Here is a 52,904-nt window from a genome sequence, read left to right on the forward strand (position 1 = left end):
TTCGATATTTGGTGTGGTTGCGTTATTGTCGTAGTTTGAAGCTTGCTGTAATGGTACAACTTCTGAAGTTTGAGGTGATGCTGTAGGCTCAAAAACAGGTGTCGTTGTTTCGATATTTGGTGTTGTCGGGTTAAATGTCTGGTTTGAAGCTTGCTGTAATGGTGAAACTTCTGAAGTTTGAGGTGATGCTGGTTGACCCAAAACATTTGCCGTTGCTTCGATATTTGGTATGGTCGCGTTATTGTCGTAGTTTGAAGCTTGCTGTAATGGTGAAACTTCTGAAGTTTGAAGTGGTATTGTTTGCTCAGAAACTGGTAGCGTTGTTTCTAAATTCGGTACAGTCGGATTAGTCTTCTGGTTTGAAGCTTGCTGTAATGGTGAAACTTCTGAAGTTTGAGGTGATGCGGGTTGACCCAAAACAGGCACAGTTGTTTCGATATTTGGTGTGGTCGGGTTAAATGTCTGGTTTGAAGCTTGTTGTAATGGTGAAACTTCAGAAGTTTCTGGTGATGCTGTAGGCTCAAAAACAGGTGTCGTTGTTTCGATATTTGGTGTTGTCGGGTTAAATGTTTGAGTTGAAGCTTGCTGTAATGGTGAAACTTCATGTTTACCCTTCTTATTAGTCTTGGAGGATTTGGTTGTTTTTTTAGGTTGAGGTTTAGAATCTGATGTCGGTTTGGATTTTGTTTTTCTCTGAGATTTCGGTTTATTATTTGCTTTTTTACGCTGAGGTGTATCTAAATCACCTAAATTATTTGAACTTAATGTCTCAGCTAGTTCATTGTTATTAACACTGCTGTGATTGCGAACTGATAATGCATCGGTACTATTAACACTGATGTCCTCATTTTGAGGATAACTTTCTAGTTCGGGAAATAAATCAATATTCCCATCACTATCATTCCAATAATTCAAATTTGCTAAAGAATCGGTGTTTAAAAATTTATTGTTTTGATGACTTGGCAATAAAAATTTTGATGTAGTTAGCGGTGTATACTTAGCAATAGGATAAGCGGAATTACTGAGACGATGATTAGATTCTTGTCTCAAAGTTAATCTATTGGGTTGGCATAAAGATTCACCTAAGCCGAGTCTATTGACTTTGCTTGCCAATGGTTGAATATCCATATAGTTTTATTTTGGTATTACTTAGACTCAAAGAATCCTGATTTCATCCGTGTTGACTTATTACCTCCACCTTTTTCTTTCCCGAATTGTAAACCTTCATAAGCTAAAGTTAATTCCTCAATTGCTGCTGCATTTCCATCTGCTTGCAATGCAGGCGCCTTCCATCCAATAGGAACAGCACCAATAAGTGTCCAACTCATCATCGTTTCACCTGCTTGATTAAAAACCAAAATATTTACATTGCGTCGAAATGTTTTTCCCTGTTCATCAAAAACTTCACTTATCCAATTCCAAAAACCTGGATGGTCAGTAACACCCCGCTTCAATGTCACGTCATTAAACTGGACTTGTCCCAAATACACCCTCTGTTGGTCGTTAACACCTCCTTCGTGGATAACCTTTTTCTGAATTTGGGCGCCTAGTCCTGAACATTCAGTGAAAGACGCAGCTATAGCGCTTTCGATCTCGATATAAAACCGATTGGTTGTAACATAATTTAGTTCATGAGTAATGTTGCTATTATTACTACCTGCCATCAGAACCACCTTTTTTGACCGTAGTTACTTACTCTCTCTCGCTGATTACGAATATCTTCAAGTAACAGTTCATACACTCTGCGAGTGAGTGTATTTAACAAAAGCGAGTCTTTAAGACATCGTTCTGCATATGAAGATACTCTGCTTGGATTAGATACTGCTGAAATACCAACATATCCTCCGGTTCCACCAACGTCCCCAAGAGGTGTGTAAAAGACTTCTCTTTTCTCTAAGTCCATAATTGTTATGTTTATTTTTAACGCGGTGTTCAGATTGTTCAGATTCCCGACTTCTTTAAGAAGTCGGGAATCTAATGTACCGCATCTGCTATTAAATCTAGGCTAAAGGTACAGCTTCAGAATCAAAATTAGCCAAAGGTCTAACTTGTATACTCGGATTTTAATTCTCAATTATCAACAAAACCAGATATTTCGGTTGCGATCGCGTAGCGTGTATTGTAGAAACCTAATTAATTAAGTCTCTACATGTGGGGTATAATTACATCACTGCGATCATAAAAGTAACTAGACCATCTTGACCAAGCTGTAAAGAATCACCGTTGAGTATGCGGTAAGATACACCAGAATTAAGAAGATTACCGTTTAAATAAACACCATTTGTACTGGTATCAACAATCATATAAGCATTTTGCGACCAGTCCCAAAATATACGGGCATGGCGTCGAGAAACAATTCCTTCGTGAGGAATGCCAGTTAGGTCAATTTCTGGTGGAGTTGGCATATTTTGACTTCTACGCCCGATCGAACCACCTTCACTCCTCAATTGAAACTCTCTACCGGTAGAGTGGACAAGTTTCAAAACTGGCAGTCTTGGAGGAGTTGCGTTGTAAACAGGGGGTGTTGGGGGTGAGTATTCGCGCTGCTGGTATTGTGTTGCGTAAGGAGGAGGTTGATAGCTTGGTTGTTCCTGTATTGGTGCTTGTGGTTGAACTGGTTGTGAGTTGGTTGGGTTACTTGGTGTAGAAGGAATTACATTACCTAAAGGAGTTGAACACCAAGGACATACCTTGGCATTGTTTGGCAAGGCACGATTAAAATATTCGCAGTTAGGGTTAGGGCACCGATTTGCAGGCATCATTTTTTATATGGTTAGGCATAGGTTGTAAGGGAACAAGACCTACCTGATTAAGTAAACACTGACCTTGACGGGTTTTTAGCAGTTCAGCAAAAGTAAAACCTCCTAACTGACGAGTATTGTCTTTAGGATACACTACATACAAAGGATATCCCAAAGGATAATTTGCTGTTCCATTTGCCTGAAAGCTTCTAGTATCAAAATCTGCTCGATCGCAGAAGTTATATGAAGGTTCAATTGGTCGTTTATTAATGGGATTTAACAGCGGTTGAATCGTTTTGTTGTTATCATTGACTATTGCTAAGGGATAACCCGAACACTGGTTCCAAGTTTTACTAAAAATACCGAAACTTATAATACCAGTCTGTCCTTTCTTGTTTGCAGTACGAATCTGTCTTTGGGTAAAATCTGTGGCTCTGATTCGAGTTTTGGTAATTTCCTCAAATAAAGCTATGTCCTGTGAATTGTTTTTAAGAACTAGCTTTTTGAATTGCTGTATCGCTTCTGGTTCAGTTGGGACATAACGTTCAATTGGAAGACGAGGAGCATTTTTGTTAATTTGATGCCAATCTATAATTTTGCCTGTATATATGCCACGCAGGTCTTCAAGAGAGATTTTACCATCCAATTTTTTATGGAGACTAAAGTCGTTTTGACTAAATGCAATAAACACCAGTAAACCATCATAAGCAACTTGTTGTGAATTCATATCAGGTGTGATATTGTCGAATAAAGTCGTTATGGCAAAGTCTTTTCCACCTTTTTGCACTTCTTCTATAGGTTTACTAACTTTTGTGATATCGCTAGACCGAACTTGTTGATAGGTAAATGTTACTTTTGCATCTGGTTTTGGATTGGTGAAGATATCGTTTAATTTCGTTTCGGCATTTTCAGCGTTCTGTCTCAAAATATAACTCCAAGTATCATCCTTTTCTCCTGTATAAGTAAATGTTCCAGAAGGTACGTTATCTACTTTAGAGAAATTTTGTGCAAGTCCTTGCCATTTTAAGTATTGATCTTCGTCGAGTTTGAAACGCTGCCAAAAGTAATACCAGATGGCGCCTCCCAGCAATAAAAAAGCCAGCACTCCCAGCCATAACCAATATTTTTTAAAAAAGCGCTTTTTTTGTTCTTGAGAGTCAGAAGATGGACGTAAATTATCACTTTCGTCGGGTTGAGGAAGTTTTAGCAGTTCTTGACGCGCAATTTCTGCACTTCCGTAAGGAGTATTGAGAGAAAGCAGACGATAGATAAACTGTTTTAAATAATTATCATTATCGGGCCATACTTGATGGTCTTTGGGGTCAAGCTGGGTTTGCCCAACCCATAACTGGAACGCTACTAACCCTAGAGATTCTAAATCCTGCACGTGAGTTTTCGCTTTGGGTTGAGGAATGCTAGGGGGAATAAATAGGTTTTCCCAGATAGCGAGATCACATAGATAAACTACAAATCTTTGTTTATTTTCGACTTTAATTAATACGCTATCTAAATTAATATTGCCATGCTCTAAACCCCGCTGTATTTGATTCGAAGAAAAACGCAGCTTTTGGGAGTGAAGAAACTCTAGAGTTTGTAGCACCTCACTCAACAACTCACGGACTTGTTCCGGCGTCATTGCACCATTTTGCTTTAAGTACTGTCTCAGCGTTTGGGATGGTTGTACATCTTTAGTAATTAAATAACAGCTTTCTCCTTTTTCGGGGCTAATAGCTTCCCAGGTTTGAATCAAGCGAAAGTTTTGAACTCGATTATCTGCTAAATCTATCCCTCCTACACGTCTAAAAGCTTCCTTACGTTTGTTTATTTCATCTTGGTTAAAAGTACGACTAGGTAACAAGTACTCTTTAATAATTACTGGCTGTTTGTCTTTTAGCTGTATACCCGAATATAAACGTCCAAAACCCCGTACGCCGAGAAACTTTGTTACCCGATAGCTACCCCTATACCCTTTAATCTCAGCTTCCTCCGGTAAAATTGTCGGAAAACCACACTCAAAACAAAACTTGGCGCCCTTGACTTCCTGCAAAGTTTCTATTACTTTTTCGCAATCCAAGTGAGCATTGTGAGAACAGGGGTACTCTTTGTAAAATAATTCGGTAGAAGACATAATATAAATTCACTCAATTAATACTAAGCTTGAACCAGTCCTAATTTGATAGCAGCAACAATTGCTTGAGTCCTACTACTGACTTTCAATTTCTCAAAAATATTCGTCAGATGAGCTTTGACCGTGGCGACAGTCACATATAGATTTTTTGCTATTTCTTCGTTTGAGGCGCCTTGAGTCAATAATTGTAAAACTTCTTGTTCTCTTTCGGTTAGATGTAACTGCGAAGACGCTTTATAAACGGAACTAGCATTTTCTTGAAAACAGCGGAAAAAACCACTTGCCGCTTCCGGTGGCAAATAAATTTCTGACTTAAGTACCGTATTAATTGCATCACAAAGCTGATTTGCCACACGACTTTTAAAAACATAGCCAGCGGCGCCTTTTTGCATAGCTTGAAAAATCCACTTATCTTCTTGGTGGGCAGATAAAACCAAAACCCGACCAGAGTAAGAAATATCTTTCAAGCGTTCCATAGCTGTTATTCCATCACTATTCACCAATTCTAAATCGAGCAAAATTAGATCGGGACTCTTTTGAATCGCTAATTTCACAACTTGCTCAACACAATCTGCTTCACCTACAACATTCACAGGTAATGAAGCACTAGTGCTATAAAAACCCAAAAGACTTCGCAAGCCTTGACGAAAACGCTCTTCATCATCTACTAGTAAAATCGAAATTTGTTTATTGTTCATAATCTTTTCCATATTGTGAGATGCCCGTCGAAGCCCGTCTTAGTAATATTTCTTTTTAGTAGGTAATATCAAACAAAACTGTGCCCCTCCTGCGGATAAATTATCTGCCCAAAGATTTCCACAATGGTCTAATACGATTTTTTTGGCTATAGTTAGACCCAATCCTGTACCACCAGGACGCTGCGAATAAAACGGAGTGAAAATTTTTTGCATGTCCAAGAGTGAAATTCCTAGCCCTTGGTCTGAAATTTTAATTAATACTTCGTCGTAAAAAACCTGCCAACTAAAGGTGATGACGCCAGAATTAGGGCTAAAGTGAATCGCATTACTAAGTAAATTATCAAACACTTGCTTCATCTGTAACTTATCTAAAGGTAAAGTAGCAGATGTATCAGGGATGTTAACTTTTAATTGTTTTTGATTAATTAACGGCTGTAAATATTTTATACTTTCGTCTACTATACTTCTGAGGTCTTGAGGAATTATTTTTAAATTAGACTCTTGACCACAGGAAATTATATCGGTGAGATTGGTATCTAAATCATTCACGCTCTCGCAAATGATTGTTGCTTGCTCGCGCCAAGAATTATCTTTTAAGCCCAAAAATAAATTGTGTGCGTAAAGTTTGACTAGAGCAATGTTATTCCGCAATTGATGACCAACTTTATGAAGCACCTGTTCTAGTATCTCAGTCTTAGACTTTTGCTGCAAATTATCTAAGCATATATCTATATATTGATTTAGCATTTGGGCTGCATTTGTGACGTAACGCCGCGATTTCTCCCCAAGAGGTGTGTGAGTGATTATTTGAACATATTCTGGTTTTTGATTTGTATAACGGATAGGACAAATGTAAGAAAAATATTTTGGAAACTGGGCAAGTTGAAATTCATGTACATTCCAAACATGAGGAAAATCTGTTAACCAAGCTTCCGAGCGTAAATATGCTATTTCTTGTTGAGAAAAGCTAGGTTGATTATCTGCGTATTCGATTCTTTCTTTAAATGCTTTTAACGAAGGATTGTAGTAAAGTATACGGACAAAGCAAATTGACTCATGAAAGGTAAGTTGTTCTGCTTGTAACCCAATAAAAGTTTCTGTATCAAATGCGTGTAAATCATGGCAGTTACTTTTTTGTTTTTCAAGAGAGAAGCTGATATTCATAGCTTTACTCACTTTGATAGTAGATTCTGGTTTCCCTTTACTTCTACTTAGTAGATGTTTAGCTTTCCTTATGCAGCAAAAAGCAGCCTTCTTAGTATATCTTCATATTTTTTAATATTACGTAATTATTACTTATAAGAAATAAATGATTTTTGAGTTTGGACGAAATCTCGACAAAAGTCTAATTACCAGAAGAGTTTGCATTCATATAACCTAGACATATCTGAGAAGCGTTAGTAGCAAGTATGGACATCATGCTTACATGATTATTTATATTCTTCAAACCCTAGCAGGAATTATCGCTGGAGGAACATCGCTTTCTAGTACGGAGCAAATTGAGTTTAGTCATCCGAGTAATCGTAAAGAAGAAGGTGGAGGACCGATTCTCAATTTGTACGTTTATGACATTCGTGAGAGTAAGCAAATCCAGCATTCGGGAAGGCAAGTTGAACGCAAGCTGACAGAAGCTAAGCAAGTTGAAAGCCAGCGCAAACAAGTTACGCAATCTGCTTCTTTGAATTGGTCTCCGACCTGGTTTGATGTTTCTATGCTACTAACGGCTTGGGATCGGACGGCTTTAGGTGAGCATTACCTGCTTTCGCAAGCTTTAGGTGTACTACTACGCCACCGTGCCCTCAAGGAAGAGTTTCTGGTTCCCGAATTGCGCGGTTATGGAAATTTGAATCTGACGGTTGCTGTAGAACCGCAAATTGAAGCTGGATCTTTGTGGAGTGCGCTAACTATTGCTTTACGTCCAGCTTTGTATCTGATGGTGACAGTTCCTGTAGTGCCGCAAGTATCGCCAGTATATTTAGTTTGGCAACGGACTATCGGAGTAGACAATAATTTTCAACCTGAACTTGAACTGGAAAATGCAAGTGTTCATAGAAATGGAAGTATTGAAAGTTTCACCAAGCGGGTAGTAGTCGCAGGAATAATCAAAAACGCTGTTACCAATTTACCGATGAAGGAAGCAAAAGTTGAGGTGATCGGAACTAAAGAATCAACTACTACCAATAAAGAGGGGTTGTTCTACTTTGAAGAACTTCGTAATGGTAACTATGTATTACAAATCAACAGTCCGGGATATTTGCCCCTTCAAGTCAATGCTTTGGTAGATGGTTCAAGCTGTACCTTCAAAGAAATCTCATTAAATCCGGCGTAGAGACGCGAAATTATGCATCAATTCGCGATATATCGCGTTTATGCAGATGGTTGATTAAATTTTTACATTGGAGATATTTTTATGGCAAGACTGGATTATTTTGCTCCGGGTGTCTATATCGAAGAAATAGACCGAGGTAGTCGTCCAATCGAAGGTGTTAGTACGGCAATTGCTGGATTTGTAGGCTTTACTGAAGATGTGCGCGGTGGGGCTGAATTGTTCAAGCCGATGCTTGTTACTAACTGGACACAGTATTTAAACTATTTTTCCCGTCCCAATTCGGATGGTTTTACTGATTTCAATGCTTATTTGCCTTTTGCAGTTTATGGCTACTTTATGAATGGTGGTGGTCGCTGCTGGATTACCAGTATTGGTACGCAGTTACCCAATGCCCCCAAACCACCAGACCCACAACCAGCTTCAGTTCGGATTACTGGTCGAGGCAATCGTCCTTCGCTACAGTTTACCATGCGTCCGGAACAAATTGCCGCAGGCACGATGACAATCGTGATTAGCGATAGTGGACCTCGCCCGTTACCAGAAGGAACAGAAGGATCTGTCCCACCGAATACAGGTGAATACTTCAAGGTGCAAATTCGTCGAGGAGATGAAACTCTCGAAGAATATGACAACTTGACAATGAACCGCGAAGGCAATGGCCAATTTGCAACTTATGCAGTTACGGCATTGCGAAATTCGATGTTCATAACCATCGAAGACATTTCTCAAACTGGACAACCTTTAGGGCGTCGTCCCGGAAATGGTCAATACGAACTTACAGCACCAATACCTGCCACGCCACCCGATAGATTTTCCAGCGATATCGAGGGTGTACGCGACGATCGCACAGGGGTACGCGGTCTATTTGAAATCGATGAAATCACAATGGTTGCTTGTCCTGACTTGATGCGTGCGTATCAATCAGAATTGATGAACTTAGACCAAGTTCACGCCATCATGGAATTGATGCTAAGCATGTGCGAAGGCGCCAACACTGGGGATATTCCTAACCCGCCCAACCGCATGGTAGTTCTTGATTCTCCTCCTGACTGTCCCAAACCGCAGCAGGTTGTAGAATGGTTGAACCGATTTAATCGCCGTTCCATGTTCGGTGCCCTTTATTATCCTTGGATTAAAGTCGCTAACCCACGCGATCGCGGCAACCCAATCAGCGTTCCTCCTTGCGGTCATGTGATGGGTGTTTGGGGTCGTACCGATGAAACTCGCGGAGTTTACAAGGCACCCGCCAACGAAGTACCCAGAGGTGTTATCGGTTTAGACTACGATACCAATTTCCGCGAGCAAGAACTTTTAAACCCATTGGGTATAAATTGTATCCGGAGATTTCCCAATCGAGGGATTCGTATTTGGGGCGCCCGTACACTAGTTGAACCTGATAAAACCGAATGGCGTTATATCAGCGTTCGTAGATTGATTAGCTACATCGAAAAATCTTTAGAACTCGGTACTCAATGGGTAGTATTCGAGCCAAACGACGAAGATTTGTGGGCACGCGTGCGCCGAACTGTCAGTAATTTCCTAGAAAGAATCTGGCGTGAAGGAGCATTATTTGGAGCCTCACCCGAACAAGCATTTTACGTTAAATGCGACGAAGAATTAAACCCACCAGATACCAGAATTCTAGGTCGTTTGTACATCGAAGTCGGTGTATGTCCCGTTAGACCAGCAGAATTCGTCATCCTCCGTATCAGTCAGTGGAATGGAATTGAAGACGAAGAGTAACAAAATTCTCGTTTTGTCTCTCTTTCTTTGTGTCCTTTGTACCCTTTGTGGTTCGTTTCTTAATCTACATCTTCACAAATTAAACAGGAGTATAAAACATCATGCCAGGAGAATTTCTTACTGCTTGTAAATTTTACTTTGAAGCAAGTGTAATCACTGATAAATTTATCAAAGAAATCAGTGGCTTGGGTGTAGAAAATACCCCTGCACAGGAAGTTCACGGCTCATCAAAAAAAGGAGTAATCTCGCGCCAAGCAACACCAACTGTCGTTAAATTTACTAACATAACAATAAAAGTTATAGCGACTGATGATAAAGATCTATATGCTTGGTATAAAAAATGTAACGAAGACATGGGGGATCCACGTCAGTGGATGTCTAATCGTTATGATGGTTCGGTAGTAGCTTACGACCAACAAGGTACTGAAAAAGCACGTTGGAACATAAAAAGATGTTATCCCTGTAAATATACAGGACCCACCTTAACAGCATCGGGTGGCGATATGGCAAATGAAACTATTGAATTAGTACACGAAGGAATTGAACGTATTCTGTAAGAAGGGGAAAGGGGGAAGAGAAAACAGTGGTACAAGCTGGGCAAAATCCTGAGATTCTTACGGCACATCGTTTCTATTTAGGGCTAGCGCTAGACGGGCAAAAAGATTCTGATGCTTACTTTTTAGAGTGTCAAGGTTTTACAAGAACACAGGATGTCATTGAAATTTGTGAGGTAACATCCCAAAGTTGGGGAACTGGACAATCTAAAGGTTTACCAGTCAGAACCAAAATTCCCGGCAATGTTAAGAGTGGCAATATTACTCTCCGTAGAGGGATGACCAACTCAATAGATTTCTGGAACTGGTTTGATAAAGTTCAAACAGGTGGGTGGGCAAAGCAGCGAAAAATGGTTTCTTTGTCGATTTACAATCAAGCAAGTGTTGAAGTTGCCAGGTTTGAAATGGAAGGTGCTTGGCCCACTCGTTACAAAATTGCCGATGTCAACGCCCGCAGCACAGAAATAGAAATTGAGGAAGTCGAAGTGGCTTTTGAGGAATTCAAACGAGTGAAATAATTGGAGGTTGAATACAGACTATGTTTGCAACAGAGTTTGAGATTACATTGCCAAAAGGGTATATAGACTCCGACGGCAACCTCCATCGTAAAGGTATCATGCGTTTAGCAACAGCGATAGACGAAATTTCTCCTTTACGTGACCCGCGTGTTAAAGCTAATCCAGCTTATGCCACGATTATTATTTTGGCGCGTGTAATTACTAGTTTAGGTGCCTTATCTGAAGTTACTCCTGCAATAGTAGAAAACTTCTTTAGCCAGGATTTAAATTACCTCCAAGATTTTTACCGTAAAATCAACGGCTTGGAACCTGCAACTCCCCCAATTTCAGATTCTCAACCCCCGGTTTCAGATTCCCAACTTCTTGAAGAAGTCGGGAATTCAAAAATCCCATAAAATTAAGAATTTAGATGCGATATATCGCGTCTCTACATTATTTATGCGTCGTAAGGAACTTTGTACTGAATTCAATTTTACGCTTCCTAGAGGATTAATCGATTCCCAAGACCGGGTACATCGTCATGGTGTTATGCGTTTAGCTACTGCCAAAGATGAACTTTGGGTGCAGCAAGAACGTAAAGTTCAGGAAAATCCAGCTTACGGCGCTTTAGTGATGCTTTCGCGGGTCATCTCGCGCTTAGGCAGTTTGAACTCTGTAACTCCCGAACAACTCGAAGAGTTAGTATTGCGTGATATTTATTACCTCAGAGAATTTTACAACCGAATTAATCAGCAATCGAATGCATATATCCCAGCCCATTGCCCACACTGTGATACGCAATTTAACGTGAGGTTAGAGTTAGCGGGGGAGTCATAAGCTACCCCTCAGATACTTTATATGAGGAGGTAGCTTTTATTGCTTACCATTTTCACTGGTCGCAAGACGATATTTTAAACCTAGAACATATTACTCGTCAGCGATGGGTAACGGAAATAAATAAGATTAACCAGAAAATTAACTAGAACATCAATATGAAAGTCAAAATTTCCATATCTCCAACACAAAGCGAATTCGAGGAAGTTGATCTGACTCTAACAACCAGACGAGGCGCTGAATGTTTAATTGGTCGATCTCCTGATTCTGATTTGGTTCTCGATAGTACTGATGTTAGTCGATCGCATGGTAAATTTTTTTCTCAAGGAGGAAATTATTATTTCTGCGACCTCGGTAGTCGGAATGGATCGATAGTCAACGGCAAATTGGCTGAGAAAAACCACTCATACATACTCAAAGATGGCGATATTATTCGCATCGGTGATTTTGTGTTGGTGATAGAAGATGAAATGCCAGATAGCCAGCAAGCGGAAACAGTAGTTAGAATTATTAATCCTTCGGAATTTTCTAACTGGCGCCAAAATCAAAATCAAAGTGCTACACCACAGGAATTACAACCTGTTAATAACGAATCAGTTAGTTCTGTTCCTGCTGCCGAAATTAGTCAAAAACATGAAGAAGCAGAAATTGTTAATACATCTGAAGAAGTAGAACAATCTAAAGAAATTTTTATTCAGCCTGACGATATTGTCACACCTGATAACGCTATCCCCTCTGCGCATGGAACAAGCGCGTCAGATGTTGCCTTACAAGCCACAGCAGAATCTGACGCCAGCGAATCCGATCGCATTGTTCAAGCCCACGATCTCGCCAGTCCAGCACCGGAAACCGAGAATGTTTCAATCATAGAACACGATATTAAGGTGTCTGAGTATAGCATTGTTCAAGCCCACGATCTCGCCAGTCCAGAACCGGAAACCGAGAATGTTTCAATCATAGAACACGATATTGAGGTGTCTGAGTATAGCATTGTTCAAGCCCATGATATCGCCAGTCCAGAACCGGAAACCGAGAATATTCCTAATGTAGAACATGAGGAAGAAATTGCTCCACATACACAAGAGCAAGAAAGAGAAATTATCAAAGCAATAAACAGCGAGCGCGAAAATTTTGATTTAGATACACCATCTCAACAAACAGAGAAAGAATTGGTGCTTGAGGACACTTCTATTTTAACACCACATGAAAGCGAATTAGTAGCGACAAGTCAACAGACTGAAGAAATTCCATCAGAAAATCAAGAATCAGAAGAACTAGAAGAACAAGAAAAATCATCTATACAGCTTGCTAAAATTCTCGAAGAAAAACAGATCCTGCTTGTCGCTCACCAGAGCAAAAAATCTGAACTTACAGAATTAGTATCTGAATACAAAGAATTTTTATCGTACTGCTTAACGAGAACATGGCAAACTTTCAGCGATGATTTGTACAAACAAACAGGTCTAAGCGTCACCCAAGAAATTCCTCCAGCGAATTCGGGAGGGTATCAAGCAATTAACTCACTAGTTAACTCTGGAGAAATTCTCGCAGTAATTTATCTCAGAGACTTAATGATGGCGCCTCAACAAGGTCAAGCAAGTGAAGAAGCACTATTGAGGATATGTAATATCAACAATGTTTTACTTGCCACGAATTTACCAACAGCAAAAGCAATTCTTTATTATCTCAAAAATTTGAAAGATTAGCAGTTCGTAGTAAACACTTCAGCGCTTATATTTTGAAGAACTGAAGTCCTTACTACGAGCTACGAACGCTACGAATTGTAATAATATGAATAGTAATAGTGATAATCTTATCAGCGCTAGTCTTTCAACGCAAAGCTTAACTTATCGACCAAATCAAGGCGAGGTTTCTTTTGAAGTCACTGTTAATAATGACAGCGATCGCTTTGCCAATTTTCAATTAGAAATTATCGCTGCTGGTGAAATTCGCAATCCTAATTACCGTTGGTATCGTCTTGAACCAGAAGTTGCTGCAGCTCAACCTCACGGTAGTAGCACTAAATTCCAAGTATTTATTTTTAATACGCCAATTCCTGGATTCGTTGGTACAGTTAACCTGTCTGTAAAAATATTTTCTCCTCAGCTAGCACGAGAACGCAGACTCATACTGCGTTTGGAAATTGAGCGAGATAAGAAACCAATTCTAATTAGTGTTGAACTACCAATACGCACGTTTCAAGTATATCCAGGCAACGCTATAGATATACCTGTACGAGTTATAAATCAGGGACAAGTAGCTAGTAATGTACTGTTGCATTTAACAGGTATCGATGCTTCTTGGGTGACTAACAGTGCTGAACGGAGGTTTACCTTAAATGCTAATAGTCAAACGGAAGTGAGTTTTAGATGTGAGCCACCTTCTGTAGTTCAAGCACCTAGTTTAAATTACTTGTTTATTGCTGAAGCTACAAGCAATAATAGTTACCCAGCTAATGCAGAAGGTAATTTGGAAGTATTGCCTGTAGGTTATATTAATTTTAGCACGCCACAAAATAAACAAAGAATTCCTTCTCGGCGTTTGTGGTTGCCGGACTGGAAGTCTAATAGTGCTTCCTATGAATTGCTATTTAAAAATGTCAGCAATCTACATCAAGAAATTAATGTGCAAATTCAGGGTAGAGATTGGCGAAAATGTACATTTAAGAAGTTACCTGAAATTGCGAATTTAAATTTAGGAGAGACAGTAAAAGTAATTTTAGATGTTAAAACAAAACGTCCTTGGATCGGAATCGGAAAAACTTTATTTTTAGAAGCAAAAGCAGAACTATCTGACCAAAGGTTAGGCAGTACAGACCCTGCTACTCAAAGTTTAGAATTAGAGGTTTTACCAATTATACCTTTGTGGTTACAATTAGCGATTCTGGCACTGCTCGCAGCACTACTTGTTTGGTGGAAGCAGTTTAACCAAGAAGCAATTGCACATACAGGTTTTGTAAATTCAGTTCGCATTATCGGTGGCGGTACTGGCTCATCTATTGTTAGTGCTTCTAATGATTGTACATTGAGATATTGGAGTATTAGAGAATATTCTATAGAACCAAATAAAGATGCAACACTAGAATCAAAACCTTATGAACAAAATTTCAGATGTGCTAAACCTCAAAAACCAAAAGGAGTATTAGCATTTGCCAACAATCCAATTACAGTTGTAAGGTTTGTACCAGTTGAAAATAACCGTGTTGCTATCGGTCTAGAGAATGGAAGAATTGAGTTGAGAGAAGTACCTACAGGTAAAAGAATTCCAATTCCAGACCCTGAAGAACAAGGCGACAAAGTATTTGATTTAGCATTTACCAAAGACTCGCTTAATTTATTCAGTGGTTCAGGTAAAGGTAAAGTAAGAGTATGGTCGAGAGAATCGACTACTACAAATTTCCAGGAAAAACCAGTAGTCATTGAGCTAGAAAAACAGCAAGAACAAAAACTAACACGTTTTGGAATCCGTGCATTAGCTTTGAGTCCCGACGATGAAATGCTTGTGGTTTCGGGCGAGTATAACCGTTTTTTAATATTACATAGGAATAAAAATCAACCTAACAACCCATTCAAAAAAATATTAGTCGAAAGACTGGAAAAAATAGATGGAAGAGGAAAACAAAAAGACTCTGTTTTATCGTTAGCTTTTATTCCTGACTCGCAAGAAAAAATTTTGGCAACATCCGACTCGTTTGGATTTATTGCAATTTGGGACTTAAAACAATGTAAACCTACAACCAATAATAATCAACAGCAAATCAATGACGCTAATTGTAAACTGTTAGACCGTTGGCAAGACGAGTCAAAAAATCCTATACGAACTTTAGCATTTAGTGAAGATGGTAAATTTCTAGTTAGTGGTGGAGATGACGGACGAATAGTTGTATGGTATTTAACTTCGGGTTATCAACTCGACAAAACAAATTTGCCAGAAGGTAAAACTATTTTCCCAGGTTCTACAAAAATTAGAAGCATTGACGTAAAAAGCAGTCAAGGAATCGTGGTTAGTGGCAGTGAAGATTTTAAAGTCAGACTCCACCATATTAACTAAAATAATCTAAACAATTATGCAAGCAAGAACTAATCCACTATCCATTATTATTAATCCGCCTGGAATTCAATATGGAATGCCAGGAGATATTGTATCACTTTATGCTGTCGTGATTAATGAGGGCGACCAAAGCGCTGTTATTGATTTGTTTTTTACTTTTGACGAGACATTTCAAAAAATTAGTGGTTGGTCTGCTTCTCCAAGAGCTAGTTTAGCAGTGGCGCCGAAGGAAAGTAGCGACGAAGTTACGTTTGATTTTGAAATTCCAGTTGATGCTTTGGCGGGTACCTATGATTATACTTTTGTCGTTGATTCTCCAGAACATTATCCGCAAGATACTCCGATAAACTTTCCCGGTCAACTCAAAGTTTTACTCAAAGAACAAACTGTTATCCGCGCTTTTGACCCAACTTTTTCAATTATACCTGCCACAAATCCAAATAAACTTATAACTTACAGAATCGACCAACCTTTACAAGTGGTGGTAAAAGTCGAAAATCGCTCGAACCGTGTAGACAGATTCCGCTTGACTTGTCCTGATTTAGATGAAAGTTGGTTTAAAATATCTTACCCTGCTACTGGGTTGGAAGGAGCAGGCTTATTTGATGTCAGCGCGCTAGAACTCAACCCTCATTCTGAAGGTGAAATCTCTTTAGAATTTCGTCCTCCTATTGATACTCTCGCTGGTAGCTATTCTCCAACGATTCGCTTGCTTTCAGAAAATAATCCGGATTTGATACTGCTAGATTTAATATACATTAATCTACCGACCAATTATCAGTTAGGTATAGAACTTAATACGATTTTAGGAAAAGTTAGCCAGAAAGATGGCGTCTTTGAATTAGCACTTAATAATCAAGGCAACTTAATACGGGAACTATTTTTTAATGCTAAAACTAGGGATGAAGAAGAAATTTGCACTTACAAATTTGATCCTAGTGAATTTAAATTATTACCCAATACAACCGAAAAAGCAAGTCTCTTAGTTAAACCTGGCCCTTGGTGGCGCCGACCATTCTTCGGTCAACCTTTACCAATTAATTTTGAAGTTAATATTACAGATAAGCAAAGCTATCCTTTAGCTAATGCATCTCCTCAAGCCACTTTATTATGGAAAGCACGTCCTTGGTGGCAATTTTTACTATTAATTTTACTAGGGTTGGGGTTATTTGCAGGCATCTCATATATGATTTGGAGACTTTTAAACCCCGAACCGTTAACAATTGAAAGTTTTAGTACTGATAAGCGAAAAATAACTGAAGGTGATGAAGTTCGCTTAAACTGGAAAATTAATAACTATAAGCCTAACCGAATAGAAAAATTGGTAGTGGTCATTCCACAACTACCAAATAATGGCCATGTATATTTTGATAAAAAAAATAATATTAATGAACTAACTAAACCAGTTAAATCTAATCAGTATCCTCCCTGTAACTTCAAACCCCAGGAAGAATTGGAATGTAATCGTGTGACAACCGGAATTAAAAATCAAGGTAAATACGTTTTTGAACTGCAAGTATCTTATCTACAGGGTTCACCGCTTTTTAACCGCAGAAGTCAAACCGTTACCAAAACTGCTGAAACTGAAATTACCAAAAAGCCAATAGCTGAAGTAGTAGACTTTAAAGTAGATAAATCACAGTATAAAACTGGTGAAAGCGTATCTGTGTCCTTGACAATTAAGAATCCGCAATTACTTAACAAGCTGATAATTAACAAGAAAACAAACAATTTACTAGTAGGTAATCCTGTCACACTAGAATTTCAAAATGGGAAATTTAAAGACCCCAAACTCCAAAAATGCAAAGAAGAAAATAACTTGCTCAAATGTACATTTTCTTTACCTGCATCTAACCCAGGTACATTTACTTATGACATCAGCGCTATTTCTGGCGATCAAGTAAGTAATAAGCAAGCTCAAAATCCAGTCGAAATATTACCCAAACCATTTAAAATTGTTTTTTTTAAAATTAATAATATTGACAACAGCCAAAAACAAAGTATTGTTTTGAATGAAGGAGATCAAATCACCGTAAGTTGGAAAGTAGAAGGAGAAAACGTTTCAGTCAAACTATCTCTCAACAACGGAGACGTTCCAGTTCCACAAACTGGTAACACATCCCAAATTCCTGTTGACGTGAACTTTCCACGCCAAATTATACTTACAGTTACAGACAAATTTGGCAAGCTCCCTCCTCAACCAAAAGGATTTTTAATCATCGTTAAACCGAAACCCACTCCGGCATCTGACTTAATTACACCTTCTCCCTCACCTACACAAAATATCTTTAAACCTCTTCCTGCTTCTCCACGTTCAAGACCACTATTTTAATACAATACACATGACGTTTGTCGCATCAAAATCTTTCAAATGCAGCGCCACCACCTCCGCCCTTCTTAACCCACACCGCAGTAGTGCAATTAACGCGCTATCTCGCACACCCAGCGGTGAGGAGTCAGCTTGACAAACCCGAATGAGTGCAGTAATTTCATCGGGTTTGAGTCGCCTACCTCGTTGTTTTTTACTCGCCTTAATACTACGTAAATCTACAGCTTTTTGGTAGTCAGTGGCACTTATGAGGTCGAGTTTGAAAGCTTCTTGCAACACCCTCCTTAACGCACACAACATTTTATTCGCTGTTGCTGGGGCGTGTTTTTTCATCAGTGAGGTGCTGCTTTTGTGCCTACCATTTCCGGATTGACTGCATCCTTACGTGCATTCACAATGTACTCGTGGAATGCATCTTTCACATAAGGACTAGGATTTTCTGCACCAAACAACTTTGCTGCATTTGTTTCATTTTCAGTAAACAGAAAAGTTGGTGCATCAATATTTGGCAGAGGTTCAACGACAAAGCGGAATTTACCGAGTGTTTCCTGAGAAAGTAACAGTTCTCCATCTTTTTTATATTCAATGCACGGTTTAGACCAATAACTTTCGCCTGTACGACCCCAAGACCAAGTATTTTTGAACCAAATTGTTGGCAAAAGGTGTAGTGTTGCAGCTTGTGAACTGCGATTGGCAACGGTAATTTTAATTAAGATGTCGTTAGAAGCAGCTTTGGCATACTCGGCAAAGATGTCAAAGTAGCGGTTTTCCTCAAAAATCCCAGTATCGATAAGTTCAAACTCACCTAGGTCTTGACCCCGGTGACGATTTTCCTCAACTAAGCGCGTGTAGGGAAATTCACTTTGAGGATATTTGTAGAGCGCTTTCATGTAAGAGTGAGTTGGTGTTGAGTCGAGGTAGAAGTAACATTCTTTTACATCCTCACCGTGATTTCCTTCGTTACTACTCAACCCAAATAAACGTTCTTTGAGAATGGGATCAACCCCGTTCCAGAGGGCGAGGGCAAAACACAAACGTCCTTGGCGATCGCACATCCCCAAAAGTCCATCCTCACCCCACCGATAAGCCCGACTGCGTGCTTGATCGTGAGTCAAATAATCCCAGGATGAACCGTCTTTTGAATAATCTTCACGTACAGTTCCCCATTGCCTTTCTGCAAGATACGGTCCCCAGCGCTTCCAGTTTTTCTCTCTTCGCACCTCTTCTCTAAGGCGCTGGGACTCGGCATCAAGATTGTCGTTCTGGTTCATTAAAAATTGCTACAAATCGTGAGTTTAAATAACCATTACTCAAGCGTGTCGGGAAACAACTACTAATAAATCCTTCTTAGGTATTGAAATTCCTCGCTTAGGTCAAAAAATTTCCAAAACGCCCTTCCCCAAGCTTGGTACGTTCTTAGCGTTTTTTCTGTCGTAAGATTACTAGGTCTGCATGCACTTGTGTCAAAAGCGAGTTATATAGGTTTACACCGCTGCGTTTCATGACGGACTGAGTTGACATTTTGTGTTCTTTTGCGTTGGCGTCAATCCAATCAAGTTGTGCTTTTGCTGCTTGTCCCACCATTTCTAAACGATGCTCGTCGCTCTGAATATAGGCATAGTGCATAGCGGCACACAGCGCGTGGTAAGCCGTTTCGTAATATGCGCTCTCCAATGCCTCCTGGCTTATCGCTATAAGGCGTGAGTACATATCGCCATATTCGCTGTGTGAAGTGTCTTGCATTATGTTCTTCTTGCTTGTATGACTGTTTCTAGTTTGACATCCTCCCACCGCTGAACGGAGTACCGTTACAGCGGGGGATTCCAAGCATCACTGCTTAGGCTTCCTCTTTCCACGACTCGACTTGCTTTGAGGAGTTTCCTCACCAAAGTAGAGGTCGATGTCTCCAGAGGCGTTAGTTCCCGTGTGCCCCACGGTACGAAGTCCTAATTCAAGGATATTGCGAGCTGCGTTATAATCTCTGTCCTGAATATGCCCACAATGTTGACAAGTATGTGTTCTGGTTGAGAGAGCTTTCTTGACAGTTTCGCCACAGTTAGAACAGTTCTGAGAAGTATAGTGAGGTGGCACAGCAACTGTGACTACGCCAAACACTTTCCCAAAATACTCAATCCACTGGCGGAACTGCGTCCACGCTGCATCGGAGATAGATTTGGCAAGGTGTCGGTTCCTTACCATATTTCGCACCTTCAAGTCCTCATAGGCTACCAAATCGTTAGACTGGACTACGCACCTTGCTGTCTTCACGGCAAAGTCTTTACGCTGCCTACTTACCTTGAGATGCTTGCGAGCCAACTTGTTTCTAAACTTGGCTCTGTTTTTAGACCCCTTTTTGGTCTTGGACATCTGACGAGAAAGACGTTTTAGCGACTTTTCGCTTTTACGAAGATGACGTGGATTTGCAACTGTATTTCCGTCAGAATCGGTGTAGAAGTAGTTCAATCCCACATCAATACCGACATTGTGAGCCGTTGGTTCTCGTTTCTCAATTCGTTCTTGGTCGATACAGAATTGAGCATAGTACCCGTCAGCACGACGGACAACGCGAACACGTTTAATCTGCTTCAACTGATAAAAATGCAAATCACGGGTTCCCCACATTTTAAAGGTTCCCGCTTCAAACCCGTCAGAGAAAGTGATATACCGTCTATCGTTGGAAAGCTTCCAGCCACTGGTCTTGTATTCCACAGACCCATGTGTTTGTTCTTTCTTGAAGCGTGGATATCCTTTCTTTCCTGGCTTGCTTTTCTTGCAGTTGTCGTAGAAACGAGATATTGCCGACCAAGCTCGTTCAGCACTAGCTTGGCGAGCTTGGGAGTTGAGATTCTTGGCAAACTCAAATTCTTTTGCAAGGACAGCACAATATGCGCTCAGGTCATATTTGTCAATGTCCTTGTTATCCATCCAGTGCCTGAGACAACTGTTCCGAACAAATCGGGCAGTACGGATAGCTTCATCCAGCTTTCCATATTGCTCGTTCGTTCCTTCCAGTTTTGCCTCAAACACCAACATCTTATTTACGCTCAACGTTATAGCGTAAATTATAGTCTATTGGCTCGTGAGGTGTCCACAGAGATAGACAAAAACTCAACTGTCCCCCTTCCTTGTCCTTGCTGTGCAAGAAATCAGTTGGAGGACGTTTCGTTTTTGTCCCGTGATTCATGAGCCAGTACTGCAGGAGGGTCTCCCTCCGTAGGTATCTGGCGTCCTCACCACCAAATCAAAGATTATGGTGGGAGCCTTCTCACGGAGCGAGGTAAAGAACTCTTCATTTGGGACTATAAAAATGACCATCTCAAGCTATTCCGCCGTTAACGCGAACATTTTGCCCAGTTATCCACCGCGCTTCATCGCTAGCAAGAAACGCCACAACATCAGCTATGTCTTGTACTTGTCCCAGTCGTCCTAAAGCTGCCATTTGAGAGAAACGATTTATTTGTTCTTCTGTTTTGCCTTCTCTGAACAGTTCTGTATCGGTTGGACCAGGAGAGATAACATTAACTGTAATACCTTGTCCTCCCAACTCTTTTGCCACAACTCTTGTGATTTGTTCAACAGCACCTTTCGTTCCCACATACGCACTATAAGTGGGTAGTATCATAGCAGTTGTTGATGAAGAAAAATTGATAATGCGTCCACCATCTGCCATGTGGTGTGCAGCTTGTTGACAAGCAAAATAAGTGCCTTTGACATTAATGGCAAAAATCTTGTCAAAATCTTCTTCTGTTACCTCAATAAGTGGCTTATAGAAATTAACGCCAGCGTTGTTGACTAAAATATCGACTTTGCCAAAACGTTCAATTGTTTGCTCAAAAAGTCGCTGGATATCAGCAACTTTGCTCACATCGGCTTGGAGTGCAATTGCTTGTACTCCAAGATTTTCAATTTCTGTAACAACTTCTTGTGCTTTGTTTGCATTTCCTGCATAGTTAACCACAACTGATGCACCGTTACCAGCCAATTTGAGTGCGATCGCACGTCCAATTCCCCGTGATGATCCTGTAACGATTGCAATTTTTCCTGCAAGAGGTGCCATAAATTATTTCCTTTACTTAACCTTGAGTTAACTTTCCACTAACATGAATCTTGCCCCTAGGTGCAACCTGGGAGCAAGATTGGGAGCTTCTATGTCCTTAGAGAATTATAGAGAATGAGCTACTGCTGAACAAGAATTTTTATTTCTTCAGGTAGGTTTCACGCCAAATCGAAAAGCAAAATTTCTGCACCAATGTTGGTACTAATTTCGAGTTGTTCTTCGCCACTCATTTGCACGCCATCACCTGCTCTAAGTTCTTCACCATTCAAGGTGATTATGCCTTGAGCTATTTGCAACCAGGCATAACGATTGGGTTTGAGGTGATAGTTGATAACGTCACCAGGTTCCAAAACAGATGTGTATAAGTCAACATCTTGATGAATTATGATAGCACCATCACGTCCATCTTTGGCACCAATTAAACGCAGTTTCCCGCGTCTTTCTTCAAGGGAAAAAGCTTTTTGATCATACCTTGGTTGCAATCCTTGTTTGTCAGGAAGAATCCAAATTTGTAGAAAGTGAACTGGTTCAGTTTCAGAAGGATTATATTCGCTGTGCATAATACCAGTGCCAGCGCTCATAATTTGCGCTTCACCGGGACGTATGACTGAACCAGTTCCCAAGCTGTCTTTATGTTCTACTGCTCCTTCTAGAACATAGGTGAGGATTTCCATATCGCGGTGTCCATGTGTCCCAAAACCAGCACCGGGAACAACGCGGTCATCGTTAATAACTCGTAGAGAACGAAATCCCATGCGGTCTGGATCGTAAAAATTACCAAAGGAAAATGTGTGGTAACTATCTAGCCAGCCTATCTTGGTATGACCGCGTGAATTTCGATCATGAATGAGGTGAGTTTTGGTATTGGAAGCCATAGATTTTCCCTCCATTTTGATGATTGATTGCAGCAAAAACATTAAGCACCTTTATTGGCTACCAGTCATCTATTCTGGTTCCAAAAGCGGGAGCATGGACAAACTTTCTCTTTGGTGGCAATACTACTGAAATGATTCTTCTTGATTGCTCGAAAAACTAGGGATTTCGTGAATCAATATTCCACTTAGGTATGGTTGAATACTAGGTTACAACGGCGATGTTTACAAAATCACGAAAAAAAATTTTTCTTTAGATTTGCCTTGTTGCACCTGTTTTTTAACTATCTCAATCTTAAAATATGTACATATAAAATGAAAAGTACGCACTGAAAAGTGCTGTACTTACCAAAAAGATACTGTCAAATTAATTTCTTTGCACTTAACAATCACGATTACTATAGGTTGGATTGAGCTAAGTGTTTCATAAAAGATAAGCTGGGTTGACCAACGTTACCCAGCCTACAATATATGACTAATAGCTATTAGCTATTAGCAACAACAGACTTATCTGACAGCAGCTTGTCTAACAACAGCTTGCTCTTCAGTTTTAATATTGCCTGCATTACCATTTCCATTTTGGGTGACAGCAGCTTGCAAATGCGCTTCTAGGAACCACAGGCGCTTGTCAATGGTACGAGACACTTCGGTGTAAAGGTCAGCGGTGTCAGCATCGCCTAGCTCGGTCGTTTTGTCAATAGCTTCCCGCAACTGCTTAGCATAGGGTGCAAAGCGCTCTGCCAAAGCTGTGACATGCTCCATACCCATTAAAATATCAGTAGGATATTCTGGCACGAATGAATTTGCAGCAGCCATACGAACTGTGCCACAAGCATAACCACCCAAGGCGGTGATGCGCTCAGCAAACATATCAATGTACTCTTCTAACTCACCTGCAATTTCATCAAACAATTCGTGCAACTGGTAGAAGTCGGTGCCTTTAACGTTCCAGTGCGCTTGCTTGGCTTGGCTTTTCAGATCCGATGTTGCGGCTAGAGTCTGGTTGAGAATGCCAGCGATCTGCTTGCGCGCCTCAGCAGGAATGTCAATGCGGGTTGGGTAAAGACGTGTGGATAGGTTATTGTCGCTCATAGTTCTGCTTCTCTGATGGGGGTGACAAAACAAGTTTACAGATACTGCTATGCTCTCGGAAACTCTCTACCGACAGATGGAATTTTTGCTGAAAGAATTATAATTATTGTTAATATTTTACTCTTCAATTCATAATCAATTGCGATGGTTGTCTATGCCACTGAATGTACGACCGTAAAGGCGAATCGCGAATGGTGTCATTTTGCAAAAAGTCATGGGGTCAATTGAGGGGGTTCAATACCCGCACGGCTGTGAAAATTTCGCTACGTTTTTTTGCAACACAACCAGTGTTAGAACACAAAAGTTGTCCTGAGTGTACCAATAATTGCGTCACGATTTTCTGAGTTTTGACCTGGTGAAAGAACCCAAATCAAACCTGGGGTGATTGAGATGTTGCTATTTAACTGGTATTTGTAGAAGCCTTCTATATGAATTGGTATGTCATTCTTGGCACCGCTTGCAAACTTACTTGCATTACCTAAATAAGGCTCCACGCCTACTACAATGCCACCTAAGTTATTTTTTTTGCCAAGATCAGGAAAGGCAAAGGTGAGTGCATAAGTCCAAATGTCTCCAGTTCCAAGATTAACGAAGTCAGCATTGATGTAAGAAAACCAGCCGTTGATTGCAAACTCAGAACTAACTTTGTACGTAAACTCTGCACCATAGGCATTGACTTTTGATGGAACTGTACCAAAATCAAATCCTCCACCATTGGCTAGGTTTGTGCCCACTGAAGCAAGATTGCTCCCAGTATCAAAAATGGCAGATTTACGATAAGCATTAATATATGTAAGACCGATTGAAAACTGGTCACTTGGTGAAAAGGTTAGCTGAGCTAAAGCTGCATAGTTGTCATTAAACAAATCAGAATTGTCTGCTAAATAACCAGCAGATAATGATAATTTTTTACTCAATGAGTAAGTAAATCCCGCTCCCGAGCCACCCCCAATCAAATAAATAGGATTGTGCTGACCAAAGATTGAAAGCGAACCGACACCACTGTCGTATCCTTCTAGATAAGAACTTACTGTAGGCACGAAGTCGTAGTGGACTCCTCCAACTGCTGCGACATAACCTTCAATGTTTTCACCAATTGGAAAAAAGTAAGACATCCAGTCAACATAGATTGAATTGTTGGTATTTCCGAAATTAAAAGTCTGAATACCTTCAACTCCATTACCTTTGAGATTGAAGATATTTGTGTTACCTGCAGCCAGTCTAATATGTAGGATATCTTTTCCCGTAAAGCTGTTCTGAATATCCAAGCGAACCCTTTGTTGAAAAACGGTGTTATTATTAACCGATTGATTAAATTCGTCGGTTATTGCAAAAACAACTTCGCCAACCAGTTTAGCAGTTGTAGAAAACTCTTGTGCCTGTAAAGTAGCTGTCTGAGCCTCAAGTGTATCAACTCGACCTCGTAAAGTGGCAAGTTCTGCGGCAAATTCCTCTTGCAATTTTTTTAAAGTTTCTAAATCTTCTTTCTTAACTAAATCAATAGTACTTTCAGCAATGAGTTCATTGATGCGATTTATGCAGGCATTTAACCCAGCCGCAAACTCGTAACGGCTCAAAGCACGATTTCCTCTGTAGGTTTTGTCAAGATAGCCTGCAATGCAACCATATCGTTCAACCAAAGACTGCACTGCTTGAAATGCCCAATCTGTTGGTGTTACATCAGATAGTTGAGAAACTGAATTGATTTGAGTCATCGCCTCTGTGGGGCGGGCGCTCTGCGCCATTGCTTCTGTTACTAAAATTGTATTTGTAAGTAATAATCCACCAACTAGACTTGTCAAACCAAGAGTTAAGTGACTTGAAGCTATTTTGAACATAATGGTTTCTTAAACCGGACAACAAAATGTACTTAATTCCCTGATTTATACCAATTCTCTGTAAACTTGCACTTAATACTTACTCTTTCATTCTTGGCGTTCTAGCCTACGGCACGCCCTTCGGGTATGTCCTGAGCCCTATGGCTAACGCCACGGCCCCGTGCCGAACGGGCACGGCCCCGTGCCGAACGGACACGCTACGCGTTAGCCCTCGCTTGCGTGCGCTTTGCGCATACGCAGTCGCCTCTGTCGGGAAAGCCCTCCGGGTATCTCCTTCGGAGACGCTACGCGAACGGGGGTTCGCAATCGACGGGAACCTTAAGAGCTGCGACCCCCTCACCGTCATTCGCGCTGTCTCACCGCTGCGCGTCTAAGGCGTCTTGTTGCTAATCGTTTAATAAACATTAAGTGCATCCTCATGGAGAATTGGTATTAGTAACACTGCTGTTTTTTGTAGGACGCCAAAATCTACGAACATTAGCGAAAAAAAATCAAGAATCAATTATCAATGAACAATTCCCCCACAACGCCTCGGACGGGGGCTTGAAATAACGAATATTTTTGTTGCTAGCTACAACTGAATAATCAGTTATCAATTATCAATTATCAAATCGATAATTGATAACTGATAGCGGTTTAAAATCCAAAATTGCTAGCTATTTCTTACTGTTGGCGTACCAGAGATAGATCCCCTACACTAACTCTCACCAATTGGTTGTCTCGATTAAAAGAGGTAGATGTGTGAATCTTGTGTGCGACTTTTGGTATTGAGATTGTGCCAATTAATGTGCCATTAGATTGCCATTGCCCCACATACCGTGCCGATGCTAACCGTGGATAGAACGAACTGCAAAACTGGTAAAGTACCAAGCGCAAACCACTTACAAGCATACTGCTTGGCAAGTAGTCAAACCATTGCTGTCCAGTTTGACGTGCTAGGGGTAGTCTGGGCATTGCCAGAAACAACAACGCAAGCCTTGGATCGTCACCTTCCAAACGGTAAGGCAAGGAGGCGACCACTACTGCCCTGAAATCGCCGCCGTGCCGTCAACTCATAATCCAAGGTCTTCTCTGGTGACGATTGGGGGTATCGTGCCAGCAACTGATGCCCCACAAGACCCAATAGATACAATAGTAACAAGGTGACTAAGTTGTAGGGTAACGCATGCACTGGCAACGCTACCGCCGCCCAGAAGACACTCACAGCTTGACCTAGCAAGGCTGCTAATGCAACACCAAGAGCTGCTAGCATATAGCTTTGAGGCGATGGCAGCAAATAATACCCGCCAAGCGCCAGAGCCACCAAAATGAAATTTAGTGCCGCCGGGTCGTAATATACATAAGCGAACGTTCCTGTCAAGATGCCTTGAATAAATGACCCAAAAGCATAGCTAAACACCGCCAACAAAAATTGAATGCGCGAATTCAACAACAGCAACAACGCGACCACCATACCAACCCACACATTAGGCAAAAAGAAGATTAACCCGAGTGTGCGTAGGAAGCCCTCAAGGGGGACTGGCAAACCAATCGAGTAGGCATATGCAGGAACGACAGCGTGTTGCAAACCAGCAAAGCGAAACGCTGCTAAATGAACGCTCCAACTCACAACAACGAACGGCAGGCTCAAGACTGGTAGTAAAAAGAACGTGTACAAAACATGGGATAACGTCCAAGTCAGAACAAATGCCAGTATGCCAGCAGTCGCCGCCAGAAACAGCGATGCCACACTCGGTTGGAACAAATAACCAACACTCAGCCCCGCCAAGAGCGGGTTAAATAGTAATGGTCCCCGCTCTAAATACATCACATCAACTTGCGTCACTCTGGCAAAGGCAACTGCCGCCAACACCCCAACAAGCCCCATCACCATGACTGAGGGTTGCAGCAGCATAGCGGACAGCAGCAGCGCCCCAACCCCGACACCTCGCAGAAACAGAATCTCAGCAGTGGCAGCACACACAGCACGCACCAGATGTCGAAGCGTTCGTAACCATTGCATGGTAGTCCACCCTTGCGTCGTTTGCTTCTGGTTGTTTAAGGTCGTCAGCTTAAGACGCCCCAGGGCGGATTGATAAAGCACATTCCACATGTCCTTAGCTCCGTCCTGTGGTTTAAAAGTTACAACTTTGTCGTGAGATCATGGAACATAGCGTTCGTTGCCAGTCGGGGCGGGAGGTGTTCCCGTCGTTCCAGATCACTGAGGTCTTCCGCCGCACGAATCAGTTCAACGTCGCCCGTCTCTGTGATCAACACCACATTGGGACGATATTCAATGAACTGTAACCATTGCGTGTTGTTGTAGGCACCCACGGTGGAAATGACCAATTGGGTGCCACGCGATAGCGGGGGGAGGGAAATCTTGTCATCAACAACATCAATATTCATGCACAGTGGTCCGTAGATGACTGAAGGTTCGTAGGGACCAGAAACTGGTTGAGCGAGGGCGATATCAAAGCGATACCAAAAGCTTGTGAACAGTAAATTGACACCAGCATCTATGACATACGCTCGGGTGCCATCGGGCAGTCGCTTGGTACCGCACACACTGGTAATGAGTGTCCCCGCTTCATCAACTACTGCCCGACCGGATTCGATAATGAGTTGAGGCGTATGCTCAGGTTTCAGCGCCGCCCATAAAGCGTCACAAACAGCATCCGCGTATTCCTCAATTGACGGCAGCATGACATCTACGGCATGGTAGCTACCTTTTAGACGGCTGCGGGATGGGAAGCCACCCCCTATGTCGATGTAGTCCATCCGCCAACCGCACTCTTGCTCGATTTCATAGCCAAATGCCACCATTTTCTCGACTTGGCGAGCATAAGCTGCGGGTTCCATGATGAACGTTCCAATATGGCTGTGTAATCCGTTCACCTGCAGTTTACCCCCACTGGCGATGCGCCGGATGGCATCCATTGCTTGACCAGATTCTAGATTGAAGCCAAAGCGCGACCAGCAGGGTTGAATTCCAGCATCTAGGTTGAGTCGGATACCCACGGGAATGATTTTCTGGAGGCGGGTGGCGATCGCCTCCAAATCCTCAATTTCATCTAAGTGATCAATATTGATTGTGACTCCATCGCGCACAGCAGCTTCTAGGGTGGCAAAAGGTTTGTGCGGTCCGTTGAGAATGATTTGATTCCCTGGAATACCTAGTGCTTTTGCTTTGTCGTATTCCATTTTTGAAACCAATTCAGCCATTGCCCCTTCTTGATGCAGGATGGCGCAAATTGCCTTCAAATAATTGGTTTTGTAGGACCAGCCAAAAGTCACATTTGGGTAACGAGTCGTGAATGCATTGCGGATGCTGCGGAACTTCCGACGCAGCATCTGTTCTGAATAGACAAACAGCGGTGAGCCGTACTGCGCCACCAGCTCGTCGATAGCAACACCTGCAATTTCTGTTTTCACCTTGCGGTGCAACAGAGTGCTCCCCGCAAACTTGTTCATTAATCCGCTGTGTAGTTTTTGAATTACGGGTTTTTCGTACTGGGTCTGCATATCATCGTTCTCCCAAGGTCACTAGAGTTTGTAGAGGGGTTGCATCCGTTACCATCTCGTAGGTGTAGCGCATGAATAACTTGCCCGCTTCGTAGGAGGGCAAGGCAGGTAAGGGTAATCCGAGTGCTGCCCTGACTAGACGTGCTGGCAGATTAACACCTACCCCGGTTGCAAAGTAAGTCCATGCTGGAAAGCGCGGATTGATCTCGATCAGATAAATCATGCCGTCGGCATCGACAATGCATTCCAACTCAAAGGGTCCCTTCCATTTGGTATGCTGTAGGAATGCTTCCGCCGCCTGTAGTAAGCCCGGATGATGGATCGTCACACCGCTCCAGATTTTGCCGAGTTCAGTCACCGACATCTTTTTGGTCGCCACTAAACCGAGATGGCTTCCTTTGCCATCCCCGATCCCAACCAGGTTTAGCTCGGTACCACTGATAATTTGCTGCATGATGATCAGGTAGCCCCATTGGGCTGCTAAGTGATGAAAGCGTTGCAGTGCTTCATCCTCGGTCAACACTCGATACGCTCCGTGATACGGACCTTTCATCATCAACGGTAACCCTAGTGATGCGATCGCGTCACGTAGTTCTTGGATCGAGGTAACAGTGAATGTTTGCGGTGTGCGGACACCAAACGCCGTCGCCACTTTCGCAAGTTGTGTCTTGTTGCGTAAGGCGAACTGCTCTCGCGTAGGCAGATAAGTTCGGATGCCTAACGACTCCAATTCCTTGGCACACCGGATGTAAAGCGGCAATTCCACATCTAAATTGGGAATGACGCAATCCAGTCCAACCTGCTGTTGGATCTGCTGCAATCGCTCAATCAGAACCTCCGGTTCTGAAGAGGGATAAGGCATAAGGTATCGGCGATCAAACAGCCAATCCATATACAGCCCCGGCTCCATAACATCGTAAGCAAATCCGATGATTTGGGTTGGCAATTGGTTGTCCTCGCGTAGGCTGCGGGCAATACCCGTACCGGGACCAGGATTATCGACTGCATTGATACCTGTAATGGCAATTGTGAAAGGTTTCATTTATCCTCTGTTAGTCCCAAGGTTTTGAGTTGCTGGCAAAAGTCTGCAACATCGCGTTCTGCTATAGTGTGAGCAATGTCGAAGCGATCGCATAGAACCTGGACAATTTGTTGCTGAGTCTCGCCGTGTCGCAGTCGTTGCAAGACTAACTGACCACAATGGTTTAACATAAAGCTTTCACCAGTGGCATCTATATCCTTTGTTTTCACCTCGTTGATTCCGCTAGTCATATCACAACCACCAAAAAACTTCTTGCAAAGACCATTTGTAGATATCTGGAATTTGGTGTTTAATGTAGGACTGATGTTTGGCTTGGTGCTGGTGTTTGTGTTGTTGTTAATCAATGCTTTGCTTTCAGAACGGCAGAGTAGGGAGAAATTAGCTATTGCTCACCAACAACTCCATCGATATGCCCTCCGCGTTGAAGACCAAGCAACGCTACAAGAACGCAACCGCATTGCCCGTGAAATCCACGATGCTTTGGGACACTCGCTCACGGCTCAAAGTATCCAGCTAGAAAACGCTTTACTGTTTCTGTCATCGAATCTTGATAAAGCGAAAACCTTCTTAGAGGAAGCCAAGCAACTTGGTAGCAGTGCTTTGCGAGAAGTGCGACAATCTGTAGCGACGCTGCGTTGTGACGCGCTGCAAGGAAAATCTTTAGAGTCTGCGATCGCACTTTTGCTTTCGGACTTTCAGCGCCGCACTGGCATTATCCCAGACTACAAGCTCTGCCTACCTCAACCATTATCCGGTGAAGTTGGTACGACAATTTACCGCATTGTTCAAGAAGCCCTAACAAATATTTCCAAGCATAGCGCCGCAACTGTGGTCACAATTGACTTACAAACAACTGCTGATTCCCTGTATTTGCAGCTTTGTGACAACGGTCGAGGCTTCAACCCATACCAGAACACGACAGGATTTGGTATTCAAGGAATGCGAGAACGAACGCTGGCGCTAGGAGGTCATTTTCGCATTTTCAGTGAATCAGGATGCGGTTGCCGAATTATCGCAGTATTTCCATATCACGGTTAACGCAATAATTATGATTTCTCTGTTGCTATGATTCGCCTGTTATTGGTAGACGACCAGATGATTATTCGTCAGGGCTTAAAAAGCTTGTTGGAGTCCAAACCCGACTTTGTGATTGTTGGCGATGCAGATAATGGTGAAAGTGCGATGCTCCAGCAGGGAGCCGCTTCGCGATCGCCCAAGTACAAGTCCTGCAACCAGATTTGGTATTAATGGATGTCCGTATGCCCGTCATGGATGGTGTAGCAGCAACTGAGGTGATTTCTCAGCACTTTCCCGCAGTGAAAGTGTTGGTGTTGACGACTTTTGATGACGATGAATATGTTTCACAAGCAATGCGATTTGGAGCGAGGGGTTATTTGTTAAAAGATACACCTTTAGAATTATTGGCAAATGCTATCCGGTCGGTTTATCTAGGATATACTCAGCTAGGACCAGGCTTATTCGAGAAATTCTTGTCTCCTTTAGGACACTCTACAACGCCAAAACCCCTAAATCCCCCACCTGAGTTTGCTGAACTCACCCCTAGAGAAAGAGAAGTTTTGCGTTTAATTGCTACTGGTGCTAGCAATCAAGAAATTGCAGAGTCTCTCTACATTGCTAAAAGAACGGTGAAAAATCACGTAACGAATATTCTGGGTCGGTTAAATCTACGCGATCGCACACAAGCTGCTATCTTTGCCCATTCCTTTGTGTCCCTGTTGGATAATTCTTCAGGTGAAAGCAAAAAAGTTGAATTCTGAGTTCTGACTTATGTGTCCTGAGTTTTTTATTTAGATTTTCACCTGTTTTCTATAGGCGTTAGGTGTTGTACCCATAAGTTTACGAAAGACGTTTGTGAAATGGCTTTGATTTTGAAAACCTACTTGCGGGTAGATTTGGTCTATCGCTTGTTCTGTTTTAGTTAATAACCTTTTCGCTTCCTCTATTCTGCAATTCATAACGTATTGGTGCGGCGAAAAACAAGTCGATTGTTTAAACAGACGTGAGAAATGATACATACTCATCCCCACTGCTGTCGCAATTTCAGCTAAGCCTAAATCTTTTTCTAAGTTTTGATTAATATATTCAATAGCTTGCCGCAACTTTAAACGCGAAAGTCCTTCTGGATGTTTAGTAATCTTTGAAGAAGATACAGAATAGTGTCTTAGCAGATGAATGCATAGAGTCGTTGCTAGAGATTCTATATACACACGACTACCCATACCATCTGATTCTAGTTCTGATTGTAGTGCTAGTCCAATTTGTTGAATCAACGGATCTGAATCAGCAAAATGTGGTATAATATCCGTGTATTGCATATCTATCAAATCATAACCAGCACGAGCAAACAAAGCTTTTTCCAAACTAAGCACTAAAAATTCAGCTTCTATCTCCCAGCTTAATTTGTGATAACTGCTTGCTGGAATAACGACAATGTCGCCATATTTAATACACTCATGCTGGACGTGTCCGTCCAACACCCGTTCTACGTTGATAGGCTGTTTTGTAAGACTTATACTGATGACGTGTTGTTGAGGAGTATGTTCTGGTGTCTCAAAAGGAGGCTGTTGATGATAGTCTAGGCGAAAATCATTCCAGTTAGCATGGTAACTGGTGATCAGGGGCGATCGCGGAAGAATTTGTGAATATGCATCTTCCTGAGCAAAATCAACACTTATGATTTTTTCTGTTCGCATCGCTTTCACCCCAGAAACGATTGCTTTTAAGGTACACCCGTATACTTGCTTTCTAATACAGCTTGGATGCTGTCTTTAAAAACAAAAGTTTAATGCTATAAATGTTAACACACTAATTAAAATATTAAGTGTTCAAACAGAATCTGCGACTTCTATGAGTTACTTAGTTATCTACGATGGGAATTGCAATCTCTGTGTCACAGGAGTGCAAATGCTGGAGACTCTTGATCAGGGACAACTTTTTCGCTACGTTGCTATGCAAGACGAGTCAACTCTCCAACAGTGGGGAATTACACCCGAAGATTGTGAGTTGGGTATGATTCTCATAGATGCAGATGCACCAGAAAGACGCTGGCAAGGCAGTGCAGCTGCTGAGGAAATTGGGCGATTGTTGCCTAATGGTAGTGTATTTGTAGATGCATATCGGGCTTTACCAGGGGTAAAGTGGGCGGGCGATCGCTTTTACGAACAAATCCGAGATCACCGTTACACTATCTTTGGCAAACGTTCTAGTACTTATGAATCGACCTATTGCATTGATGGTGGTTGCAAGGTTGCTAAAAATGATGCTTCCTGAAAACCAGCAAACTCCCGCCTTCATAATTATCAGATGGGAGGAGCAGAATTAAAAATCTCCAGTATCTGCCTACAAAAATCTTTAAGCTTTTCCCCCACCTGCACAGAAGGTACAGATGTTCCCACGAAACTCCAATTTTCTACTGTAGAAAGTCGCCACTGTTCACCAATATGGCTGAAACCAGCGACTTCTACGCCAATAGCACGACGTGAACCATTTAAATGGTCATGATAAAAACGGATTTGTATTAATATACTGCGGCTTTGCCATGATTTACTGATGCCAGGAAAGTGAAAGCCAATGTCTATAGAATCTGGATCGACTAACTCTCTGGTTTGCGGATCGTTTTTCCAAGGTTTGAGATCCGATCTGGCATCTGGAAACTCAGATTTGAATAAATTAACTACGGTAGCGATCTTGCTGGCAAATTCAAGGTTTGTTGCCATCTCAGCTGCGTTCACAAAAACACTCCTACGTTATTTCACCAGGCGTATGAGGGTGCTTGAATATTGAATGACTTAGTCTGGCTATTTTAAGCAATTTTACTCAAAATTTCAAGAAAAAAAGATCAAAAATATGCCTTTGACCGAAAATATTAAGTAAAGATAGAAAATTTTCCGCAAAATTCGTCATTAGTAGGAACGATGGGATACGCCAGCGATCTAAAATGACACTGATCATTGGTAAGTAAAATAAGTTTAGCTTATGCTGCGTCAACGCTCAATTTTGTCGCTCCTTCTAGGATTCTTAGCAATTTTTCTCATTAGTTGTGGCGGTCCTGGGGTCGCAACACCACCTCCAACATACACACCAGATCAATTGGTGAAAATTCAGGAATACGTTTCTGACATTCAGGGTGTAAAAGAACGCTCACGAGAACTCGAAAGGCTGATCCAAACCAAACAGTGGGTGAAAGTTGGAAACTTCACACATGGTCCGATGACAGAAGCAAGGCTGTCGATGAACTATGTTACATCCAATCTGCTACCCAAAGACCAATCAGCAGGACGTGAGTTAGTGCGTGATTTGTTGGATAAGCTCATAAAAATCGACCAAGCTGCTGAGGTTGGTAACACGAATGGTGCCTTGAATAGCTCAGTAGCTGCTTTTGCAGACATTGACAAATTCTTACAACTGGTTCCTCAAACAAGCAGTCCGTCAGAAGAAAGCTAAGCGTGATAGGGTGAAGAGGAAGATGGGGGAACAAAAGCACCAGGAGCAGGAAAGCAAGGAAAAGTTATCTTCCATATTCCGGCTTTCCCACAACTCCACTTCCTCACCTTCCCATCTTCTTTGTCTTCACTTGCAGAAACAATGAGTCATGTCGTTATCATCGGTTGCGGTGTGGTTGGGGCAGCAATTGCCTATGAACTTAGCAAAGTCAACGGGCTAAGAATCACAGTTGTTGACCAACAACCACCAGCACTTGCCTCTACAGGAGCAGCACTGGGTGTTTTAATGGGTATCATCAGCCAAAAAACCAAGGGGAAGGCTTGGCAGATGCGACAAACAAGCATACTCGGTTATGAAACTCTCATTCCTGAATTAGAAACCCTTACAGATCGTAAAATTGGCTACAACCGTCAGGGAATCCTTATGCTGCTACCTGAACCTTCTATGTCTTCTTTAGAAAAAGAAGATGGGGGAATCTCTGAATGGGAAAAGTTGCAAGAAATTCGCCAATCTCAAGGTTTTTCCCTAGAAATTTGGGATACTGATAAACTCAAGCAAGTTTGTCCCCATGTGAATAACGATCAGATTGTGGGGGCTGTTTACTCTCCGTGCGATCGCCAAGTTGATCCAACTTCCCTCACCTTAGCTCTCATTGACGCTGCAAAGCATAACGGTGTTGATTTCAAATTTGGTGTTCCGGTTTTGGGTATAGAACCCCAGCCGTTGTCTCCTTCTCAAGAAAGAGATTCTGAAAAATATTGCAACCAACTTCAGACGCCAGAGGGAAAAATGACTGCTGATTGGTTTGTTGTAGCGGCTGGGTTGGGTTCTTCTTTATTGAGTGCACAATTAAAGCAAATGGTTGATATTCGCCCTGTGCTAGGGCAAGCTTTGTGTGTTCGCTTAGGACATTGTCTTGGAAATCCTGACTTCCAGCCGGTGATTACAGGTGATGATGTCCATATTGTCCCCGTAGGTGGTGGGGATTACTGGATAGGTGCAACGGTTGAATTTCCGACCAATAAAAAAGATGAGGTCATAGCTGATAAAGAACTGCTGGAGTTGGTTAGAAAGCAGGCGATCGCCTTTTGCCCAGACTTAGCAACAGCGACAACTATCCGTACTTGGTCAGGGTTACGTCCTCGTCCTGAAGGACGTCCAGCACCAGTAATTGGTAAATTGCCTGGATATAGTAACATCTTGCTTGCTACTGGACATTATCGCAATGGGGTTTTACTTGCACCAGCGACAGCTTACGCAATTCGTGAGATGATTATTGCTAACTAATCATAATTAATAACCCAATCTTAATCTGACGATAAAAAGTCGTAGCGGGAGAAACAAAACCTACCTACGAGGCTTCCAATAAATCCACTTATATCAGGTTCGCTTAATTACTTAATAATAAAACGATCTCACCAGGTGCCCCTAGTCCCCACTATGTCCTCCGGACAAGCTACGCATGAACGTGGGGATCAGTGAGTTCCCCTCTCCTTAATAAGGAGAGGGGTGCCCGAAGGGCGGGGTGAGGTGAAACGTATCACAATTTCCAATATCAATAACAAACTTCTTTTTCTTTTTTTTTGTTCTTATTTCATTCGTACATTCAAATGTCAATAACAGAAAACAAAATTCAAGTCGGCTCGTTAGAATGGTTTTACCGGGAAGCAGTACCTACTGGTAGAAGTGAGTTACTTCCTGTCTTACTGCTACATGGTTTACCATCACAAAGTTATAGTTGGCGCAATATTATGCCAGCTTTGGCAAAGCAAGGAACAAGAGCAATAGCGCCTGATTGGATCGGCTTTGGTTTTTCTTCCAAACCAGACAAAAGAGATTTCGCTTACACACCTGATGCTTTTCTGACAGCTTTAGAAGGATTTCTAAAATCTATAGAACTTGAACGTTTTTCCTTAGTTGTGCAAGGCTTTTTAGGTTCTGTTGGTCTACAATATGCCTTGCGTCATCCAGAACAAATTGCCAATATAACCATACTTAACACACCAATTTCTACTCAGGCGAAGTTACCGTGGAAAATTCAACAAATGGGATTACCTTTTGCAGGTGACATGATTACTCAAGATCCACTGTTAGTTGACCGGACTCTAGAAGGTGGCTGTCGTTACGTCATTACAGAAGAACATTTAAATATTTATCGTAAACCCTTTTTGAAAAGTTCTGCTGCTGGAAGAAGTTTGTTAGCAACTATCCGTAATTTGCAGTTGCGCTCAGCAATGACGGAAATAGATAATGGTTTTAAGGAATTGCACCAAGAAATTTTAATTTTGTGGGGAATGATAGATCCTTGGCTACCTATAAATATAGCTCAATATTTTGTGAATTCCCTGGAAAAAGGGAGTTTGATTAAACTTAACAATGTTGGTCATTATCCTCAAGAACATTATCACGAAACAATTCTTGAAGACCTTTTGCCTTTTGTTCGTGTTAAAGATAGCAATTAATAATGATAGCAATTGGAATTCAAGAGTGACATCACTTTTATATCTTCTTAAGATTTCAAATTTTGTCGAGTGAGCATTTTATGCTCATCTGTTTTGCAATTCGTTAAATAACCAGAGTTAAGTTTCATAAATCAGATAGGATTTCTATAGCACCTTTACATTATTTATGTGTGCCAAAAATCCATTAATGGAGAAAAAGATTCATGGCTTATTCCTGGTTTAAGGCTTTTCACATTGTCGGTATAGTCGTTTGGTTTGCTGGTTTGTTCTACCTCGTGCGTCTTTTCATCTACCATGTTGAAGCCAACCAAGAACCGGAACCAGCGCGCACAATACTGAAAAATCAGTATCAGATAATGGAAAAGCGTCTGTACAATATCATCACAACTCCAGGGATGCTGGTAACAGTCGCAATGGCGATTGGTTTATTGAGTAGGGAACCAGATGTTCTCAAAGAAGGATGGTTACATGTAAAACTGGGATTTGTTGTCCTTTTACTTGGCTATCATCATTACTGTAAGCGTCTTATGAAGCAGTTAGCCCAAGACACGTGCAAATGGAACAGTCAGCAGTTGAGGGCGTTAAATGAAGCACCTACAGTTATGTTAGTGGTGATTGTATTGCTAGCTGTGTTCAAAAACAATCTACCTACAGATATCACAGCTTGGGGTATTGTCGGCATGATTATTGGGATGGCGGCGACTATTCAGCTTTACGCGAGAAAACGCCGCAAAGATAAGGAAAAGCTGACAACAGAAATGGTGCAGCAGCAAAGCAGCTAAATAAGCTTTGGTCTATATCTTAAACCCTCAGTTATACATACATACGCAGCCTGCCAAAGCAGGCTTTGTTTGTATGTTAGGAAACTACAGTATTATGCGACATACTTAAAAATACTTATCTCTTCTACTTTATTGAAATTTTATATAAATAACATAAAATTTCAGTTAAGCTTTTTTTGAAAAAAATTATTTTTGTTAGAGTCATGATTAGGCATCTATCTGCAGCTAGATAAAACTCTAAGGCTCTGGTTATTATTTTTTATAATTGCCATATTCTATACTGATTACTGTATTTACTTACGGAATATCCCCTAGGACGATATCTACTAAATGAAAATTATTTATTTTGGTAAAATTTTAACAATCTGGTTATTCGTAGAATTCTTACTGAGCCTAAGCTTATCTGCTCACGCTCAGGAAAAATTAGAAGCTAGAAGCACTACCTTACCACAACAGCTTATATCGCAGCAGAATTTTATACCACCAAGACAAGGGAAACCAAAAGATACCTCTGGTGCAGGTTCCCGCAGTAGACTTTGTGAAAATTGTGGAACATCTATAAATAGAGATGTAAACGCAGCAATCAATTTATCGCGTTTGGCTACAGCGTGAAAGCTTACAGAGGGATAACCGCTCCCATGCTCCCGATGAAGTAAGAAGTAAATGTCTAGTTTGTCTAGATTTTACATAGCAGAAATTGTACAACTAGATCTGCATCCCAAGAGTTGAAGTACTAATGTAAGCGTTGCTCTTGGCGAAGTATCTGCTCAATTAACGCCTGATTATCAGAACTTTCTGCTTGTTTGAGATATTCAAGGGCAATCTGTCCGACAGCAGGTTCCTCCCGTGAAATAGCAACTAACAACTCTACAGTTTGATAAAGTTGAGCTTTTTCTGATTGCCGATTCGTGACAATTGGCAGAGTCACAGCAGCAATCACAAGTCCAATCATCGCAGGAACAACAGGAATCCAGCAACCTTGTAAAAAGGCAAGGTAGGCAATTGCTATGAGTCCTCCCTCCGCAATAGCAACGGCAGTAATTATAGATTGAGGTGACTTTCTCTGCCAGGCTAACGCAGTTCCCACACTACACCAAAGCAAAATCCAAAGCCATTCCATTGGTTTAGATCGAACTGTTAGCAGGGGTCGCCCCTGTAGCGCAGCACTCAAAATCATGCTAGTAATATTGGCGTGAATCGTCACCCCTGCCATTTGTTTTGCAGAACCAACGTTCTGACTGCTTAGTGGTGTTTGAAACATATCGTTGACGCTTTCAGCGGTGGAGCCGATGAGGACAACGCGATCGCGCATCAACTCTAGTGGTATCTTATTAGCTAACAAATCTATGAGCGAGAACCTCTGAAACTGTTGCTCAGTACCATGAAAGTTGAGCAAAACTTGATAGCCTCCAGCATCAGCCTGGACATAGCCACCGTCATTGGGTTGAAAGGGAACAAGCACTGTTTTGCCGAGGTGAATTTGCTCGCGATGCTTGGTCTGAGGTTGAGGGGTGATACCTTCAGCTTCTAGATAGCGAAGTGCGAGCTGCAAACCAAGATTAAGGTGTAATGAAGAGTTTTCTAGTTTAACTGAAAGCAACGCCCGACGCAACTTGCCATCTCCATCTAAAACCTGATCAGCAAGACCAACCTGACCTAATTGGGCTAAAGTTGGTGGTGCAGCCACCTGACTACCCACTGCCTTTTCAATACCAATGAGATTCTCAGTTGTTTTATAAAGTTCTACTAATTCCTGATGACCAGGTTCTATCGGCAAATCTCGATACAAATCCAGCCCGATCGCTCTAGGTTTATAGCTTTTTATTTTGCGGATCGCTTGAGTTAACACCCGGTCTGTCAGAGGATATTGACCAATTTGCTTAATATCTGGCTCATCAATTGTAATTATAGTAATACGGGGGTCAACTGCTGCAGGAGGACGCGCCTGAAAAAAAGAATCTAGCATTGACCACTCCATCCCCTGTAGTAGTCCAGTAAAACGTAGAAGAATAACAAAACTGGCAACTCCCCCAGCAATGCATCCCATCCAGAATTTACTCAGACGTAGCTTTTGGGCTTTTCGTTTTGCGGCTTTGCGTGCGTTTGCCAATATTCGATTCGCTTGTTGGGCAGCAAGTACGGCAAATTGAGCTTTTTCTCGTTCAATTTGTCGTGCCTGTTTTTCTGCGGCTAAATCGGTTTCAACTTGTCGCTTTGCCAGTTCCTGACTGGCAGCGAGAAAGCGATAATCTAAGTCACTGAGCCTTTTATTTTTTGACCAAGCCAGTGCTTGCTGCAATGCAAGATCCACCAAAAGCTGGGACTCATCTTGCTGATTTGAAGCAATCCAAGCTTTAAAGCGTTGCGCGTAGGGACGCAAATTTTCCAATTTTAGAGCAACCCATTCTGAATTAAAGACTGTTTGATAGATTGGGTTTTTCACCCTCAAATATCCCTGCTCATTGACAACCAAACCTGACAAAAGAAGTTCAATCTGTTCTGGACTATCATCGGTTGGTACGTCTTCCCCAGCCAGAATTTGTTGATATATTCCCAAGCTACGCCCTGCAATTTGCTCATTAGCAAGCAGGCGATCGCTAATTGTCCGCAAATGTTCTGGCTCATCCTGAGATTCCCACTTGTGGATTATACGTGATTTCACAATACTTTCTACCCAAAATGCCTCAGTCCCAGGGAGAACGATCAGCGTCTGACTCACTGAATCTTGACTCGAACTTTGTACCAACAGACACAGTTTTTGCGTCAGAAAGGGTTGTCCTCCTGTCCAAGATAAAATTTCTTTGATAATTGTCTGAGCATTACCTTGCTCAACTGCTAATCCTTTTACCAATGGCTCCACTTCACCCATCGTAAAGCCGTGCAGTTCTATGGCTTTACCAATATTAAACGGAGTCCGCTTTGGATCTTGAATTAAATCTGATGGTGTTGTTACCCCAAAAATGACAAATGTGATGCGATTGTATTCTGGGTCGATTGCTCTGCGATTATAACAAAACCGAATGAAGGCAAAAAAGTCATCAACAGAAAAATCAAGGCTCTTGATGCTATCAACTTCATCAATGAAGATAAACAGTCTTTCTTCGGGAAATTGAACTAGCAGGACTTCAGAAATAAATCGGCTCAGCCTTTGGAGTACAGGGATATCCTCCTGCTCCCGCCACCAAGCTTTTAAGTTAAATTTCCCTAACAGCTTGAAACCTAGCCATAACTCAGCAACGACTCCCTTGTACCACTGCTCTGGGGTAATATTTTCACAACCAATGTTGGTCATATCCACAGTCGTGCATCTAAACCCATCTTGTTGTAGGCGATGCCGAGTTCTGACTAGAAGCGAGGACTTGCCCATTTGCCGAGAGTTGAGAACATAGCAAAATTCACCTTCTTTGAGAGCTTCATAGAGTTGCTTGTCAGCCTGTCGTTCTACATAGCTAGGAGCATTAATGGTTAGACTACCACCGACTTGATACGTGTAACGGTTCATTTGAGAATCTGAAGGTGTCGTAGACCGAAAATCTCAGCAGTCAATTATACTAAAGCGCACGCTTGACTTAATTGAATTATTATAATATGCCCAGAAAAAATGATTATTATTATTGGCGTCAAACTTGAATTAGATTTCAGTTCGGGTTTTCCTTTTCTATCTTCTGTGTACTTTGTTTGTCAAGTTAATCCTTGCTGGAGTGTATCTGTTCAGTTGTGTGCATAAGTCTCCCAGGTATTGTTGTAAAAAAAGGTAATCCCAAAGAGCTATAGCAGCGTTTTCGTTTCTAAAAATATGTGATCACAGATACTCTCTACAAGTCAATTCTTACTTGCCCGTAGAATATTTTCTCTTTTCAAAGCAATTGACACCATCAGATTTAGAACAAAAGATAAGGAGGAATACCAATCCTAAGTGTTTTAGGTATGTTGACGGAATTCTAATCAGAAACATAAACCAGCAAATCAACAGAGTCAATATGTATTTCGGGGTATATTCAGAGTCAATAGGTGAATGTCAGTAAAAAGGTATGCTGCTTGTTGGTACTGCTTTTGTCAGCTAGAGTTCTACATACTTTTCTTACCCTTGCGACTATTTATCAACGACGATGGGAAAGGCCTTTCTTTATGGGGATAATACCAAATCTCTATGACGTTGCACTTAATAAAGCAAACAGAATATCATCGGCTTGTGATGAAATGGAACTAAAAACTTTATATAACTTCTGCCTCAACTGAGAAGCGCGTTGGTGCAAAGTTCCCCATATGCCTAGAACCTCAAAAGTGAAGATAACAAGTCAAAAGCTTATCATCTAGGTCTTTCGCTGATTTAGAACGGTAGCTTTATTTTCGCGCTATGTGTACTAGAGCAAAGTCTTTAGTTCTCCAATTTAATGCGTCTTTGAGCATTGAATTGTATCATTTCACACATTTACTTACGGCAATTTATTGGTATTAATGACTTATGACTCAAATTCCTTAGCGAAAAGCTAGCAGATAAGTCATTTTTTATCGATAAAAAATTGACAGCTTGATTTGTGAGTACGTTACCTACTTTTCTTACTTTTCCCACTAATTTGATTTTCAAAGTAGTCATACAAGGTAGCAATTACCTAAAAAATAATCATCTATTATCAACGAAAAACTAAAACAAGTTGATTGCTAAGAAATATACAATGCTGTATGATAAATAACCAAGATTAGTACTTGCCAATAAATTGACATATGCTGTATGATGAGCAGAAACGCAACAAACTTTAATAAAATTCTTGGGAATATATCGTGCGAATGGTTTTCCAGTGATGTTATTCCGTCCTAAGAATCTAATCGAAAAACTAAATTTTAGCTCTTGTAGAGCTACTTTGAAAATGGCTTAACTGCTACTTTCAAAGTGACAAAAAAATAAGTGGTGAATTCTCCAGACATTCAGTTCGCAAGAATTGCTAGCTTATTCTCTACTAAGACTGACAAGAGGTTATGTTAAGCATATTCTCCTCTCACGGATTTTTGGAGAGGTTCTGATCACATACTCACTTGTTGGTTACTAACTAGCAATTTGATTTCAAGATTCAGATATCCTTGGTTTCGGTTGCATTTACATATAATATGTTCAAAAACTCGTCACAAAGCAGGCGTCGTTTTTTGTACATTGGTCTATCAAGTTTGGCAGGAGCTACTGCTCTGGCAGTGGTAAAAAACAGTAACCCAATGTACTTAAGTCATGCATTAGACAACCCAAAAAGAGATTTTCAAGTAGCGGGACTTGCTTCCTTAAGCAAGCGTGCTGCAGCCAAAGGATTAATTTATGGGGTAGCCTGTGGGCGAGATGTTCTTGCGTCAGACAAAAATTTACAGGCTAGCATTGTTCGGCAGTGCGGTGTTCTGACACCAGAAAACGAGCTCAAGTGGCAATTTGTGCGACCTCGTCCAGACGTGTTTGACTTTAGTAGAGCAGATTGGATAGCTGGATTTGCCCGGACTCACAATATGCTTTTTCGAGGACATGCTTTAGTCTGGCATGAGCAACTACCTGAGTGGTTCAAAGAAGTCGTTAACCGCCAAAATGCAGAAAAGTTTTTGGTTGAACATATTACAACTGTAACCAAACACTACGCTGGTAAAATACATTCTTGGGATGTGGTCAATGAGGCTATAAAACCAGATGATGGACTAAAATCAGGCTTACGACAAACTCCGTGGCTCAAGTTTCTAGGTCCAGATTACATAGAACTTGCGTATCGGGTTGCGGCGCAAGCTGATCCCAAAGCCATGTTGGTCTATAACGAGAATGGATTGGAGCATAATGCCCCTGAATATGAAGTTAAAAGAACTGCTGTTCTGAAACTACTAGAACGTCTGAAATCTAGAGGAACACCGATTCATGCTCTGGGTATTCAATCTCACTTGTTAGGTGACGCTTCCTTGAATCCCAAAAAGCTACGAAATTTTCTGTCTAACGTGGCGAGTCTTGGTCTAAAGATTATCATTAGCGAACTAGACGTCACAGACCAGAAATTACCTTCAGATACCGTTGTGCGCGATCGCATTGTAGCCGCTAAATACGAAGACTATCTTTCCGTAGTCCTAGATGAGCGAGCAGTGATTGCGGTCTTAACTTGGGGATTAAGCGACAAATACTCTTGGCTTTCAAAGTTTGGTTCCCGTTCAGATGGTGCGCCAGTACGTCCTTTGCCACTAGACTTAAACTTCAAATCCAAGTTGGCATGGAATGGGATAGCAAGAGCGTTTGATAAAGCCCCGAAACGTTGATCAAGCAGCTTTGTCGTGCATGGAAAAATGTGGGTGAGGATGAAGACTTGTGGAGTTTTCCTGACCAGAATCAAAATCCTTTTTGAACTTACCTTATCAGGGTAAGGCATTTGAGATATTTAAATGTCTGTTTGGATTTACACGTACTTACGGTCTAGAGATATGAGTATCAATAAAACCACTTCAACAATGTCGGAGGAAATATCTAAAATGCAAAAATTTGATGAGATTTCGTTACTCGGAACCAGATTTCATAAAATTAAAGTTAATGAACTGATCGACTACGCTGTCCAAGCAGCAAAACTTAAGAAGAAAACAATCATAGGTCATGTCAATACTCGGGCAATGAATTTTGCCTATGAACTGCCTTGGTATAGAGAGTTTCTCAACAAATCCGATTTAGTTTTCTGCGATGGATTTGGTGTTCTCTTAGGAGCAAAACTCTGTGGTGGTTGTGTTAATTCATCTCATCGCATGACCTGTCCAGATTATATAGAAGACTTTGCCAAAGCTTGCGAGCGCGAAAATGTTTCCTTATTCTTACTTGCTGGTGAGCCAGGAACCGTAGATCAAGCGATCGCCAAGCTAAAAGTGATTGCACCAAACTTAAGAGTGAACGGACATCACGGTTATTTTGACAAGTCTGGTGAGGAAAATGAATTTGTTATCCAACAAATCAATACATTCAAGCCAGATATCTTGTATATTGGCTTTGGAATGCCGTTACAAGAACGTTGGATTCTAAATAATTCAGAGAAAATAGACACAAAAGTTTTTCTCCCTCTTGGGGCATGTCTTGATTTTTATACTGGTACTGTCTCCAGAGGTCCGCGTTGGATGACTAGTAGCGGTCTAGAGTGGTTAACAAGATTAGTCACAGAACCAAAACGATTGTGGAAACGTTATGTGCTTGGCAATCCGTTGTTTTTCTATCGAGTCCTACAGCAACAGTTGACGAAATTGTTCAGAAGGCGTTCTCGAACCTCATCGCAATATTAAACTGATGCACGTACATATTACACTTTTTTTAAGGTTCTCAAGTATCAAGAGTCGATAGTACTCCAAATTTTGGATATTTGATGCTCTCAAAAAGAAATGTGCAAAATGTAACAGTTTAAAAGTTCTACCTAGCCAGGAAATTTATTTTGTAAAGTGCAAGTACAGGGGTCATAACAATCGTGGCATCTAAATCTTTATCAGTTACAGGGTTCAAGCCAGATTTAAGGTCAGCAAATGGCACCAGGATACAGAAAGGATTAACCAGCAAATTTCTGCGCGTCGGAACACTTAGTGTTTCAGATGTCATTTCTTTGGCACTAGCATGGAAGTTAGCAGTCATTCATGGCACTCCATTAGATTCGCCTTGGACACAAAAAGTATCTTTTTTACTACTGATTCTGGCAGTTGAAATAGGCGTGATTGCGACCAGAGGACTATACAAATCAGGTATCAATCGTCGTAACTATCTTGGTCTGATCAAAGCAGTCACACTGTCAGATCTTTTACTGTTGCTGATTGCCTTTCTCTACGAGCCAGATAGTTATATCTCGCGCTCAACTTTTCTACTTTTTTGGTTGTTATCTGTTGTTTTCGTCTGTACTGGTCGCTTTATCTGTGATGTAGGTACTAAACTACTTCGTAGCAAAGGAGCAATTCGCCATTCCGTTTTTCTGATTACAGATCCGGAAGACAAAGACAGCCATATTCGACTAATAGAGAAAGAAAATTGCTACACCGTACAAAAAATTGCTGATTCTAGCAGTTTGGATCTGATGAACCGAGAGACAACCTTTGAATATCTACGCACACAGGGCATAGAAGAGGCTTTTGTTTCTTGGAACGCCATCAAAAACCGTCTATATGTTTGCTGGCGTTTCCAAACAGCTGGCATTACCCTACGAATACTGCCAACTGAGGGTGAAGTTCGTCACCCCAAATCCATATTTTGGATGATTGGTGAAGTTCCTTGCATGACAATTCCGGCACCAATCATTGCAGGCAGCGATTTTTGGGTAAAGCGGAGTTTTGATCTTTGTTGTTCAACTATACTGTTACTTCTGTTATCTCCTGTTTATGTGGTGATAGCCACACTGATTAAGTTAGATTCTCCTGGACCAGTGTTCTTCCAGCAAAATCGAGTTGGTCTGCATAGTAAGAGTTTCAAGATTTGGAAGTTCCGCACAATGGTTGCTAATGCAGAAAAGTTGCAGGCAAAGCTAGAAGCAAAGAATGAAATCAAGGATGGGGTTCTTTTCAAGATGAAAGACGACCCTCGTATCACACGCCTAGGCAAATTTCTGCGCCGTTACAGTCTAGACGAATTGCCCCAACTGTTTAATGTTCTCCTTGGAGAGATGAGTCTAGTTGGTCCTCGTCCTCTCCCTATGCGGGATGTAGAAAAATTCAAAACAAAGCACTTTATTCGACAAGAAGTTTTACCCGGTATTACAGGATTGTGGCAGGTGTCTGGTCGATCAGATATCGATAATTTTGAAGATGGGGTGAAACTAGATATCTCTTACATAGAAAATTGGTCTGTATGGCTGGATCTGCAAATTTTGCTGAAAACTGTCAAGGTTGTCTTTAGTAAGGCAGGTGCCTACTAGGTAACTCAGTTATCTACCGCCACCAAAGCATCAGCTTGGTGGCGGCTTTAAGTCTGATCAAACCGGAATGTTGAGAAACCAGTAGGATATGGCTAAGAATATTGATACATCACCGACATCAGGGAAAAAAGTGAAATTTGAATGTTTGAGTGATTGCCTAGAGTATAGTGCAGGGCAATAGTGGTTGATACTTAAAGATTTATAGTCATTAATTTGAATGTTGTTTCTGAAAGTATTGCCTAAAACATACTTTTCTGACTTTTCCCACTTGATGAGCTACACAGTAAACTTTACAATATCTTTAAAGAAGTTTCTCTAATTCTACTTGAAAATACGGAAAAATAAAGCTATGATTTAGCATGAATATTGTGCCAACTTAACACTTCCGCGTCAAAATCGATAGCAATACTCAAATTATTCACGAAACAATTGCTAATATTTAAGGACAAAAACGATCAGTTTTGTCTTTGTATGAGAAACCGATAGAAATCATTTTCGATGAGTGGCAAAGATAGCCTATACTATAAAGCTAATGTATTTATATCAAATTCATTATTGGCTCCAACTTCGTACTAAACTGTGATTAGGGAACTTCTATGGAGACTAGAGGCTATCAAGAAGAAGTAGAGATTCAAAAATACTGGCTGGTTTTGAAACGCCGTTGGCCAATTGTGGTAGGAGTCCTTCTCGCTTCGATAGGATTCTCGTCGTTTCTTATATTCCTTCAAAAACCTGAATATCAGGCGAGTGGGATGCTTCTTTTTAAATCAGACAGAACCTCGTCGCTGACAAAAGTGGGAGAAAAGATCGGTGATCTTGAATCCTTAATGCGTGAGGGTAATCCCCTTGAAACACAAGCTGTAATTTTGAAATCAGAGCCAATTTTAAAGGAGGTTATTGATACTCTAGGATTAAAAGATAAAAAAGGAAACGCCCTTGATCCGGAGTCGCTGAGAATCAAGGTTGAACCAATTGTAGGTACAGATGTACTGAAGGTTTCCTACACTTCAGAAAATCCGGCATTGACAGCATCAGTGGTCAATCAGGTGATGAAATCATACGTAGCAAAGAATATTCAGTTCAATAGAACTCAAGTGGTTGCTGCGGGTGAATTTATCAAAAAGCAACTGCCAGAGGCTCAAAGAGAATTAAACCAGGCAGCAGAGGGATTACGTGAGTTTAAAACTCGGAATAAGATTATCGAGCTTCCAGAAGAGGCAAGTGCCGCTGTTCAAAATGTGGCTCAGATAGATGAGGAAATCAACCGAGCTCGGGCGGCGCTAGCAGATACGAGTGCTCAGGAAGAAAAAATCCGCAGTCAACTGAATTTGGCAGGCTCTCAGGCTGTAGAAATTACCTCCATAAGTCAGATACCTGGTGTACAAGAAGTCTTAACTGAGTTACAGAAGGTACAAACTAAGCTAGCAAATGAAAAAGCACGCTACACCAGTAAGCATCCAGCTATCACTGAGCTAGAAAATAAAGAAGTAACTTTAAATGCTTTATTACAACAGCGGGTTGAACAGGTTTTAGGACCATCTGGAGTTAAGCAAGTTTTAGGAACTCAACAAAACGTTGCTCCTGCTAAGTTGCAGATAGGAAGAATAAAGGAAAATCTGACGACTCAATATGCACTCATACAAGCGCAACGCCAGGGTCTGGAAAACAAGCTACAAGCATTGTCTAATATCCGAGGAACTTATAAGCAGAAACTTTCTGCCCTACCAAATTTAGAGAAAAAACAAGGAGATTTAGAACGAAGGCTGTCTATCGCGCAAAAGAACTACGAAAATCTTGTGACCAGACTACAGGACATCGAAGTAGCAGAAAAGCAAACTGTTGGCAATGCAAAAGAAATTCAACTTGCTCAGGTTCCTAAAAAACCATCTGTCTCGAAAATAACATTCCTTTTAGGAGGAGGCAGTGTATTTGTCGGGTTATTACTGGGTACAGCAGCAGCATTCTTTGTAGACTTAATAGATAGAACCTTAAAAACGGTTAAGGAAGCAGAGACATTTTTTGGTTACACTTTGCTGGGACTAATTCCTAAGTTTGAATCGAAGAAGACATCCGCTCCTGTTAACTTGATGTCAGACAAAGCCTCTGCTCGAATTATTGTCGCAACCTCTCCTCGCTCGGTGGTTCATGAAGCTTATCAAATGCTCCAGGCAAACCTAAAGTTCATTAGCCATAGGAAAGTTCGCACAATTGTAGTAACGAGTTCTGTACCTGGTGAAGGGAAGTCAGAAGTTTCTGCCAATTTAGCTGCAGTATTGGCTCAGGCGGGACGGCGAGTTCTCCTAGTCGATGCAGATATGCGTAAACCATCGCAACATCACCTGTGGGGTCTGGTAAACTCAGTCGGTTTAAGCAACGTGATTGTTGGTCAAGATCAACTTCCGCAAACTGTGCAAACAGTGACAAAAGAGTTATCGATCCTCACAGCTGGAGTGCAACCTCCTAATCCCCTTGGGTTGATTGACTCAGATAGGATGGCGACTCTGATTGAAACGTTCTGCGATCGCTACGATTACATCGTATTTGATACTCCTCCTTTAGCTGGGACTGCTGATGCAGCAGTTTTAGGAAAAATGGCAGATGGAGTTTTGCTAGTCGCTCGACCAGGTGTTGTGGATTCAGCAAGCGCCACAGCCGCAAAATCCTTGCTGGAACGTTCTGAAGCTAGGATTCTGGGAATGATTGCCAACGCTGTAAACTTGAAGCAGGAATCTGCCAATCACTTTTACTATTCTAATGTTAGAGGAGGTCAGGATGTTGTAGAAACTGCAAAGGGGAATGAACAATGGGTGTACAAATAAACCTGACGGTCAATACAGACCAAGCAGAATCTCCTATAGGTCTTTGGCAACTGATTCAGGAAGACTGGATTGCCCACGGACGTGATTGGACTAAGCCTGGATTTCGAGCAGTGGTAGTTCACCGTTTTGGAGTTTGGCGGATGAAGATTAAACCACTACTTTTGCGAGCGCCTTTGAGCATTCTCTATCGAATGCTGTTTCGCAAGGTTCGGAATCATTACGGAATAGAACTACCCTACTCTGTGGAACTTGGTCGTCGCGTCATTGTTGAACATCAAGGAGCAATAGTCATTCACGGAGACTGCTCTATTGGAGATGAGTGTATTATTCGCCAAGGAGTTACTTTAGGCAACCGTTACCTGGATCGCCCGCTTGATGCACCGAAATTGGGTAAACATGTCAATGTCGGTGCTGGTGCAAAAATCTTTGGCAACGTCACTATTGGAGATAACGCAAGTATCGGTGCTAATGCCGTGGTTCTGTGCGATGTTCCCGCCGGAGCAACAGCAGTTGGGATACCTGCAAGAATCATCCATTCTGAAAAAGTTGGCAATTCACATCTTTGAGGTAACAATGCCATGTCAATGAGCCAATTCATGGCTTCGTTTACTGATATTGTTCTGTTAGTAAGCGCTAGTGGTCTATTTATTGTCTGCGTATTTTTTTTGATTGAATGTACTGCGGCTCTATTGCCAATCACTTCTTGTATTAATAAAGACAATTGCCCAGATTTGAAAGTGGCTGTCTTGGTTCCTGCACACAATGAAGAGATTGTTATCGGTTCAACAATAGAAAAACTGCTCCCAACCTTAAACAGACAGGACAGTTTGGTTGTTGTTGCGGACAATTGTAGCGACACAACAGCAGAAATTGCTCGTGCCAAAGGTGCTACAGTGATTGAGCGTCAAGACCTTGATCGCAAAGGCAAGGGATATGCCTTAGATTACGGTCTACAGTTTCTTGAGTCGGCTCCTCCTGATGTAGTTGTGATTGTTGATGCTGACTGTACAGTCCATCCAGATGCGATTTCGCTGTTGAGTCAGTATGCGATCGCCATGAACGCACCTGTCCAAGCGACCTACTTGATGAGCAGACCAAAAAACTCGCAGTCATCAAAAGACTTTGTTTCACAGTTTTCTAACATCGTCAGGAATTTAGTTCGTCCCCTTGGATTAGCCAGACTTAGACAGTCCTGCCCATTGCTTGGCACAGGTATGGCTTTCCCTTGGACAGTGATTCGTTCAGTTAATGTAGCCAACTCTCACCTCCTTGAAGACTTAAAACTAGGCTTGGATCTGACTTTAGCTGGATACAGACCAGTATTTTGCCAATCGGCAAAAGTCACTGGATATTTGCCACAGCAGTCGCAGGCTGCCAAAAGTCAGAGAACTCGTTGGGATCATGGTCATTTACAAATTATGCAGACCTATGTCCCCATCTTGCTTAAACAAGCAGTCTTTCAAAAAAGGTTCGACTTGTTGGTGAGCGTTTTAGATTTATGTGTGCCACCTTTATCCCTGCTTGTTGTTATTTGGTTAGTGCTCATGGCACTTTCTTTGGTTTTTGGGGTTTTAGGAGCATCATTGATGCCAGCAGTTATCATTGCCACAGCGGGACTTTGTTTCCTCATTGCAATTCTAACAGCTTGGACTAAGTTCGCTCGACAAGATCTTCCTCTGCGCGAACTTTTAACTGTTCCTTTTTACATTCTCTGGAAAATTCCAGTTTATTTCAAGTTTTTAGTCAAGCCTCAAAGCGTGTGGGTTCGTACCGAAAGGGACTCAGTTAACGCAAGTGATTCTTAGTTGAGATATTATACAAAACGTTGAGATTAAAAACGTTATGAATAAAATTCAACAGAATAGTCTTTTGTTAGTAAACTCAGTTCCGCTTAGGGAAGTAGACGGTCAATTGGGGTTGGATGATCAAACCTGCGCGGGTTTAGTTCGCTGGGCAGAAAACTTTAAGCGACTTGTGATCGCTGGTCCTGCCTTACCAGAACACATCGCTGTACAACAACAAAATTCTTCAACTGCTGGCACAAAATGGCAAGCAGTGAAAGATTTGCCGTGTGCAGACCAACTGGAATTAGTGCCACTACCGTACGCATATAAATTGCGAGACTTTACAAAGGTATATGCAAAGACACGCGAATTATTGAACGAAAAGATACAGCAAAACCAGTATCTTTGTTTCGTCATCGCTCGACCTATTGGAGATTGGGGAGGAATCGCTGCTTTAGAAGCCATAAAGCTTAGACGACCTTACACTGCGTGGTTGGATCGCGTTGAGTATGAGGTCATCAGTCGAATGTTGCAAAGTTTGCCTCTCAAGAGCCGCATTAAAGAGTCTTTGCACCTACCATTGATGAAACGCTATCAACGATACTTGATTCGTCAAAGCAGCCTAGGACTTTTTCAAGGGCAAGATTGCTATCAAGCATATTCACCTTTTTGCAAACAGCCCCATTGTATTTATGATGTTCATACAAAAAAGTCTGATCAAATTGACGAACCAAGCATAGACCTCAAAATCAAGTCACTCTTGTCTAATGAACCTTTACGGATTTGCTATGTAGGACGAGCAGCAGACATGAAAGGACCACTCGATTGGCTGCGGGTCGTGGATCGGATTTGTAAAGCTGGTGTTGATGTCAAAGCAACTTGGGTTGGAGATGGACCACTTCTTTTGAAGATGAAGTCGTTAACTCAAGAGTTGGGCATTGCTGACCGTGTTAATTTAGTTGGGTTTGTTGATGACCAAAGCAAAATTTTGCAGACGATGAGAGAAAATCACATCTTTCTTTTCTGCCATAAAACACCAGAATCACCTCGGTGTCTGGTTGAATCAATAGTTTCTGGTTGTCCTATTGTTGGTTATGAAAGCTCCTATTCCCAAGATCTGGTGTCTCAATATGGAGGTGGTGCATTTGTCCCAATGAACGACTGGCAAAAACTGGCTGACTTAGTTGTTGAACTGAATTGCGATCGACCAAAATTAAGTAAGTTGATTCGAGAAGCTGCATTATCTGGTCAGTTTTTTGATGAAGAAACCGTTTATCAGGAGCGAAGTGATCTAATTAAGAAATATTTAACATGATTCACTTTTTAAAAGTTTAAGTAGCTGACATGTTTTAGGGTGACGTGTACTTAGTATGAAAAAAATCAATAAAACTATAAGTATACTAATATAC

At 41.5% G+C, this 52,904-nt stretch carries 46 protein-coding genes and 2 pseudogenes; 25 read left to right on the plus strand and 23 right to left on the minus strand.

The features are described 5' to 3' along the window. From DP116_RS01740 to DP116_RS01770, 7 genes are all read right to left on the minus strand, one after another. Window positions 1–1,128: hypothetical protein (locus DP116_RS01740; RefSeq protein WP_422614240.1), on the minus strand; the 1,128-nt coding region annotated here is incomplete at its 3' end. Window positions 1,129–1,145: 17 nt separating this feature from the next. Further along, a complete protein-coding gene (locus DP116_RS01745) occupies window positions 1,146–1,664 on the minus strand; it encodes a phage tail protein (RefSeq protein ID WP_169153533.1) in 519 nt (172 codons plus the stop codon). Further along, window positions 1,664–1,903 carry a hypothetical protein gene (locus tag DP116_RS01750; protein WP_169153534.1) on the minus strand — a complete coding sequence of 80 codons (240 nt, stop codon included), beginning with the start codon at window positions 1,901–1,903 and terminating at the stop codon, window positions 1,664–1,666. Before DP116_RS01750 ends, DP116_RS01745 begins: the two co-directional genes overlap by 1 nt. 259 nt (window positions 1,904–2,162) lie before the next feature. Beyond that, on the minus strand, window positions 2,163–2,762 hold the full coding sequence (locus tag DP116_RS01755) for an FHA domain-containing protein (RefSeq protein ID WP_246275439.1): 600 nt from the start codon (window positions 2,760–2,762) through the stop codon (window positions 2,163–2,165). After that, the gene (locus tag DP116_RS01760) at window positions 2,737–4,869 is read right to left on the minus strand and encodes a substrate-binding domain-containing protein kinase family protein (protein WP_169153535.1); all 2,133 of its coding nucleotides are present in this window, start codon (window positions 4,867–4,869) and stop codon (window positions 2,737–2,739) included. The genes DP116_RS01755 and DP116_RS01760 overlap by 26 nt, the downstream gene beginning before the upstream one ends. 23 nt (window positions 4,870–4,892) lie before the next feature. Next, window positions 4,893–5,579, minus strand: coding sequence for a response regulator (locus tag DP116_RS01765; protein ID WP_246275440.1), 687 nt, complete (start codon window positions 5,577–5,579; stop codon window positions 4,893–4,895). Between the two features lie 27 nt (window positions 5,580–5,606). After that, window positions 5,607–6,731 carry a sensor histidine kinase gene (locus DP116_RS01770; RefSeq protein ID WP_169153536.1) on the minus strand — a complete coding sequence of 375 codons (1,125 nt, stop codon included), beginning with the start codon at window positions 6,729–6,731 and terminating at the stop codon, window positions 5,607–5,609. A gap of 262 nt (window positions 6,732–6,993) precedes the next feature. On the opposite strand from DP116_RS01770, the gene DP116_RS01775 reads away from it, so the two are divergent. The 10 genes from DP116_RS01775 (at window position 6,994) to DP116_RS01815 (ending at window position 17,906) form a co-directional block, all read left to right on the plus strand. Then, complete coding sequence (locus tag DP116_RS01775) at window positions 6,994–7,896, plus strand: Pvc16 family protein (protein WP_169153537.1); 903 nt, start codon at window positions 6,994–6,996, stop codon at window positions 7,894–7,896. A gap of 81 nt (window positions 7,897–7,977) precedes the next feature. Continuing rightward, complete coding sequence (locus DP116_RS01780; RefSeq protein ID WP_169153538.1) at window positions 7,978–9,639, plus strand: phage tail sheath family protein; 1,662 nt, start codon at window positions 7,978–7,980, stop codon at window positions 9,637–9,639. Between the two features lie 101 nt (window positions 9,640–9,740). Beyond that, window positions 9,741–10,196 carry a phage tail protein gene (locus tag DP116_RS01785; RefSeq protein ID WP_169153539.1) on the plus strand — a complete coding sequence of 152 codons (456 nt, stop codon included), beginning with the start codon at window positions 9,741–9,743 and terminating at the stop codon, window positions 10,194–10,196. Window positions 10,197–10,222: 26 nt separating this feature from the next. Further along, window positions 10,223–10,711: a phage tail protein gene (locus DP116_RS01790; RefSeq protein ID WP_169153540.1), complete on the plus strand. Its 489-nt coding sequence runs from the start codon at window positions 10,223–10,225 to the stop codon at window positions 10,709–10,711. Window positions 10,712–10,731: 20 nt separating this feature from the next. Beyond that, complete coding sequence (locus DP116_RS01795) at window positions 10,732–11,106, plus strand: hypothetical protein (protein ID WP_169153541.1); 375 nt, start codon at window positions 10,732–10,734, stop codon at window positions 11,104–11,106. A 43-nt stretch (window positions 11,107–11,149) separates the two neighbouring features. After that, window positions 11,150–11,527 carry a phage tail assembly protein gene (locus tag DP116_RS01800; protein WP_169153542.1) on the plus strand — a complete coding sequence of 126 codons (378 nt, stop codon included), beginning with the start codon at window positions 11,150–11,152 and terminating at the stop codon, window positions 11,525–11,527. Beyond that, a complete protein-coding gene (locus DP116_RS30085) occupies window positions 11,524–11,673 on the plus strand; it encodes a DUF6760 family protein (protein WP_339381556.1) in 150 nt (49 codons plus the stop codon). Before DP116_RS01800 ends, DP116_RS30085 begins: the two co-directional genes overlap by 4 nt. Window positions 11,674–11,682: 9 nt before the next feature. Further along, window positions 11,683–13,230 (plus strand): FHA domain-containing protein, encoded by a 1,548-nt coding sequence (locus tag DP116_RS01805; protein WP_169153543.1) that lies wholly within the window; start codon window positions 11,683–11,685, stop codon window positions 13,228–13,230. 85 nt (window positions 13,231–13,315) lie between these two features. Then, window positions 13,316–15,574 carry a WD40 repeat domain-containing protein gene (locus DP116_RS01810; protein ID WP_169153544.1) on the plus strand — a complete coding sequence of 753 codons (2,259 nt, stop codon included), beginning with the start codon at window positions 13,316–13,318 and terminating at the stop codon, window positions 15,572–15,574. Window positions 15,575–15,590: 16 nt separating this feature from the next. Beyond that, on the plus strand, window positions 15,591–17,906 hold the full coding sequence (locus DP116_RS01815) for a COG1470 family protein (RefSeq protein ID WP_169153545.1): 2,316 nt from the start codon (window positions 15,591–15,593) through the stop codon (window positions 17,904–17,906). On the opposite strand, the gene DP116_RS01820 is transcribed toward DP116_RS01815, so the two are convergent. The 13 genes and pseudogenes from DP116_RS01820 to DP116_RS01880 all read right to left on the minus strand — a co-directional run bounded on the left by DP116_RS01820 (window position 17,898) and on the right by DP116_RS01880 (window position 30,538). After that, window positions 17,898–18,236, minus strand: a complete 339-nt coding sequence (locus DP116_RS01820) for a site-specific integrase (RefSeq protein ID WP_169153546.1) — start codon at window positions 18,234–18,236, stop codon at window positions 17,898–17,900. The two genes, DP116_RS01815 and DP116_RS01820, sit on opposite strands and share 9 nt — an antisense overlap. A 2-nt stretch (window positions 18,237–18,238) precedes the next feature. Then, a pseudogene (locus DP116_RS01825) lies at window positions 18,239–19,174 on the minus strand (MGH1-like glycoside hydrolase domain-containing protein); the annotation flags it as partial. A 145-nt stretch (window positions 19,175–19,319) separates the two neighbouring features. Continuing rightward, complete coding sequence (locus tag DP116_RS01830) at window positions 19,320–19,613, minus strand: hypothetical protein (protein WP_246275441.1); 294 nt, start codon at window positions 19,611–19,613, stop codon at window positions 19,320–19,322. Window positions 19,614–19,733: 120 nt separating this feature from the next. Further along, window positions 19,734–20,936 (minus strand): RNA-guided endonuclease InsQ/TnpB family protein, encoded by a 1,203-nt coding sequence (locus DP116_RS01835; protein ID WP_169153548.1) that lies wholly within the window; start codon window positions 20,934–20,936, stop codon window positions 19,734–19,736. 283 nt (window positions 20,937–21,219) lie between these two features. Beyond that, complete coding sequence (locus DP116_RS01840; RefSeq protein WP_169153549.1) at window positions 21,220–21,960, minus strand: SDR family oxidoreductase; 741 nt, start codon at window positions 21,958–21,960, stop codon at window positions 21,220–21,222. A 158-nt stretch (window positions 21,961–22,118) separates the two neighbouring features. Further along, window positions 22,119–22,835 (minus strand): pirin family protein, encoded by a 717-nt coding sequence (locus tag DP116_RS01845; RefSeq protein WP_169153550.1) that lies wholly within the window; start codon window positions 22,833–22,835, stop codon window positions 22,119–22,121. Window positions 22,836–23,339: 504 nt separating this feature from the next. Further along, window positions 23,340–23,924: a DNA starvation/stationary phase protection protein Dps gene (dps, locus tag DP116_RS01850; RefSeq protein ID WP_169153551.1), complete on the minus strand. Its 585-nt coding sequence runs from the start codon at window positions 23,922–23,924 to the stop codon at window positions 23,340–23,342. A gap of 290 nt (window positions 23,925–24,214) precedes the next feature. Next, entirely contained in the window at window positions 24,215–25,762 is a 1,548-nt protein-coding gene (locus DP116_RS01855) for an iron uptake porin (protein ID WP_169153552.1), read from the minus strand. 663 nt (window positions 25,763–26,425) lie between these two features. Next, a complete protein-coding gene (locus tag DP116_RS01860; RefSeq protein ID WP_211173026.1) occupies window positions 26,426–26,770 on the minus strand; it encodes a hypothetical protein in 345 nt (114 codons plus the stop codon). Then, complete coding sequence (locus DP116_RS01865) at window positions 26,748–27,845, minus strand: urea transporter (protein WP_169153554.1); 1,098 nt, start codon at window positions 27,843–27,845, stop codon at window positions 26,748–26,750. The genes DP116_RS01860 and DP116_RS01865 overlap by 23 nt, the downstream gene beginning before the upstream one ends. Before the next feature lie 38 nt (window positions 27,846–27,883). Next, window positions 27,884–29,266: an alanine racemase gene (locus tag DP116_RS01870; protein WP_169153555.1), complete on the minus strand. Its 1,383-nt coding sequence runs from the start codon at window positions 29,264–29,266 to the stop codon at window positions 27,884–27,886. Window position 29,267: 1 nt separating this feature from the next. Beyond that, window positions 29,268–30,308 carry an ATP-grasp domain-containing protein gene (locus DP116_RS01875; protein ID WP_169153556.1) on the minus strand — a complete coding sequence of 347 codons (1,041 nt, stop codon included), beginning with the start codon at window positions 30,306–30,308 and terminating at the stop codon, window positions 29,268–29,270. Then, a complete protein-coding gene (locus DP116_RS01880; RefSeq protein ID WP_169153557.1) occupies window positions 30,305–30,538 on the minus strand; it encodes a PqqD family protein in 234 nt (77 codons plus the stop codon). The genes DP116_RS01875 and DP116_RS01880 overlap by 4 nt, the downstream gene beginning before the upstream one ends. Before the next feature lie 22 nt (window positions 30,539–30,560). On the opposite strand from DP116_RS01880, the gene DP116_RS01885 reads away from it, so the two are divergent. Both DP116_RS01885 and DP116_RS01890 read left to right on the plus strand, forming a co-directional pair. Next, the gene (locus DP116_RS01885) at window positions 30,561–31,346 is read left to right on the plus strand and encodes a sensor histidine kinase (RefSeq protein ID WP_339381555.1); all 786 of its coding nucleotides are present in this window, start codon (window positions 30,561–30,563) and stop codon (window positions 31,344–31,346) included. Window positions 31,347–31,373: 27 nt separating this feature from the next. Then, window positions 31,374–32,086, plus strand: a pseudogene (locus tag DP116_RS01890) (response regulator transcription factor). A gap of 30 nt (window positions 32,087–32,116) precedes the next feature. Here DP116_RS01890 and DP116_RS01895 read toward each other — a convergent pair. Then, on the minus strand, window positions 32,117–33,022 hold the full coding sequence (locus DP116_RS01895) for an AraC family transcriptional regulator (protein WP_169153558.1): 906 nt from the start codon (window positions 33,020–33,022) through the stop codon (window positions 32,117–32,119). 154 nt (window positions 33,023–33,176) lie between these two features. Here DP116_RS01895 and DP116_RS01900 point away from each other — a divergent pair, with 154 nt between their 5' ends. Further along, window positions 33,177–33,599: a thiol-disulfide oxidoreductase DCC family protein gene (locus tag DP116_RS01900; RefSeq protein ID WP_169153559.1), complete on the plus strand. Its 423-nt coding sequence runs from the start codon at window positions 33,177–33,179 to the stop codon at window positions 33,597–33,599. Between the two features lie 29 nt (window positions 33,600–33,628). Here DP116_RS01900 and DP116_RS01905 read toward each other — a convergent pair whose 3' ends face one another. Then, on the minus strand, window positions 33,629–34,060 hold the full coding sequence (locus DP116_RS01905) for a Tery_1686 family protein (RefSeq protein ID WP_169153560.1): 432 nt from the start codon (window positions 34,058–34,060) through the stop codon (window positions 33,629–33,631). Window positions 34,061–34,304: 244 nt separating this feature from the next. Between DP116_RS01905 and psbQ the strand changes: the two genes are divergently transcribed. The 5 genes from psbQ (at window position 34,305) to DP116_RS01930 (ending at window position 38,628) form a co-directional block, all read left to right on the plus strand. After that, window positions 34,305–34,772, plus strand: coding sequence for a photosystem II protein PsbQ (psbQ, locus tag DP116_RS01910; RefSeq protein ID WP_169153561.1), 468 nt, complete (start codon window positions 34,305–34,307; stop codon window positions 34,770–34,772). 141 nt (window positions 34,773–34,913) lie between these two features. Beyond that, window positions 34,914–36,059, plus strand: coding sequence for an NAD(P)/FAD-dependent oxidoreductase (locus tag DP116_RS01915; protein ID WP_169153562.1), 1,146 nt, complete (start codon window positions 34,914–34,916; stop codon window positions 36,057–36,059). A 323-nt stretch (window positions 36,060–36,382) separates the two neighbouring features. Then, window positions 36,383–37,234, plus strand: a complete 852-nt coding sequence (locus tag DP116_RS01920) for an alpha/beta fold hydrolase (protein ID WP_169153563.1) — start codon at window positions 36,383–36,385, stop codon at window positions 37,232–37,234. Window positions 37,235–37,437: 203 nt separating this feature from the next. Then, entirely contained in the window at window positions 37,438–38,016 is a 579-nt protein-coding gene (gene hemJ / locus DP116_RS01925; RefSeq protein WP_169153564.1) for a protoporphyrinogen oxidase HemJ, read from the plus strand. 330 nt (window positions 38,017–38,346) lie between these two features. Next, window positions 38,347–38,628: a zinc ribbon domain-containing protein gene (locus DP116_RS01930; RefSeq protein WP_169153565.1), complete on the plus strand. Its 282-nt coding sequence runs from the start codon at window positions 38,347–38,349 to the stop codon at window positions 38,626–38,628. A gap of 121 nt (window positions 38,629–38,749) precedes the next feature. On the opposite strand, the gene DP116_RS01935 is transcribed toward DP116_RS01930, so the two are convergent. Further along, window positions 38,750–41,518 (minus strand): CHASE2 domain-containing protein, encoded by a 2,769-nt coding sequence (locus DP116_RS01935; protein ID WP_169153566.1) that lies wholly within the window; start codon window positions 41,516–41,518, stop codon window positions 38,750–38,752. A 1,604-nt stretch (window positions 41,519–43,122) separates the two neighbouring features. Here DP116_RS01935 and DP116_RS01940 point away from each other — a divergent pair. The 7 genes from DP116_RS01940 to DP116_RS01970 all read left to right on the plus strand — a co-directional run bounded on the left by DP116_RS01940 (window position 43,123) and on the right by DP116_RS01970 (window position 52,810). Then, window positions 43,123–44,286 carry an endo-1,4-beta-xylanase gene (locus DP116_RS01940; protein ID WP_169153567.1) on the plus strand — a complete coding sequence of 388 codons (1,164 nt, stop codon included), beginning with the start codon at window positions 43,123–43,125 and terminating at the stop codon, window positions 44,284–44,286. A 210-nt stretch (window positions 44,287–44,496) separates the two neighbouring features. Continuing rightward, a complete protein-coding gene (locus tag DP116_RS01945; protein WP_169153568.1) occupies window positions 44,497–45,285 on the plus strand; it encodes a WecB/TagA/CpsF family glycosyltransferase in 789 nt (262 codons plus the stop codon). A gap of 179 nt (window positions 45,286–45,464) precedes the next feature. Continuing rightward, window positions 45,465–46,892 (plus strand): exopolysaccharide biosynthesis polyprenyl glycosylphosphotransferase, encoded by a 1,428-nt coding sequence (locus DP116_RS01950; RefSeq protein WP_169153569.1) that lies wholly within the window; start codon window positions 45,465–45,467, stop codon window positions 46,890–46,892. Between the two features lie 596 nt (window positions 46,893–47,488). Then, window positions 47,489–49,711 carry a GumC family protein gene (locus tag DP116_RS01955; RefSeq protein ID WP_169153570.1) on the plus strand — a complete coding sequence of 741 codons (2,223 nt, stop codon included), beginning with the start codon at window positions 47,489–47,491 and terminating at the stop codon, window positions 49,709–49,711. Continuing rightward, window positions 49,696–50,277, plus strand: a complete 582-nt coding sequence (locus tag DP116_RS01960; RefSeq protein ID WP_169153571.1) for a serine O-acetyltransferase — start codon at window positions 49,696–49,698, stop codon at window positions 50,275–50,277. The genes DP116_RS01955 and DP116_RS01960 overlap by 16 nt, the downstream gene beginning before the upstream one ends. Window positions 50,278–50,289: 12 nt before the next feature. Further along, window positions 50,290–51,516, plus strand: a complete 1,227-nt coding sequence (locus tag DP116_RS01965; protein WP_169153572.1) for a glycosyltransferase family 2 protein — start codon at window positions 50,290–50,292, stop codon at window positions 51,514–51,516. Between the two features lie 37 nt (window positions 51,517–51,553). Next, on the plus strand, window positions 51,554–52,810 hold the full coding sequence (locus DP116_RS01970; protein WP_169153573.1) for a glycosyltransferase: 1,257 nt from the start codon (window positions 51,554–51,556) through the stop codon (window positions 52,808–52,810). Window positions 52,811–52,904: the final 94 nt, after the last annotated feature.

Origin of the sequence: Brasilonema bromeliae SPC951, assembly GCF_012912135.1 — a bacterium.
GTDB lineage: Bacteria > Cyanobacteriota > Cyanobacteriia > Cyanobacteriales > Nostocaceae > Brasilonema > Brasilonema bromeliae.

Bases quoted from the DNA above. Each gene is read 5' to 3' on its own strand.
- DP116_RS01840 (WP_169153549.1), bottom strand. From the start codon at position 21,960: ATGGCACCTCTTGCAGGAAAAATTGCAATCGTTACAGGATCATCACGG.
- DP116_RS01805 (WP_169153543.1), top strand. From the start codon at position 11,683: ATGAAAGTCAAAATTTCCATATCTCCAACACAAAGCGAATTCGAGGAA.
- hemJ (WP_169153564.1), top strand. From the start codon at position 37,438: ATGGCTTATTCCTGGTTTAAGGCTTTTCACATTGTCGGTATAGTCGTT.
- DP116_RS01775 (WP_169153537.1), top strand. From the start codon at position 6,994: ATGATTATTTATATTCTTCAAACCCTAGCAGGAATTATCGCTGGAGGA.
- DP116_RS01875 (WP_169153556.1), bottom strand. From the start codon at position 30,308: ATGAAACCTTTCACAATTGCCATTACAGGTATCAATGCAGTCGATAAT.
- DP116_RS01755 (WP_246275439.1), bottom strand. From the start codon at position 2,762: ATGATGCCTGCAAATCGGTGCCCTAACCCTAACTGCGAATATTTTAAT.
- DP116_RS01835 (WP_169153548.1), bottom strand. From the start codon at position 20,936: ATGTTGGTGTTTGAGGCAAAACTGGAAGGAACGAACGAGCAATATGGA.
- DP116_RS01930 (WP_169153565.1), top strand. From the start codon at position 38,347: ATGAAAATTATTTATTTTGGTAAAATTTTAACAATCTGGTTATTCGTA.
- DP116_RS01855 (WP_169153552.1), bottom strand. From the start codon at position 25,762: ATGTTCAAAATAGCTTCAAGTCACTTAACTCTTGGTTTGACAAGTCTA.
- DP116_RS01810 (WP_169153544.1), top strand. From the start codon at position 13,316: ATGAATAGTAATAGTGATAATCTTATCAGCGCTAGTCTTTCAACGCAA.
- DP116_RS01915 (WP_169153562.1), top strand. From the start codon at position 34,914: ATGAGTCATGTCGTTATCATCGGTTGCGGTGTGGTTGGGGCAGCAATT.
- DP116_RS01845 (WP_169153550.1), bottom strand. From the start codon at position 22,835: ATGGCTTCCAATACCAAAACTCACCTCATTCATGATCGAAATTCACGC.
- DP116_RS01945 (WP_169153568.1), top strand. From the start codon at position 44,497: ATGCAAAAATTTGATGAGATTTCGTTACTCGGAACCAGATTTCATAAA.
- DP116_RS01770 (WP_169153536.1), bottom strand. From the start codon at position 6,731: ATGAATATCAGCTTCTCTCTTGAAAAACAAAAAAGTAACTGCCATGAT.
- DP116_RS01880 (WP_169153557.1), bottom strand. From the start codon at position 30,538: ATGACTAGCGGAATCAACGAGGTGAAAACAAAGGATATAGATGCCACT.
- DP116_RS01830 (WP_246275441.1), bottom strand. From the start codon at position 19,613: ATGTACTCACGCCTTATAGCGATAAGCCAGGAGGCATTGGAGAGCGCA.
- DP116_RS01965 (WP_169153572.1), top strand. From the start codon at position 50,290: ATGTCAATGAGCCAATTCATGGCTTCGTTTACTGATATTGTTCTGTTA.
- DP116_RS01955 (WP_169153570.1), top strand. From the start codon at position 47,489: ATGGAGACTAGAGGCTATCAAGAAGAAGTAGAGATTCAAAAATACTGG.
- DP116_RS01900 (WP_169153559.1), top strand. From the start codon at position 33,177: ATGAGTTACTTAGTTATCTACGATGGGAATTGCAATCTCTGTGTCACA.
- DP116_RS01820 (WP_169153546.1), bottom strand. From the start codon at position 18,236: ATGAAAAAACACGCCCCAGCAACAGCGAATAAAATGTTGTGTGCGTTA.
- DP116_RS01795 (WP_169153541.1), top strand. From the start codon at position 10,732: ATGTTTGCAACAGAGTTTGAGATTACATTGCCAAAAGGGTATATAGAC.
- DP116_RS01970 (WP_169153573.1), top strand. From the start codon at position 51,554: ATGAATAAAATTCAACAGAATAGTCTTTTGTTAGTAAACTCAGTTCCG.
- DP116_RS01870 (WP_169153555.1), bottom strand. From the start codon at position 29,266: ATGCAGACCCAGTACGAAAAACCCGTAATTCAAAAACTACACAGCGGA.
- DP116_RS01785 (WP_169153539.1), top strand. From the start codon at position 9,741: ATGCCAGGAGAATTTCTTACTGCTTGTAAATTTTACTTTGAAGCAAGT.
- DP116_RS01780 (WP_169153538.1), top strand. From the start codon at position 7,978: ATGGCAAGACTGGATTATTTTGCTCCGGGTGTCTATATCGAAGAAATA.
- DP116_RS01960 (WP_169153571.1), top strand. From the start codon at position 49,696: ATGGGTGTACAAATAAACCTGACGGTCAATACAGACCAAGCAGAATCT.
- DP116_RS01800 (WP_169153542.1), top strand. From the start codon at position 11,150: ATGCGTCGTAAGGAACTTTGTACTGAATTCAATTTTACGCTTCCTAGA.
- dps (WP_169153551.1), bottom strand. From the start codon at position 23,924: ATGAGCGACAATAACCTATCCACACGTCTTTACCCAACCCGCATTGAC.
- DP116_RS01895 (WP_169153558.1), bottom strand. From the start codon at position 33,022: ATGCGAACAGAAAAAATCATAAGTGTTGATTTTGCTCAGGAAGATGCA.
- psbQ (WP_169153561.1), top strand. From the start codon at position 34,305: ATGCTGCGTCAACGCTCAATTTTGTCGCTCCTTCTAGGATTCTTAGCA.
- DP116_RS01935 (WP_169153566.1), bottom strand. From the start codon at position 41,518: ATGAACCGTTACACGTATCAAGTCGGTGGTAGTCTAACCATTAATGCT.
- DP116_RS01940 (WP_169153567.1), top strand. From the start codon at position 43,123: ATGTTCAAAAACTCGTCACAAAGCAGGCGTCGTTTTTTGTACATTGGT.
- DP116_RS01920 (WP_169153563.1), top strand. From the start codon at position 36,383: ATGTCAATAACAGAAAACAAAATTCAAGTCGGCTCGTTAGAATGGTTT.
- DP116_RS01745 (WP_169153533.1), bottom strand. From the start codon at position 1,664: ATGGCAGGTAGTAATAATAGCAACATTACTCATGAACTAAATTATGTT.
- DP116_RS01750 (WP_169153534.1), bottom strand. From the start codon at position 1,903: ATGGACTTAGAGAAAAGAGAAGTCTTTTACACACCTCTTGGGGACGTT.
- DP116_RS01760 (WP_169153535.1), bottom strand. From the start codon at position 4,869: ATGTCTTCTACCGAATTATTTTACAAAGAGTACCCCTGTTCTCACAAT.
- DP116_RS01815 (WP_169153545.1), top strand. From the start codon at position 15,591: ATGCAAGCAAGAACTAATCCACTATCCATTATTATTAATCCGCCTGGA.
- DP116_RS01765 (WP_246275440.1), bottom strand. From the start codon at position 5,579: ATGGAAAAGATTATGAACAATAAACAAATTTCGATTTTACTAGTAGAT.